Consider the following 57,671-nt stretch of genomic DNA (forward strand, 5'->3'; position numbering starts at 1 on the left):
GGCTTGGCTCTAGCGCGCAACACTTCACCTTCCAGGTAGGACTGCACCTCGGCTTCATCAAAGGTCAAATCTACCGACAGAATGCCTTCCTTCTCGCCTCGCAGTAAGGCCAGCAGGTTGTGAGGCTGAATGCTGCTCAACCGGGCGCTGTACTGGCGATACATTTCGTACTTGGTGGTGCCTTCGGGGAAGTCGGCCTTGATGCTGGAGTTCAAGCTGCCTGCTTGCAAAAAGAACTGCCGCAGGTGCGATCGCAACTCTGCCCGATCAGCCACGGCCTCTGCCAAAATATCCGATGCGCCCTGTAGGGCATCCTGTACCGACTTCACGCCTTTTTCTTCATCTACAAATTTGGCGGCCTCCACGTTCAAATCCGCTTGTGGCGCGTTCGGTTGATTCAACGATTTAATCCATTGAGCCAGAGGTTCTAGCCCTCGCTCGCGGGCAATGGTGGCACGGGTGCGACGTTTAGGACGGTAGGGCAGATACAGGTCTTCTAGTTCAGTTTTCAGTAGTGTTTGTTCGATCTGGCGCTGCAACTCGTCGGTCAGTTTACCATGCTCGGCGATCGCCTTCAAAACCGTTTGCTTGCGTTCTTCTAGCTCCGTTAGGTAAGTGTAGCGATCGCTCAGGTCTCGCAGTTGAGTTTCGTTGAGTTCGCCCGTGCGCTCTTTTCGGTACCGCGCAATAAACGGTACCGTAGCCCCCTCAGCAAACAGCTCCAGCGCATTCGCCACCTGAAATGGTTTGAGCGACAGTTCTTGGGCCAGCAACGTGGAAATATCGATCATAGGGAGTCGGAGTCATACAGCCAGTGCATTACTCACTATAGCGACCTCTATTGGGATAAAAACCGATATCAGAACCTCATATGAATTTCTGGAGATCCAGCCAGGCTCAACGTGCCCAAACTCACAAGTAAGGAGCCTCACCTGCTTCTTCCCTATCGAAGCGGTTGGAATGATAAGTAGGCCGCCATGATTCAACATAAAATCCCAAAACTCCGTGCTGCCTGCTGTGCGGGCAGCACGGAGTTTTGGAGTTTGGATTTTAATAGTGTCGAGGTACTTAACGTCAGTTTCGGTTAAGGGCTTTTCAGCTTATCCAAAACTCAGGTTACTTAGATAAGCCCTCAGTGAGTTTGCCAAGCTTCGACCGTTAGCCTAATTCGCTCAATGCACCGATGCGAGCCGTTGGGGGATGAGTTGTCTTAGCCGACTGCGAAAGTGGAATCTCAATCACAAACTCAGTGCCCTGCCCCGGAGTGGAATGGCAGTAGAGCTTGCCACGGTGTTTGTCGGTCACAATCTGATAACTGATCGACAGTCCTAGACCCGTCCCTTTACCGATGGGCTTGGTGGTAAAGAAGGGATCAAACAGCTTATTGCAAACTTCCTCTGGCATACCAGGGCCGTTGTCGGCAATGCGAATGGCCACCCAACTGTCATGGCTGAGCGTGGTCGATAAGTGCAGCTTGCCAGGGTTGGCTTCTCTCTCCTCAGGCGAACGAGATTTATTTTGTTCTTCTAGAGCGTCGATCGCATTGGACAACACATTCATAAACACCTGATTGAGCTGCCCAGGGTAGCACTCCACTAAAGGCAGCTCACTGTAGTCTTTCGTCACAATAATTTCGGGATGATCAATTGTTTTCTTCAGCCGATTGTGCAAAATCATGAGGGTGCTGTCTAACCCTTCATGCACATCTACGGTTTTGAATTCTGCTTCATCCAGTCGAGAAAAATTACGAAGCGACTTCACAATTTCTCGAATACGCTCGGCTCCTACCTTCATCGACTGCAAAATATTTGGAAAGTCTTCTTTGAGAAAGTCGAGTTCGCTTGATTCAATCGCCGCTTGAATGTCGGTAGCGGGCCGGGGGTAATGTTGCTGGTACAGTTCAACCAGGCTGAGTAGGGTACGAGCATAGTCTTCGGTGTGAACCAAATTGCCATGGATAAAGTTCACCGGGTTGTTGATTTCATGCGCAACTCCCGCAACCAGTTGCCCCAAGCTAGACATTTTTTCGGTTTGAATGAGCTGAGACTGGGTGCGACGCAGTTCAACTAAAGTTTGCGATAACTCGGCGGTGCGAGCCTCGACCCGATCTTCGAGTTCGGCATTGGTTTGCTCTAGCTCTTTAAACGAGTCCTGCAACTGTTTGGCCATGTCATTAAATGAGTGGCCTACAGCGTCTAACTCATTGATGCCGGTTTGCTCAAATTTTTGTTCGATTTGGGCAGCAGCGTTGGCAGAGCGTGCAGTCTGGGCAATCGTTTCTGAGAGATGCTTCAATCGCAGGATGGGTTGAGTAATCCACCGCGAGGTTTGAATGCCAAGGGCCGTGGCGACTGCTAGTGCCGCGATGCACAGCAAAATTGTGGTGCGTGTGTTCTCATCAATTTGTGCCATGAAGTCGGATTCTGGCACGCTAACGACAACCAACCAGTCCAGGCCAAAGCCGTCGCGCCAGGGAGTGACCTGCACAAACTTTCGCTCGTTGTTCAGGGTGACTACGAGTTCTCGATTACTGGTGATGGCCTCGAAGCTACTGTATTTGTTTTTCACTTCTTGAGCGATAGCCCGAATTAAGGGATCGGGACTTTCCAAGGCGTTGAGCCGCGTTATTCCATTGTCTGTCTCGCCTAAAATGGGCTGCTTGCTAGAACTGCCAACCAGCAATCCACTGCGCTCCATGACAAAAATCTGGCCATTGGGACTGACCTGAAGGCTGCTCAAAAAATTGCTGATATCGCTCAACAGCATGTCGACAAATAGTAGTCCCAACAGGTCTCCATTGTCGCTATAGATCGGAAACCGAGCGGGCACAGCCACATAATGATTCAGCCCAATATTTAAGCCTGCTGCCTCCGACTTTAAGGCTTCGCCAGCGGCGCTAATTTGCACTGTGTTTTCAAAGGTGTAAATTTTGCCCCAACCGGGTCTACCCGACTTAATCACCGCTGCATTCCAAGGATCGTTTAAGGGATCGGCTGGATAGCTTTGTATTAGGTTGATGCGGTTGCCTTGGCTATCGGCGAGGTAGTCGTAGGCTAGCCCATCGCCCGCCAGGTTTTCGAATACGAGTAGTTGCTGGCCGTCAATCCATCGGCCGGCCCCGGATTCTCGACCGTCGGGCATGGCAGCTCCAATGTAGCTGATGTTGGTAAAGGCGCGCGCTTGGCTCCAAAAGTACTGCTCGCTGGCTTTGGGGTCTAGCAGGTTGAGTCGATTGCTGGCGATCGCATCGGCATTGATTTGGTTGAGCTGTTGCGGTAGAGCTAGATATGTATCCAAGTGCCCATCTACCTGTTGCCCTGCCTTATCCATGAGTTGACTGGCGAGGTCATTTACAGCTTTTTGCCCGTTCTTAAATGACCAATAGCCGACCAAGCCGACGACACCGAACATTTGTAGCAAAAAGGGCACCACAAGAATGAGGCGGAGTGGAATTTGGTGCTTGACCTTTAGCATCGGGTCAACGTTACTTTTTGACAGCATGGTGATGTGGAGATAGGCGGAACTTTGAGTGGTTGGTCGCTATCTTCAACGTTGGCAGAGAACCTGGAGACCGAATTGTAAGCGAAACCGAGAAACTGCCAGACAGAGAACAACTTGAACTTAATATTCCCAGTCAGAACTAGTTTCTTAACATAAGTAAAAGGAGATGGATACATTCTTTCTTGATGAGAATATATTGTGCTGTCTGGCTGAAATGCTTGAAAAGTCTGCTGTTTTAGAGATCCTTGACTACGATGAATGTCAACGTTGCTTATTCGGTATTTTCTCAATCGCGGGTCGAAAAACTGAGGATTAAAGATTTGTTTTTTTGGCTTTTTAACCCTTTAGATGTTGATAAAAACTGATTGAATAAACGATGTCGATGGGAAATTTACGCTGTTTAGTTTAGGAGGTAAATTTTTTTATTCGTGTATGTACGGAATGGGGTTGGCAGTTTCTCTTATCCGCAATTTCTACTTTCCTAAACTGTGGACATAAAACTCAATCGAGGTGCGATCGCCCATTGCCCTATCTGGGTAACACCCCAATATGCCACCATTATAAAGAGAGGAGATGACGCTGGCGGACAAGGAAAACGCTCGGTCTGGTCTTGCAGTTTGGTTGTGTCGGAGCGAGCTACCTTGCGTTGTTCAGCTTTGTCTTGGGATGTATTGCACTTTTTGTTGTCATCTTTCATGTCTTATACCGAAACGCTGAGCCAGCTTGGACAGGCGATCGCTCTGCCCACTTCACCCGAAGCTGCCATTTTAGAAACCTTTCCCAATCCGCACCTGGGCATGCTGTATTTGGTGCGATTTGCAGTGCCAGAATTTACCTCGCTCTGTCCGATGACCGCGCAGCCTGACTTTGCTCATTTGGTGATTGACTACGTGCCCAACGATCGCCTGGTAGAGAGCAAATCGCTCAAGCTGTTTCTTGGTAGCTTTCGAAACCACGGTGCGTTTCACGAAGACTGTACTTTGAGTATTGCCAAGCGCTTAATCGATGCGATGAATCCGCATTGGCTCCGCATTGGGGGCTATTGGTATCCACGGGGTGGCATTCCAATTGATGTGTTCTATCAAACGGGTGTACCGCCTGAGGGAGTATGGATTCCGGATCAGGGGGTTACGTCCTATCGGGGTAGGGGCTAAGAGTGCCTGCTAGTTGATGCGACCTCGTGGTGGAAAGTCATGGGGCGATCGCACATGAGGTTCCGCATTGAGCAGCATAGGGAACCTGAAGCGTGGTGCCCTAGTAAGCGTGATTGTGGCAAACCGAACGGTCGCCAGGAATAACGGTCGCCAGGAATAACGGTCGCCAGGAATAGTAGACATGACCAACCGCCGCGATATTCGAGCCTTGAAACGCTATCACCAACTGGCTCAACTGGTGAGCCTGATGATTGCGCTGGCGGGTCTATTGGCGATCGCAATATTTCTAGCTCCCAATCGGGTTGGCATGGCTACCCACGTGCCAGGCACGTATCAGGAGCGATTGCCCTGGTTACTAATTGGGTTTGGATTTTGTGCCTTTGGGGCGGGGTGTGGGTACGGGCTCAACAGGTGGCAGCAACGGCTTCTGTGGATTGTTGAACAAATCACCCCCTCTCCAATGCGGCTTCGGCTTGAAGTTGTCTCCGATTCTGATGGCACAAGCTATTACGCACTCCTGAGATACCCCCACGAGGCGGCTTGCACTTGGAAGGTCTCTCTATATCCGCCTAGCTGGCATGTGAAAGGATTGGCGTTGCAAATGACAGAACTGACAGCGCAGGTCTATTTTGATCCAGCCAATCAAACGCCAGTTGCGATTCAAACGCAGGAGGGCATGCTCTGGCGGTTTGGCAGTCGCCTGTCGGCTCAGCGTATCCAGAACGAACGTTCAACTTGAATGTCATTTATACAGGCAGTGAGCGCGTCAGGTGACTGGGTGCTTTGGTCGCTGGGGTGTGCCTGATTGACCTCTGGGCTTTTGTTGAGAACTGACGAAAAGATCGACTTTTGGAGAATTGGGTTATCCGCAGTGATGGCGGCGAGATGGGGGGCGATCGCAGCGATACTGTCCCTTGAACGCTCTGTCACGTTATGAGATACCCCTGCTTGCACCCTGATGGCTCTAGTGGTGAGTTATTGGGGCTTTTAAGCTTTAGTACGCTTCAGACGACCCAACTTGCTTCTTGCCCATCTAAGACTGGGCTGGGCTGGCTGTTGGTGTTAGTTTGCCATCTCCAGCATTGGCTCGATGGCTCAAACCTAGGGTCGAGTTAGTAAGGATGGACTCATCGATAACCTTCTTGCACGAATGGCTTGTTGGAAGCATGAATCGTTGCAGAGCCGCATAACCATTCATGCAGGCGGTCTAATACCTTGGCCTAAACATAATAAAAACCCCCAAACTCAAAGAGTTCGAGGGCTGGAGTTCCTGAAAATCGTCACTTTACAAAATAATGGCAATCATGTCCTAAAACCACAAGGGGGGTAAGACCCATCACCGGGGGTTCGCTAACGCAAATTCAACGGTTCTATAGGATGGATGAGCCATATCCGTAGTCGCTTCTGAGGGCGATCGCTCGACTGCGATCCCGGCAAAAATCGACCAGGATGAATCTTAAGGTGCCACCAAGTCAGCGTACAGCTGAATATCTTGAGACGAGCGCCGCTTATCAATGGCCACGTAGGGCACATTGTGTGTTCCTGTAAAAATTTGAGTAGGACGGAAGATGCGGTTCTCTTCTAGCTGCTCCTTCCAGTGGGCAAGCCAACCCGCCACCCGGGCGATCGCAAACACTGGCGTGTACAAATCTGTGGGAATGCCCAACTTGCGATACACCAACCCAGAGTAGAAGTCCACATTGGGATAAATTCCCTTGTGAGCCAGCCGCTCAGCGACGGCCTTCTCTAGCGCAACCGCAATGTCATAGTACTGATCCTGCTCAGCGTGCCCTGACTTATCAAATAGCTCCTGCGCCATTTGCTGCAAGATAGTCGCTCTGGGATCTTTCACTTTATAGACTCGGTGGCCAAAGCCCATAATCTTGGATTTACGCTCAATGCAGCGCTCCACGTAGGGCACCACATTCTCTACAGAACCAATTTCTTCGAGCATGAGGATCACCTCCTCGCTCGCGCCACCGTGAAGCGGCCCCGCTAATGTGCCCACAGCGGATGCAATCACGGCATAAGGATCAGTCAGGGTAGAAGCCGTCACCATCGCCGAAAAGGTTGATGCGTTAATCGTGTGCTCAGCGTGCAGAATCAAGCAAGCATCAAAAATTCGAGCTGCGATCGGGTCAGGTTCCTGCTCTGTCAACATGTACAGGAAGTTTGCTGAGTAATCTAAATCATCCCGAGGCTGAATGGGGTCATTCCCCTTACGCATCAGTTGAAAGGCCGCCACCATCGTGGGAATTTTAGCCAAGAGACGAACCACAGCTGCTCGAATATAGGCGGGGTCATCCAAAGCACGACGCGAATAGAACAATCCCAGTGCTGCTGCACAAGCCTGTAAGGCATCCATGGGATGACCGCTCTCGGGAAAGCACTTCATCATGTCCCGGATACGATACTTCAGTCGCCGGTGAAATTGGATTTCGTGCTTGAATTCAGCTAGCTCATCGCTGGTCGGCAGTACACCCCAAATTAAGAGATAGGCAGTTTCAATAAACGAACTATGCTTCGCTAACTCTTCGATGTTAATGCCGCGATATTCCAGAATTCCGTTTTGTCCGTCGACATAGCTAATGCTGGACTGCGTAGCGGGAACTCCTTCTAACCCCGGTCTATATTCACAAGCAATGGTCATAGTTTCACCGTGCGCCCGGACTAGTAGTGTCATTGGCTTCTTATCTTGCCATCAGAGCTTTTTCTCTAATTCACGGATTAGTGCTGGAGCTTTGACAGTGTATAAGAAGCCTAGATTCATCATTCTAAGGCCCAGCACATCAAACTTTTGTCAGTTCTACAGCAGTCTTAGAATTTTGTTGAGGCACGGCTTCGTTGGGACAGAAGCTGGAGCAAAGATTTAGAAGGAGGTCTACCACTTTTATTGATCGGGAATGAAACGCAGCAACGGGTGTTTGGGCTCGCAAATTGCTGCTTGACAGCTCGTGATCAAGAGGGAATGGAGGCGGTGTCTACTGTGGTATCTGCGGGAGTGGGAAGGGGCTTTACGATGGGCACTTCGGAGTGATACAGGGGCAAATCAAACCAAAAAGTTGTTCCCACTCCAACTTCGCTCACAAGATTGACGCTGCTTTGGTGCTTTTCGATAATGTTGCGCACGATAGACAGCCCCAATCCGGTTCCTTCTAATGTGTGTACCCGATTTTCGACGCGAAAAAATCGCTCGAACACTGCAATTTGGTCTTCGCAGTCAATGCCAATGCCGGTGTCGGCTACCTCAACCCGAACATGGGTAGGAACCCCATGCGCGGAGGCAGGAGTGAGGAGATAGGCGAAAATGGCAACTTTGCCCCCGGCTTGAGTGAACTTGAGTGCATTTCCCAGCAAGTTGTTAAACACTTGCAGAAGCAGGTCGTAGTTCCCCAAGACGGCTGGCAAATCGGCATCTACATTTTGAATTAGCTCGATTTCTTTGTCTTTGGCGTTGAGCTGGTGGGTGCGTAGGGTTTGCTCAACGGTTTGTAGTAGGTCAACCGCATCAAAGTGATAGCGCTTGCCGGACTCCAACCGCGATAGATCCAACACATCATTGACGAGGCGGGTCAGGCGATCGGTTTCTCGGTTGGCTGTTTCCAAAAATTCGTGCTGTTCTTCTTCGGTCAAGCTATCGCCGTATTCATGCAACGTTTCGATAAAGGACTTGATATTAAACAGCGGCGTTCTTAACTCGTGAGAGACGTTGCTAATGAACTGGCTCTTGGCCTCGTTCAGTTCTGTTTCGCGAGTAATGTCTTGAACGGTGATGGCGATGCCTTTGACGTTTTCCCGAGATTGGTCAAGCACGGTGGTGAGCCAGAGGCGGAGGGTGCGATTGGTGGAGCCGGGAACGGTCACGCAAAATTCGATTGGGTCGCGATCGCGCTCTGCCTGGGGTACAGCTTTTGTGATGTCGTGCAACGGTTGGGACAGCGCGGCTTGAACAGGCGGTGGCAGCAGTTCTAAAACATCTTGACCCAGCACATCATCATGGCTTTCCCAGCCAAATACCTGACGAGCGGTTGGATTGGCCAATACCACATGAATATTGCTATCGAGCAGAACCGCACCGTCGGCAATGGTGGAAACCAGGGTTTCAAGCTTGGCTTTTTCGGCGGTGAGCTCTTCAATATTTTGCTCTTCGTAGCTTTCGAGCCGTTCGGCCATCTCGTTAAAGTTGAGAATTAGCTCGCCTAGTTCCCCCCCCAACGGTAGGTCGATGCGCTGCTGAAAATTGCCTGCTGCAATGTTTTTAACCCCAAACAACAGCTCTTTGATGGGTTTGGTAATGGTGAGGGCGTTGAACACAGCACCCAAGATGACCATGACCCAGATGGAGACAAAAACGGCGATCGTGACATCGCGAGTGAGGTGCGATGAGGTCACGACGGTGGGATTGGGATTGGTGCCGATCGCCAGCACCCCCATGTACTTGCCGTTATAGTTCAGCGGCACAAATACATCGGTGACCTCGCCATCGGGTGTAAGATGTTGCCTCACCATGGGGAGGTCGGAATTGGCGACAAAGTTCTCAGGCAGCTGCATGCGCCGCCGAATGGTGAGAGAACTCTGGACCTCGGATTGGGAAAAAGGGATGCCAAAGTAGATTTGGCCATCGGTATCGGCAAACAGCATGTAGCGAATGCTGGATGTGCTGGTATAAAACCGACTAGAAAATTGTGCCAGTTCGGTGAGGTTGTTTTCGCCCACCATTGGGGCAACGTTGGCTGCTAGTAGTAAACCCAAGTCGCGACCAAAGCGGGTGTCGTTGAGGCGAGCATCTTGCTGAATGGAGTTGACTGCCCAAAAGGTGAGCCCACTCATGAGCAGGGAGACCACTAGGGTCGCCACTGCCATAAGTTTGGTTTGCAGCGTAAACTCGGACCACCAACGCTGAAAAATTGCTTGAAGTTGCTTTAAGAACGTCAGCAAAACAACCGACCCTAATGTTGAGGTGAGTGAGAATACATGGTTCCCCTATTGTTACACGTTATTTTGACGCAGGACCCGGTGGCCAATGTCGCGGCGGCAGTAGGCACCTTCAAACTGGATGCAGTCTACGGCTGCGTAGGCATTGGCGATCGCCACTTCAAAGGTTTCCCCCGTTCCCGTAACGCCCAAAACCCGGCCACCATCTGTCATGAGCGTGCCTCCTTTGAGACGAGTTCCGGCATGAAATACCACGGCTCCTTTGGCTTCGGCTGCATCAATGCCGGTGATGGTCTGACCTTTGGTGTGGCTGCCGGGGTAGCCTTCGGCTGCCAAAACTACGCAGGCGGCAGCTTCGGGCTTCCATTCCAGCGGTAGATCGACCAGGGTTCGCTGGGCACAAGCCAGCATGACCTGTTCTAGCGGTGTCTCCAGCAGCGGTAAAACCACCTGGGTCTCGGGGTCGCCAAACCGACAATTGAACTCCACTACCTTGGGATCACCGTTGGGGGTAATCATCAAACCGGCATAGAGAACGCCGCGATAGTCTATCCCACGCGCTTTCAGGGTGGCGATCGCAGGTTCCAAGACTTCTTGCTGAATCCGCGCCATGAGCGCCTCATTCACAATCGGTGTTGGGGCGTAGGCTCCCATGCCGCCCGTGTTGGCTCCGGTGTCGCCTTCTCCAATTTGTTTGTGATCTTGAGCTGGAACCAAGGGCTTGATGGTCATCCCATCGGTGACTGCCAGAACCGAGACTTCTTGCCCCTGCATAAATTCTTCGATCACCACGCGGCTTCCTGCTGCGCCAAACTGGCCTCCAAAGACTGCTTCGATCGCCGCGATCGCTTCTGCAACCGTTTGGGCAACTGTTACCCCCTTCCCTGCGGCCAAACCATCGGCCTTGACCACGATAGGAGCCCCCTGAGCCTGCACATAGGCGATCGCCCCTGCTGCTTCGGTAAATACAGCCGATGCCGCCGTGGGAATACCTGCTTCCTGCATCAGGGCTTTGGCCCAGGCTTTACTCGCTTCAATTTGCGCTCCGGCCTTGGTGGGGCCAAAAACCTTGATCCCTTGTTCTTGAAGATAGTCGGTGATGCCATCGGCCAAGGGTGCCTCGGGTCCAATCACGACCAAACTAAAGTTATTGACCAGGGCAAATCGAGAAATGCCTTCAAAATCGTTAACCGACAGTGCCAAATTGCGACAGCGCGGTAGAGTTGCCGTACCTCCGTTTCCTGGAACGCAGGCTACTTCCTGTACCTGGGGTGATTGCAGCAGCTTCCAGGCTAGAGCGTGCTCCCGACCTCCGTTTCCAACAACTAAAACCTTCACACCAGCTCCTCTGTACGGCTTCATCAGACAAAAAGCACCCTATTATGTCACCTCGAATACCAGGTTGATTAAACTTCAGAGGATTTTTATGGATGCATGGGTTCGATACTCAAAACTCTATCGTTCTGATTTCTGCAATTGGGTCTGCTCTACAGGCCATCAGGATATCAAACCAAAACGGATACATGGGGTTTTTGGGCCTGAATTTTTAGTGAAGTGGATGCCGTTTGCGAGGTGAGGGTGAGGTATGGTGGGTGAGGAAAAAATTACTGTACGTGATGTGATTGTCGGCTTATGCTCCTTCAGCGTGGAACTTCCCCTTTGGTAGGCTCGTCCATTCCCTCGGCTTGTCATAGAACGACTTGTCATAGAACGAATGGAGCGATGCGAAGGCGGATGGCCATGGACCGAATTGCCCAAGCGATGGGGATTGCACTGGGAGTATGGTTGGGATCTGCCTCGGTGGGCATGAGCCAAATCACCCCAGTCGATCCTACGACAGCGCCCACGAGTCCTGTTGTACCGGGTGATCGCGAGGTTGATGCCGATAGTGCCGAGTCGGAAGATGAATTTCCGCCCAGCCAGTTAGAGCTTATAGAACCTGACCCCTTGTTGCCTCAGCCCATGGTCGATCGCCCCCTCAGCCCGTTGGAGCGGTTGAATTTATCTCAAGCCTTGGATGATTTGAATGCCCAGGCCCAAGCGGCTTATCAGTCTGGACAGGAAGATCGCGCCTTTGAGATTTGGTTTCGGGAATTACGTTTGCGGCGATCGCTCGGATATGAAGACGAAATTTTGGCGTTGGGCCGGGTTGGTGGCGTCGCCTGGCGAGAAAACCGGAGCGAAGATGTTCAGGTGATCACTGAGCGGCTACAAGAGATTGAGTTAGAGCTACAGGCTCAATCTCCCCGCGACTTTCCGCTGCTGCTAACGTTGGCCCAAAGCTACCAAAGCTTGCGTGCGGTGGATCAGGCGATCGCCCTTTACACACAGGTTTTGGCATGGTCGCGTGAGCAAAACGACACGGCAGTTGAGCAATCGACCCTGGTTGGCTTGGCAGAGTTAAATTTAGCCTGGTTTCGCTATGCCGAAGCGGGCAGCGCCTACGAAGAGTTGCTGCTTTTGGCTCGGCAACGGGGTGATGGACTGCGCGAGGCCGAATATTTGGAGCAGTTGGCATTTGTCTATCAGCGGGGGCGGTTGCCAGAGCGGGCTATTCCTATTCAGCAGCAGCTTGCGGCTGTGTATCGGGAAAGAGGACAACTCGATCGGGTGGCTCCGGTCAATATTGCATTGGCCAACAGCTATCGCGCTACCAACCGCCTCGATCGCGCAGCAACAACCTACCAAGATGCGTTTGTGGCAGCGCGAGATCAGCAGCAGTTTGGCTATGCTAGCGAGTCTCTACGAGAGCTAGCCGAGCTGTTCAAATCCATCAATCGGCCTGATGATGCATTGTATGTGTATCGGGCGCTGGTGAATGTTGAGGGCTTGTCCTACAACGTGGTGGGCATCATGAATGCGATGGATGAGATGGCCCAAATTCACCAAACGCAGGGCAATACGTCGGAGGCGATCGCCACCTATCAACAGGCGCTAGAGTATGCTCAACTGCTGGACTATGCGACTCGCGCCAACTACTACACCGAGCAAATTCAACAGCTCAGCCGAGCCAATGCGCCAACCCAGCCGTAATTTCCTGGCGCGCATCTGGGTTGATGGCCGGATACTAGCTGAACGGGAAATGCTTTAGCTATCCGATTTTTCGGTGATGACCTGTTCGGTGTCGGCATCGAACAGATGCAGTTTGTCGAGGGTGAGCGATAGCCACACCTCATCTCCCAAAAACACGCGGCGATCGGGCTCCACGCGGGCCTGTAACACTTCGCCCGAGTTGCGGAGCTGCACCGTCAGGTACGTTTCGGCTCCCAATGCTTCCACCCGCTGAACTTTCGCTGGCAGGTTTTTGGGGGCAGGAGCGCTTAAATTTAAGTGCTCAGGCCGAATTCCCATGACGATGTTCATTCCCTCGTAGCGCTTGAGGGCTGATTCCCAGCGTTCGGGAAGGGTAATGCGAAACTGAGGGTGAATGAGCAGCAGGGGCGATTGCACATGGATCGGCACAAAGTTCATGGGCGGTGAACCAATGAACTCGGCCACAAAGCGATTGACGGGGCGGTTGTATAATTCCAGCGGGGTGGCAATTTGCTGAATTTGCCCGGCGTTGAGCACGGCGATGCGATCGCCCATGGTCATTGCTTCGGTTTGGTCGTGGGTGACGTAAATCGTTGTGGTGCCAAGCGTTCGTTGCAGGCTGACAATTTGTGCCCGAGTTTCGGTACGCAGCTTGGCATCCAGGTTGCTCAGGGGCTCATCCATCAAAAAAGCTTGAGGATTGCGAGCCATGGCGCGTCCCAGAGCAACGCGTTGCTTTTGTCCTCCCGAAAGCTGCCGAGGCAACCGATCTAGCAAGGGATCAATTTGCAGCATTTGGGCGACGTGCTGCACCTGGCGATCGATGTGGCGCTCCTGATCAGACCAATAGCGCCAGCCTTTGGGCAGTGGACGGGTCGCGGCCGTGAGCGCTCGCTCCCAGGGCAAAGCAGGTTTTGTGTCGCCCGAGTTTGGGTTTTCGGCTTGAGCCTGGTTAGTGCGGCGCAGCCCAAAGGCCAAATTGTCGTACACCGTCATATGGGGATACAGGGCGTAGCTTTGAAACACCATGGCAATGTCGCGCTGCTTGGGCGGCAGGTCGTTCACCCGGCGATCGCCCACCAAAATATTGCCAGCTGTGACCTGTTCCAGCCCTGCAATGAGCCGCAGTAAAGTGCTCTTGCCACAGCCCGAAGGCCCCACCAGCACCATAAATTCGCCGTCGTCAACGGTTAGGTTAATGCGACGCAGCACGTTGACTCGGTTCGCATCTTCGGCCTCACTGGGTGTGGCACTGGGGTTTCCGTCGGAGGGCGATCGCCCCCGTTGAGGAAAACTTTTGAATACATTTTCTAAAACGACCTGTGCCACGGGTTTCTAGCTATGCCTATGAACGTGAACGACGCCCTGTTATTCCATGTTGCTATGGCGGAATGAGCAGGGATGAGGAATGCGATGCGATCGCCGCCTCACTGGATTGCACACTCGCCGCGCATCAAATTATAGGAGTTTCGGGCTCATCCGGCAGGTAGAATCCACACAACTTTTTGGCAAGGTGTGTGGCAACGCGCTTAGGATTATTCCTCCTCGTCGGTATCGCTCTCTTCGGTGGGAGGCAGAGGATCGGCAATGAGCAAGGTCACTCGTTCAGAGCGGTTGAGCTTGAGGACGCGATCGCCCGACGCGTTGCGATCGCCCAAGGGAATGTCATCGGTGGGAAGGAGCGCTGTGCGATCGCCACTGGTAATCACCGTAATGCGGCTTGCTTCCCAGGCTGGAGTAATGCCAACCACCATATCCGTCTTCAAGACAAACTGGACGCCCTGCACCCCCAAATCCCCTCGATTTGCTAGCCTCAGCGACTTTACAGCCATGCGCTTGGCATAGCCCGATGCGGTCATCAGCACAAACTCATCATCGCCAGCCAGAGCCACACATCCAGCAACTTGCTCCTTCTTGCCCACCCGAACCGACTGCATGCCCTGCGCCGTTCGGCTTTGGATTGGCAACTGTTCGTCATCCACTTCAAATCGCAGCATGCGTCCTCCCGTAGTCACACACACGATCTGATCGCCAGGGAAAGCTAGCATCGCCTGCTGTAGCTCATCATCATCTTTAAGCTTAATGGCCGTCAGTCCCCGTCCTGTCAGGTTGGTAAACTCGGTCAAGGGGAGCCGCTTAATCCGGCCCTGCTGGGTCAGCATGATCAGATCCAGCCCTTCTAATTCCTCGCCCAGGACAAACTGAGCCACAATTGCTTCTGGATCGGCCCCTTGGGCGCTGGGGGGAAGCATGGTGACCAGCGGTGTCCCTCGCGATTGGCGGGTTGTGGGTGGAATGTCGCCCACGCGAATGGTAAAGGCTTTGCCGCTGCGAGTGAGAATCAGCAGATCTTGCTGAGTGGTGGCCGCTTCAATGCGGGTGGCCGCATCGTCTAAATCGACCAATGTGCCATCAGGTGGGTGTTCCTGCTTGGCTTGCTGCCGTTGAAAGGCTTTGGGCGTATGGCGACGCACGTAGCCCCGCTGGGTAAACTCCAGCACAATGTCTTCTTCCACGACCTCGGCGGCCAGTTCGGCCAAGGTTTCTTGCTCTTCGGCCCGCTCGGCGGCGGTTTGCACTTTGGTGCGTCGAGTATCGCCAAAGGTTTTTTTCATCGAGCGCAGTTCTTTCTTCAGCGCTTTCAACAGCTCTTTGCGATTTTCTAGCAGGGTGTTGAGTTCCTGCATGCGGGCGGTGAGGTCATCAAATTCGGTTTGTAGGCTTTGCTGCTCTAGCCCGGTGAGCCGACGCAGGGGCATGGATAGGATTGCATCGGACTGGCGATCGCTAAAGCTAAACTGCTCCTGAAATTGCCGCTTGGCGGTTGTGCCATCGGCGGCATGGCGCAGAATATCAATCACATCATCTAAATTAGCGAGCGCTTCCAGCAATCCCTCCAGCACATGGCGACGGCTTTCAGCTTTTCCCAGCTCGTGGCGATACTGCCGCGTGAGCGTTTCTTCCCGAAAGGTAAGAAACTGCTGCATCACTTCCCGCAGGGGCATTTGCCGAGGTTGCCCATCGGCCAATGCCAAAAAGATTGCGCCAAAGTTCGTTTGTAGCGGGGTGAGTTTATACAGCTGGTTCAGCACGAGTTGGGGATTTGCTTCGCGCTTGAGTTCAATCACCACTCGCATGCCGTCGCGATCGCTCTCATCTCGAATGTCTTGAATGCCTTCTAGCCGTCCCTGGTTGGCTAGATCCGCCATCTTCTCAATCCAGGCCGCTTTGTTAACCTGATAGGGCAACTCCGTCACAATCAGGGCGGGCCGCCGATGTCGTCCTCGTCCAGGCTGAATTTCCTCAAACTGCACCACCCCCCGCACTGGAATACTACCCCGTCCTGTTAAATAGGCATCGCGAACCCCTTCAATGCCGACAATCTCGCCACCGGTGGGAAAGTCGGGGCCAGGAATAATTTGAAACAGCGACTCATCAGACAGATTGGGATTGTCGATTAGGGCGATCAGCCCATCTACAACTTCGGTTAGGTTGTGCGGCGGAATGTTGGTCGCCATCCCCACAGCAATCCCCGATGAGCCATTCAGCAACAGGAAGGGAAGCTGGGCGGGAAGAACGACCGGTTCTTGCTGAGAATTGTCAAAGTTGGGTGTGAAATCGACAGTGGCTTCGCCAATTTCCGACAGCAGGGCATCGTTACCAATGGAGGCGAGGCGTGTTTCCGTATAACGCATTGCGGCGGGCGGGTCGTCATCCACCGAGCCAAAGTTGCCGTGGCCGCCGAGCAGCGGGTAGCGACTAGAGAAATCTTGCACCATGCGTACCAACGCATCGTATACGGCCTGGTCGCCATGGGGGTGATACTTACCCAGCACATCGCCAACCACACGGGCACATTTCCGATAGGGGCGATCGGGGGTGAGGCCTAGCTCGTGCATGGCATACAGAATGCGGCGATGCACCGGTTTCAACCCGTCGCGCACATCGGGTAGTGCCCGCCCCACAATCACACTCATGGCGTACTCCAGATAGGATCGCTGCACTTCGACATGAAGTGCAGTGGGAACCACTTGTCCGGAGGTGAGGTTAAGCTGTTCGGCCATGAATTTTTTTCCTGCTAATCGAAGATTTAAGTTGCCTGTGGGTATTCTGTAGGGTGCTGAAGCTTGCGAGCAACATCACAGATATCTTTATAGCTTTAGCGTTGCACACCTGAATGGTTGAATGACGCGCAATTTTACGAATTGGGGTAGCAAGGGGCAGTTCGATTTGTGTTTGCGATCGCGAATGTTGGTCTTCGAGATAACTCGTTAGAGAGCAGAATTTGGTGGCACAAGGCATCTGCGAACCCAAGTACGGGGCTGATACAGTAAATGGAACCCCCTTTGTCTGTATCGTTTCCTAAAATCTGCTGATTTTAGATGCTGCTAAGCAGAATGTTTTGCTTACTATGCAATTAGCCCCGGTTGTTGACCCGGCATACATTTACTCTGCTGACGACTCCTCACTCATCATTGATGCCTGTGGCTGAATAGATACTCAAGGGAACTAGGAAGTTTATGAAAACAGTCTTGATTGTGGAAGATGACCCGATTAATGCACGTGTTTTCTCCAAAATTTTGACCAAGCGAGGTGGCTTGGATGTGAAGCACACCGAGAATGTAGATGAGGTGATGCACATTGCCGAAACCCGGGCGGCAGACATCATTCTCATGGATGTGTCGTTGTCTCACAGCGTTTATCAGGGTAAACCGGTGGACGGCATTCGGATCACCCAAATGCTAAAAGGCAATCCTCAAACGGCCGATTTGCCGATTATTTTGGTGACGGCTCATGCCATGGAGGGCGATCGCGAGAACTTTTTGCAGCAGAGTGGAGCCGATGACTACATCTCCAAGCCTGTGGTGGATCATCAACAATTTGTCGATCAGATCTTGTCGCTTTTGCAAAAGTCAACGAGTGTCTAAACCTTTCCTGGAGTTGAGTACAGCCTCATATTAGGTACACAAGTACTATTTTGCCAAGTCTTTTGCAAAATTTGGGTGACGATTTGGCACTTGCGGGTTCAATTTTTCGTCGATTGCTATGAATTCGTGCAGGCTATGCCCAATTTAGCGAATGAAGCTATTTCTGATGTTGTTCAGATGAAGTTCTGGCAAACAATCCGGGATAGCAGTGGCGATCGCTGCATGAACATGTCAAGCAATTTCGATCCTTAAATCAATACGCTGTGAACGTTTTCGCCTCCTCCTCTCGTGCTCGTTCTCAAACTCAGGCTCACCTGCGCCCCTCGGCTCCTCAAAGATTTTTAGTCAAGAAGCTATTTCTCATTGCGGTCTTTGCTTGCACCTTGCTATTGGCGGTCATGCCATGGATGCATTCAGATTTACCAGCCGTGGCCCAGTCTTCGGTTCAAGCGCCACCCGCCATTTCTGAGCTACGCGGGGTTTGGCTCACAAATGTCGATAGCGATGTGCTGTTCTCTCGGCGCAAGCTAGACCAAGGCATGCAGCGCTTGGCAAATTTGCACTTTAATACTGCATACCCAGCCGTGTGGAACTGGGGCTACAGCCTCTATCCTAGCTCTGTTGCAGAACGAGCGATCGGGCGATCAGTGTATCCCAATCGTGGGCTGCGAGGACGCAACATGCTCACCGAGGCCGTAGAAGCCGGACATCGTCACGGATTGGCGGTGTTGCCTTGGTTTGAGTTTGGGTTGATGGCTCCTGCCGGGTCGGAGTTGGTGGTGCGCCATCCCGACTGGGTGACGAGTCGCAGCGACGGTACTCAAGTCGTCATGGAGGGCAAGTGGCCTCGCGTCTGGCTCAACCCTGCCCATCCCGAGGTGCAACAGTTCATCGTGGATATGATCACCGAAATGGTGGTGAACTACGATATCGACGGCATTCAGCTGGATGATCACTTCGGAATGCCCTACGAACTGGGCTATGACCCATACACCATTCAGCGTTACCAGCAAGAGCACAATGGTCAGCGTCCGCCCAACAATCCAGCTGATCCCGAATGGATGCGCTGGCGCGCCAACCATGTGTCGCAACTGATGGTGCGGGTATTTGAAGCGGTGAAATCTCACAAGCCCGACTGTGTCGTGTCCTTATCCCCCAACTCCCAAGAGTTTTCCTACCGCATGTATTTGCAAGATTGGGGCCGTTGGGAGCGGGAGGGCTACGTAGAAGAAGTGATTGTGCAGGTCTACCGCGATTCGATTAACAGTTTCGCCGCAGAACTCGATCGCCCCGAGATATCCCAAGTGCGTAACCATATTCCGACCGCAGTAGGCATTTTGGCAGGGTTGAAAGATCGATTGGTCGATCCACAGCTGATTGAGCGCAAAGTTCACACTGTGCGAGAAAAGGGACTCTCGGGTGTGGCGTTCTTCTTTTACGAGACCTTGAACGATCGCGATGATTTGTTGCGATCGCTGTTTGCACAACCTGCGGCGCGTCCCATTGCCCAAAGCCTACGCCCAACCTGAGAGAAAAGTCACGGTTGGTCAATCCCGGAATGATGCAGAGATGAGAAAATGTTGAATTCTCGTAGCAACTGCTACGGCATGTAAGAATTTTTAACAAAAACTCTCATCAAATCAGTCTACTGTAACAATCTAGGTGGCTTAAGTCACACCATAAATCCATAACTTGCGTCGAGTTGTGGGATTGGGGTGAGTTTGTAGTGCAAACCCTGGCCCAAACTTGGCTCTGCATCATTTCGCATCTTTGACATACACAGACGCATTTAGTTGGGACATTTAGCAGGAACCTAAGCATGAGCAGTAATTTAGCCACAAAACTCCGCGAAGGCACCAAAAAGGCGCACACCATGGCGGAGAACACGGGGTTTATTGCATGTTTTTTGAAAGGTACGGTTGAGCCAACCTCTTATCGCAAGCTGGTTGCCAATTTTTATTTCGTGTATGCCGCCATGGAAGAGGAAATGGCCAAGCATCAAAATCACCCTGTGTTAGGGCCGCTCTACTTTGCGGAGCTAAATCGTAAAGCCAGCCTGGAGCAAGATCTGACCTATTACTTTGGGCAAAACTGGCGCGATCAGGTAGCTCCTTCAGAAGCTGCTCAGGCGTACGTCGATCGCATTCATGAAGTGGCCGCAACAGAGCCGGAACTATTGATTGCTCATTTGTACACCCGCTACATGGGCGACCTGTCTGGCGGGCAAATCCTCAAGAAGATTGCCCAAAATGCCATGAACTTGTCGGATGGTCAGGGCACTGCCTTCTACGAGTTTGAAAACATTTCAGATGAGAAGGCGTTTAAGAAGAACTACCGTGAGCGGTTGGATCAGGTTCCGGTGGATGAAGCCACAGCCGATCGCATTGTGGACGAAGCCAACGATGCGTTTGGCATGAACATGACCATGTTCAAGGAGCTAGAAGGTAACTTGATCAAGGCGATTGGCATTCAGCTGTTCAACCTGCTGACTCGCCGCAACCGTCGCGGTGGCACCGAATTGGCTACCGCAGAGTAGCGTTTGGGCGATCGCCTAAGCCAAGCTCAGGTTCATTTCTGTCACGCTTTCACGTCTTTTTTGGGTGGGCACTGCCTGCTGGAATTTGCAGATTACCGTCTGAAAGTTCTGGGAGTCGGCGCTCACCCACACTTTTTGCAATCAGTTGGTTGAACAACTTACGGCATGAAGCAGCCTCAAGAATCTGTTCAGATTTCCTTCATTCCGAAAATGGTTCCCCAATTCGACGTAAAATTCAGAACACTGGCTAAGCGCATTGGGCGCTTGCTTTACCTTCAGCCTGTTTACTCTCAGCCCTGCAATGCGTTTCGAAAAAATTCTAATTGCCAATCGCGGTGAAATTGCCCTTCGCATTCTTCGAACATGCGAAGAGATGGGGATTGCCACCGTTGCGGTGCATTCCACCATTGACCGCAATGCACTTCATGTTCAGCTCGCTGATGAGGCGGTTTGCATTGGTGAAGCGCCTAGCAGCAAGAGCTACCTCAATATTCCCAACATCATTGCCGCTGCACTGACTCGCAACGTCAGCGCCATTCATCCCGGCTATGGCTTCCTGGCCGAAAATGCGCGCTTTGCCGAAATCTGCGCCGATCACCAAATTACGTTTATTGGCCCAACGCCAGATGCGATGCGAGCCATGGGCGATAAGTCCACTGCCCGCGAAACGATGATGCGACTGGGGGTGCCAACGGTACCCGGCAGCGATGGCTTGTTGACGGACGAAAAGGAAGCATTGGCGATCGCCACTGAAATTGGCTATCCCGTCATGATTAAAGCCACAGCTGGCGGCGGCGGGCGCGGCATGCGTTTAGTTCGCGAAGAAGGTGAGCTTATCAAATCTTTCTTGGCAGCTCAAGGCGAAGCCGAAGCTGCATTTGGCAACCCTGGTGTTTATCTAGAAAAGTTCATTGAACGCCCACGCCACATCGAATTTCAGATCTTGGCCGATAGCCATGGCAATGTCATTCACTTGGGCGAGCGCGACTGCTCCATTCAGCGCCGCCACCAAAAGCTATTAGAAGAAGCGCCCAGCCCAGCTCTAACCCCCGAGCTTCGCTCCAAAATGGGAACTGCCGCCGTTAGAGTTGCCAAGGCGATCCACTACGTTGGGGCTGGAACCATTGAATTTTTGCTCGACCAAAGCGGCAACTTCTACTTTATGGAGATGAACACCCGCATTCAGGTGGAGCATCCAGTCACCGAAATGGTCACAGGGCTCGATCTGATCGAGGAACAAATCCGTGTAGCCCAAGGCGAAAAGCTGCGTCTATCGCAGGAGCATGTGCGTTTGCGGGGCCACACCATTGAATGCCGGATTAACGCAGAAGATCCGGATCAAAACTTCCGGCCAGCACCGGGTCGCATCAGCGGCTACTTGCCACCGGGTGGCCCTGGCGTGCGCATGGATTCTCACGTTTATACCGACTACGATATTCCACCCTACTACGACTCGCTGATTGGCAAGCTCATTGTCTGGGGTCCCGATCGCCCATCGGCAATTCGTCGCATGAAGCGGGCTTTACGGGAGTGTGCCATCACAGGATTACCAACAACGATTGGCTTTCATCAGCGCGTGTTAGAAACCAAAGAGTTTAACGAAGCCAAGGTCTATACCAACTTTGTTGAGCAAATGCTGAAGCAAGAAGGGCGGTAGCCTGTCGTGTTCTGGGCCGATGGAGTTTTCCGCAAGCGCTGGTACTCCATTCAATGACTTATAAAAGAAGGGAGCGATCGCTCATTGATCAGCCCCTTTTTGCTGTTGGATGTTGATGAGGACGCAGCCACAAAAATTGGTCAAATTGGTTCGTGAACCCTTCACCCAAATTACCAATCGAGAAAAAATGGCCCGCTAAAAACCTATGAGATGAGTTGCTAGAACCGATTCATCATGATGAGCAAGCCCTGCTGACCCAGTAAAAGCTCGCGCAACAGGCTAAAAATGCCGACCCACAAGACAGGTGTGATATCGACACCCCCCAGCGGCGGAATCAATTTACGAGAAGGCCCTAGAAATGGCTCTGTCGGGATCGCTATCAGGCTATAGGGAAAGGTCTTCAAATCAACTTGGGGATACCACGTCAGCACGATCCGAAAAATGAAGAGCAGAATCATCAAGCCAAAGAGTAGACCGAGAGCTATAGAGGCGATCGCAACAGGAGTCATAGCGATTACAGTTCACGAATAATGAAGCAATGTAACTAACTTACTCACTATTCTATCTCTATCTATTCCGCTTAACTGACGTGTCTGAATTGCTTAAACAATGGACTTAATGGCCTCAGGAGCTGATCCCTGAGAATTTACAGGTCAACTGTCTTCTCAAGCGTCAACCAGATCGATACAATAATTGAGCAGATGAGGTAACCGAATTTTAAGGATTAGCTTTCCATGACACCATCCTTGGCAAATTTCTTGTTGAGCCTTTTGGCCGGAACCCTGATTGTTGTGATTCCTGCTGCTGTGGGGCTATTCTTCCTCAGCCAAAGCGATAAGATTCAGCGTGGCTCATAAAAATTCATTACTTTAGATTACGAAGATTAGATTGCAACAGGGACACATCGTGTCCCTGTTTTGTCTCTATCCATGGGCAAGAGGGCGATCGCATCACCCTTTTGTGGATCTTTCACATTGCTGGGGTTGTTAGAGATAAGTCGCAGGCGCTTGGTAAAGCTGAAATGTGGATTTCAGCCGCGGCATTGTTCGGCTGTTGATTTTATTGCTAAAACGTTAGGATTAGGACATACTTTCGTAGAACGGCAGAAATTTGAGTCGGCTCGGATTGGAGTAGCATGACAAGCTTGTTTTTCCTTCAACCTCAGCCTGTACTGGCGCAGGTGGTTTTTGGCTCAAGCCCAGCGGCTTTGTTGGGAATTGCGCTGGCTGCAAGTGGTGCAGGATTGTATTTTTTAAGAGCAATGCGTCCTCAGCTGGCTCGCGATTACGACATTGCAATGGCGGCTGTTGCGTTGTTGGCTGGCTCCATCCTATTTTTCCAAGGGTGGCGACTCGATCCAATTTTGACCTTTGGCTGCTATTTGCTAGCGGGAGCCGCTGGTTTCTTCGCATTCGAGGCAATTCGGTTACGAGGAGCAACAACTGAGCAGGCTAAGCGATATTCGCCCGTAGTGGATGAAGAACGCCCGGTTAGCCGAGTGTATCGTGCTGAGCTGGATGAACTGTCTTCGGTGGAAGAACGCCCTGCTGCCCGTCGTATCCGGGGGAGCCGAGATTATCGCTCTAGCGATGCTGAAGGTTATGTAGAGGATACTCGTCGCTCGCCTGCTTCACGAAGTGGTGATCGCCCTAGCCCTTCTCCCAATGTTCGCCGTCGTTCTTCGTCGCGGCCTTCGTCTGGTCGTTCTGCCAACCGTCCCGCTCGTACAGACTGGGATGAAACGCCACCCAGCCGTTCCGATCGCAACTTGTGGGAGGACGAAGCTCCGGCTTCTTCGAGCAACTACTACAGCGGCTCGCCTTCTAATCGTGACGCTGGTTCTTCCTCTCGCCCTCGCCGTCCTCGCCCCTCTTCTGGCGATGATGTCCGCCGTCGGCCGATTGCAGATGAGCCCCCTGCAAACTATGTCGATTATCAGCCAGTTGATTACTCTGATAGCGATTTTGAAGGGTAATCTGGCTCTTTACTGCTGATTTTTTCCTCACTTGAGAAAGGTTAGAATAAAGCACAATCCTTTTGGCGGGACGCTCTACTCAGAGCGTCCCGCATTCTATTTGGAGCCTTGCGAAACATCTGAGGCTCATTTGCAGACAAAGAGTTTAGGTCGTGGGTTGGTACTGTTCTGGACGGATAGATAACTTATCTATGGAATAGTGTATGACCGATGACTCATAACCGTTTGGTCTTTGTGGGAATGAAGTTGTTGATGGGTTTGGAAAGAATTGCTTAAAAAACCAGAAACAACTGAACGAAACGATGACGGATTTGTAGCCTTGTTGCCAGAATATAACCATTAGTTCTTAACCTGCTCACCCCAGGATCATTGACTTCCATGAATTGCGATCGCCACCTGAATCACCGCACTGTGTTTTCCTTCCTTGCTGTTCGCCTAACAGCTACAACCCTGCTTGCTAGTTCGCTTTTGGTATACGACGCGATTGCCCCTTATGCATGGTCTGCTTCTCGCTGGTTTGGCCAGTCCAATATAGCGATCGCACAAGATGCCGAAGAGAGCGTGAATGTTCGCGTTTACAGTGCTGCAAGCCCAGCCGTTGTATCCATTGAAACGGCAACGGGCAGCGGCAGCGGCAGCATTATCTCTGCCGACGGCTTAGTGATGACCAATGCCCACGTGCTGGGCTCAGCCCAAACCGCAACCGTTGTGCTGGCCGATGGCCGTCGGTTTGAGGGCGAAGTGATTGCCTTTGGTGAAGGTGGTCTGGATCTGGCGGCCATTCGCATTCCCAACCAACGCAACCTACCAACAATTTCACTGGCAAGGCCCAACTCGGTGCAGGTAGGGCAGCGAGCCTTTGCAATTGGCAACCCATTTGGCCGTTTTCAGGGTACGTTCACTACGGGCATTGTGAGCCGGGTTGATGCGACCCGTGGGCTAGTGCAAACTGATGCGGCGATTAATCCTGGCAATTCGGGTGGACCCTTGCTCAATAGCCAAGGGCAAATGATTGGTGTGAATTCGGCGATCTTCAACCCGCGCGGTTCTGCTGGCAATACCGGAATTGGGTTTGCGATCGCAATTGATCGGGTGCAATCTTTTCTTACAGCCGTCGAAGAAGGACGAGCGCCCCGCACTGCGCAGCAATCGCCCATGCTAGGTGGCGGCAAACCAGCTCAACGCATTGGCTTGAACTCCTCACCGTTGAGCGGCAACTTAGATGGAGAGAGCAGCGTTTTACCTTCGGATGGCAGCTTCTTCAATGCTTATACGTTTGAAGGGCGAGCCGGACAACGAGTTGTCATTGAAATGACCAGCGACGAGCTTAATCCATACCTCATTTTGCTGAAGCCGGATGGCACAGATTTGGCGCAGGACGACAATAGCGCGGGTGGCAATAACGCCCGCGTGACTGCCGTTTTACCTGGCGATGGTTTGTATACGGTACTGGCCAATTCCAATCAAGCTGGAGAAACGGGACGGTATCAGCTGCGGGTGACGGCTCCAACGACTACGACTTCGACTCGGGCAGTGGTTTTGCTACAAGAGCAAGGGACATTGGGACCGCGATCGCCCCAGTGGCCTGAAGATGGCAGCCCCTATCAGGAGTACCAATTTACCGGACGGGCTGGACAGGTGGTTTCGATTGAAATGGCAAGCCCCGATTTTGAAACTTACTTGATGCTATTTGGGGAAGACGGGCAGTTGGTGGAGCGTAGCAATGTTCCCAATCCGCAAAATCCAAATGCCAGCATGCTGGTGAGTTTGCCGGCGACTGGCACCTATCGGGTGATTGCAAACGCTTATAGTCGAACTGGGAGGGGCAGCTATGTGCTAACTGTCCGCCAGGAAGAGTAATGCAGGCCTATCTTTATCGATGAGCGAATGGCTCGACAGTGATTCATTCGCGCTCAAGGCGTTTGCGGAGAGACTTGAGTTTGTGAAATGTGTCGCCTGGGTCCACCTCAAACCTCCCGCGCCAATCGCCTTCAGAATCATGAATCGTCGCATGGCGTAGCTGCGCAACGATTCATTGTTTGTATTAGTGAGAGAAAGAAGCAGGCACTGCCACTTGACAGTGCCTGCTTCTTTCTCTAGGAGGTGAATTGCCCCGTTGTCCCTATCTCAAACCGAGCCAGGTAAAAAAATCTTGATGGGTAATCAGTTCTAAAATGAGCAGTGCCACAAACCCAATCATGGCAAAGCGGCCATTGATGCGCTCTGCATAGGGAGTCCAGCCAAAGGCTGGTTCGGGTTCGGGTGGAACCTCTTGGGGAGGTACGCTAGGGCTTGACGCAGCCGGAGGCACAGGCATTTCAGTTGATCCTGATGTGTCAGTAGGGGTCATGGGTTTTGCAAACGTTGAATGAACATCGACAGATTCAGTCCCCTTTGATTCTAAAGCGTGGACTGAGCGGATGAGCGATCGCACCTCGGCAGTTCCTTCAGAAGCTTCGAACCGACCGGGAAACTTGCCAGTTGCCAACATGCGTAAGCCCAGCGGTACCAAGCTAGCTAGCCCCTTTAAGTCGCGAAACGAGTTGCCGACCACCCTGAGTCCAAACTGGCGCTCGTCAATCCATCCCCCTTGCTCAACCATGTTCACCATGGTTCGCCGATGCCGAATCGCGCGAGTGGGTTCTACTTGATCTTGTGCCAGGATCTCTTGTTTGATATTGCTAATTTGCTGAAGTGGAGCAACCTCCATAGGACAGACAGCATCGCAAAAATAACATCGAGTACAGCCCCAAACACCGCTGGTGCTGTTGTATTGATCGAGTCGCGCCGGGGTGCGATCATCGCGTGAATCGGCAACCATGCGGTACGCTTTGGCCAGGGCATGAGGGCCAACAAAGTTGGGGTTGGTTTCACGGGCATTGCATTCGGAATAGCAGGCTCCGCATAAGATGCAGTTCCCCGTTTGGTTGAGGCGATCGCGCTCTTCGGGTGTTTGCAAAAACTCACGCTCTGGGATGTGTCGCGCCTCGCTGCTGACGTAGGGTTCCACTGCTTGTAGATTGTCCCAAAAGCTCTGCATATCCACGACTAAATCTTTGATGACGGGCATGTTGCCCATCGGGGCGATGGTAATGGTGGGCATGGCAGCATCATGAACAGAGCCCTGATCTGCACTGGAGTGGGCGATCGCCTGTAATCGCGCAACCTCTTGACCTACATTTTCTTTGCATGCCAGTGCAGAGCGCCCATTAATTCGCATGGAGCAACTGCCGCAAATTGTATTGCGACAGTTTTTGCGAAAGGCCAGGGTTCCATCATGCTCCCATTTGATGCGATTCAAGCAATCAAGAATGGTATTGCCAGGTTCGACCTCAAGCTCATAGGTTTGAAAATGAGGCGATGAATCTGGATTTTGCCGAAAAACTTTGAATTGAACGTGCATGTGGTTTGAACACTACAGATTAAGCGCGTGAGGATAGGGGGAATTGCCATGCTGATCCACTCACCAAAAACATGATTAAGCCCCCAAATTCAGTCTAAGCCGAAGATTTGGCGATCGCCCGAAAGCACAAAATATTTTTATAGCCACATCCTTTTATACTTGAGTTTGCTTTCGCTGAGCCAACACATGTGAGCCAACCCTAAAACCATTGGCGAAATCTTCGAACAAATAATTTAGACAAATATATGCCCTTGGAGCTATCAGCGTTACCCAAAGACGAACAGCTTGATATACAGGCCAGGGCTAAAATCCAAGATAATGTTGAGTAAAAAAACTTAAGTTTAAGCAATCGCATTGGGGCATTTACAAGGCATTGCGAATTGAACCACATTGCCCCATAGGGTTCAAAGCTTAAAAAGTAAAGGTAAAAGGTAAATTGATCGAGGATTGATATTAGCAAACGGTGCGTCAATGCTCTACCCCTAGAGCTCTGCTCCTCAGATTGATTGCGAAAACCTTAATAAAACCTTCAGTGTGAGCAGGGCAACTCTAGCCAGCGTTACCTTTGCAGAGTTAATCCAATATGCTTTATAGATTTTGAAATGGAAAACAATACGAGAGCTTTGGTGCTAACTTAAGCCGATAAAACAAAGCTGTGTTGGAAGCGAATTCAGCCGATGGTCTATTGTGTGAATCTGCTGAAATCTCAGGATTTCTAAGCTCACTCTTGTGGCAGATCCCTGAACAATCGTGACCGAAAGATACAGCATTTGCCACACTTGTGCTTGGAGTTTCCATGTCAAGTTAAGAGCGGTGTGAGTAGAACTAGCCGTAAATATGATGATCTGTTAACACAACCGATTTCACCAAACGTAAAAAGCTAACGCATTGATAAAAAACACTCATGCCTCTTGAAAAGAGAATGGCTCTTTTACCAAGATGTGAACTGAGATGCAGGCGATTACATATCATTCCCACACCCTATCAAGGATCAAAAAACAATAAGCACCCTGATAGGGTGTTGGCTCAGCATCGTGCAGTCAGCAAGCACAAGGTCGGCGCAAAAGATACGATAAGATCTTTTATTAACTGAAGAAATTTGATAGATTAATGAATAGGAATTCATCAGGCAATCTCCTATAATTTAGGATTAAAAATAGTAATAAAATCTTTGAGTTTTAAAGTAGGCTCTCAGAATTTCCTCCATTAACCTTAGCGAAGGATAATCCTAAAGCGATGACCGATACCGCTACTGCCCCACTGACTGGCAAAGCTCTTCTACAAAAGGTAAAAGAGCTTTCTCACTTGTCTTCGAGGGAAAAGGCAAAGCGATGTGGCTACCAAACTGTTGGGAAAAATAGCCAGGTGCGTGTAAACCTTGCCGATTTCTACGAAGCCTTATTGGCAGCCCGAGGAATTTCTCTGGGTACCGAGGGCGAGAAAGATGGCCGTGGCCGTGAGCCCACCTATCGAGTGAGTGTTCACAAAAATGGGCAAATTGTCATTGGAGCAACCTATACCGAAAAAATGGGCTTGCAGCCTGGAGATGAATTCGAAATCAAGCTAGGTTACAAGCATATTCACTTGGTGCAGCTTGATAAAACCAAGGGATCTACGAAAAGTCGGTCTGATGAGTCTTGATGTGGGTCTACCGGGGCAAACCGAGTTGATTTTCTGTTAAGGGTTATGACTCGGTTTGCAAGGGGATAGGCTAAATCTGCGGCTTAGCTCTGGCGCTAGGCTGTGCCATATACGTTTAATGAACGATTGTCGATAGTTCGTCGGCCGAGGCGATGGTTTATGCCAAAAGATGGCCGAATGTTCATCTAAAGTGTTGCCATCTTTGGGAGAGTGATGGTATCTTGCCGGGTTAAGTTTCGTCGGTTTTTTTAAGCTAAAAATTTGATGATCTTGCTGCTGTATTGTTGCGTGTTGCCACATGGAGATTGAGAGTACTTTCAGTGCAGATACTTTTCAGGATCTGTACAGCGGATCTTTCTAAATGTTGCATTTAGCAGCTTCAGCCAAATCTGATCACCCGATCTTGATCACACCCAATCCTTATCAATGATTTGGGGCTCTGATTAGGGCGTAAAGCTTAACATTCATTTTAATTAGGATAAGGTTTGGGCTTTTGTCGTTTGCATTCTGGGGAAATGACAAAAGATCTGGCGATTTTGCGGTTGGGATTGAGGTATTGGGCGATCGCTACTTTGTTCGGGTGGAACTGGGTTGTGTGTAGGTTGCTAAGACGGCTCCACCAACGATGAGGCCACAGGAAATGGCCAAAATCCATGAAGGTTTTGCCAGCCCGAATAACACCAGCAGGGTGGTTGAAAGTAGAGGGGCTAGATAGGATAAGGCTCCTAGCATTTTGATGTTGCCGTGTTTGACACCGTAATCCCAGGTGAAAAAAGCGGCCCCGACGGGTCCAAGTCCCAGAGCCAGTACTGCATACCATTGATGACCAGTGGGCCAAATCGTGGTTTCAAACAGGAAATGGCATATCCATGCCAAAATGGCGGTGACGCCACAAAAGCCGCCCACCGCATCAACAGGGATTGAGCCGAACCGTCGGGATAGAACGGAGTAACTGGACCAGGTCAAGGCACACGCGATCGCAAATAGATAGCCCACACGGTACTCAGAATTGAGCGCGATCGCTTGACCGTTGGTCACAAGTAGACCTGCCCCAACAAAGCCAGCGACGGCTCCAGCCAGGTGCTGCCATCGCAGCGACTCTTCGGGGAGTAGGGCAGATAGGATGACAATCAGCAAGGGCCACAGGTAGGCAATGAGGCTGGCCTGAACGGCAGGAGCATTTTGCAGCGCAATAAAGTAGAAGCAATGGTAGCCAAACAATCCAAAAATACCGAGTGCCCATACTGGCTTGGGTAATGCTAAGTGCTGCAAGATGTTGCCGCCTTTGCGTATCCACAGAACCAGCCCAATCCCAAAGGCGATGGAGAAACACATCGCGGTTAGTTGAAAGGGGGGAATGTTCCCGCTGAGCTGAGTGAGAAGGGCTAGGGTGGCCCACATTAAAATTGCTGAAAAGCCTATCAGTGTTGGTTTGGTTTGTGACTGCTGGACTGCCATGACGGTGAAGGGTTTGCTAGTTTCAATGGCGATCGCGCTTGGCAATCTCACCAATCTACTTGTGTGAATCTTACAGCGGAGGGCGAATTGGAAGTGGTTTGGGCGATCGCTACGGTGGATGATGCGTGACACTTTAGACGTGTGACACTTGAAACGTGATATCCAAAAGTTGGCAAGGCGCTCTGAACTGGGTTTTCATCCTTAAGGTTGGGTCGTGTGCTTGAGTAAAGTTGGGAGTGGGAAAACATGCAGGGGAATGTGGCTCAGCCCGAACGGGTTCTACTACGGCGAGTGGTGGTTAAGGTGTCGCTGTGGGCGGCATGGGTTGGGTATGTGGGCTATTTGCTGTTGAGTGAGTTGCCACCGGGGCGATCGCTCCTGCATACGGAACCTGCTACATTGCGGGAAGCGTTGGATCTCAGTCTCAACTTTTGGTTTGTCATGCCGCTTTTGTTTTCGCAGTGGTCTCCTAGTTTGAATCCGGCGCTAGAGGGGTTGTTTAATTTGGTGGTGGCGTGGGGGCTGCTATTTTGGGGATTTGCGGTGGATGGTCGCGGGCAGCGGTTGCCAATTGTACCGTTTTTGGTGGGGACTGCTTTTCTCACGAATGTGTTTTATTTGCCATGGTTGGCCCTACGGCATCCCAATGGGGATGCGGTGTCGCTGCCGCTAAGTCGGCTAGAGCGGTTGGGCGAGGGGCGAGGGTTGCCGATCGCGCTGATGGGTGTGGCGATCGCCTCGTTTGTTTGGGCAGGCGTGGGGCGACCAGAGTTTGGCTCGCTGGCGCAGCGGTGGCAGTCGGTGGTGGAGCTGGTGGGGAGCGATCGCTTGGCCTATTCATTTGTGATGGACTTGTTGGTGTTTTGGGTGTTTCAGGCGGCGTTGGTTGGGGATGATATGGCGCGACGCGGCTGGAAAAATCAGGCAATGAAATGGGTGGTGCGGCTGGTGCCGTTTGTCGGTTTGGTGCTGTACTTGTACCAGCGGCCTTCCCTCATCGCGGTGGAGCAATTCGAGAAGAATTGCGATCAGCTTTGACCTCGATTCAGCATTTGGCCGAGGGACTTCCCCCCGGTCCCCCGCTTTTTGGGGGACTCACTCCCCCAACCCCCCGAAAGGGATCGATAGCTCGATGCCAATCCGCACTCCGGGTTAGGGCTGGGGCGAGTGGGTGCAGGGTCGCGGATTGGGGTTTCTGCTGGACTGTACAGCGCTTCGCGCTTCGCAAGGCAGGGCAAAAATCGCTTAACCCCTTGGTTTTTTGTAAGAAGTGCGTAAGTCCTGGCAGAGTTGGTTAGGACGCGAATTGCTGGGTGTAGAAGCGGGCGTAGCGGCCACCTTGTTCTAGAAGCTCGGTGTGGGTGCCGGATTCGGCGACGCGGCCTTGTTCTAAGACCAAAATGCGATCGGCGCGGCGGATGGTGGCGAGGCGGTGGGCGATGATGAAGACGGTACGGTCTTGCATAAGCCGCTCTAAAGCTTCTTGGACGAGGGCTTCAGATTCGGAGTCGAGGGCGGAGGTGGCTTCGTCCAAAATTAGGATGCGGGGATTGAGCAAGACGGCACGGGCGATCGCCACTCGTTGCCGTTGACCACCCGATAGGTTGATGCCGCGCTCCCCAACCCAGGTATGGTAGCCGTCGGGGAATTCGCTAATGAATTGGTGTGCATTGGCGATGCGGGCGGCTTCTTGGATGGCTGCCAAATCATAGCCAGGTTGACCAAATGCGATGTTTTGGGCGATGGTGCCTGAGAAGAGGATGCTCTCCTGCGGTACGATGCCGATTTGGCGGCGTAGGCTGCGGAGCGACACGTCCCGAATGTTGACGCCATCCACCAAAACTTCTCCTTCTTGCGGATCATAGAAGCGGGGCAAGAGATTAACGAGGGTGGTTTTGCCTGCGCCAGATGCGCCGACGAGGGCGATCGCCTCTCCGGGAAAGGCCAGCAGATTGAGCTGATTTAGCACAGGCTGTCCGGGAACGTAGCCAAAGCTGACGTTGCGGTACTCAACTTTGCCCGTCACGCGGGCTAAGGTTTGGGCGTTGGGCTTTTCAATCACTGCGGGTTGAATATCAAGCAATTCAAAAATGCGATCGACAGAGGCTTCACCCTGCTTAAATTCGTTGTAGTTTTCGGTGAGGTGGGCGATCGGGTCAATGAGCCATGCCACGGCGACGACAAAGCTACCAAAGGCTTCGCCTGTTAGATTGCCAGAGGCAATTTGCCAGCCACCTAGCAGCAGCAACAGCAAAATGCTGAGCGTTTGCAAAAAGCCCACAACGGGGTACTGTACGGCTCGAATCCATGCGGCGGCGTACTTGGCGCGGCGGTTGCGCTCGGCTTCGCGGCCAAAGCGCTCAATTTCGTAATCTTCTGCGGCAAAGGCCCGAATCAGGCGAATGCCGCTAAAGACTTCGGTGAGTAATGAGGACAGGTCGGAGACAAGATTTTGGCTTTTGCGCGAGGTGATCATGATGCGATCGCCAAACCAGCCAATCAGCACAGCCATGAGCGGAGTCACCACAATGCTGGCCAAGGTGAGCTGCCAGTTGAGGTAAATCATGTAGGCAAACACGACAATCAGCTGCAAGACACAGGGGACAAAGTCGTGGAATACCTTATTAATGACTTCGCCAATGCGATCGATATCCTCGGTGAGCCGATAGGTGAGATCGCCTGTTTGGGCTCGTTCAAAATAGCTGAGGCTAAGTTGCTGTAGGTGGGCATAGGTGCGCGTTCGGAGGTTGAGGGCGATCGCTAATGCGGCTTTTGCCATCAGCGAATCTTGGCCATACTGAGCAATTTTTTGAATTAAGAAAATGCCAGCAACAACTCCAGACAACGCAGCCAATGTGCGAATGTTGCCACCTACCAGTGCAGACAGCAGCTTGCCCGCCAGCCATGCTGTCAAGGGCCAAGCTGCTGTAAATACGGCTGTACAACTCAAGGCGATCGCAATCGTACGCCATTGCGATCGCAATAGAGGAATCAGCCGCCAGTAGTTCGAACGCTGTTTCAAAACCGTTGCCCAATCTCTCAAAATTCTTGTTCTGCTAGGCTATCAGCTTTTTGGGGTAATCTTGCATTCCAGAATTGCCTTCAGACCTGCAACTCTTAAGCACAACGGCACAAACGCGATAGCCACGGATTTTCTCCGCCGACCTGTTCAGTGCGATCGCCCGTTCAGCCGCTCACAACTCTTTTTGCCTATCAGGCTGCTTTCTTGATATCGGAATTGATGCTGGCTGTAACCCGATTCTGTTGGGAGGCAATGGCTGTATCAGCCATACTGATCCCGGCCCATTGAACTGCCAACGTTTATCTTGCAACCGAGCAAAATCTGCGTGGTAGAGCACTCAGGAGTGGAAGCATACTGCGATCGCATCTTCCGACCTCCCAGTTGCCCCAAAATGTCTGAACACCAATAAGGCTTTCGAGAACTACTCGAAAGCCTTATTGGTTGTTGATTCTAGAGTCATGGGCGATACTGGATTCGAACCAGTGACCCCTTCCGTGTGAAGGAAGTGCGCTACCACTGTGCTAATCGCCCGCGGCTATTAAACATATCATGCCCCCACCGAAAACAACAACCCCCAATTTAGACATCGCAATTTTTGCTTTACGGTGATGTGCCCAGGCTATAGGAAATTTGTGTGGCTCTGCGAAATCTGTGAGATGGTTTTCAACAGAGGAAACTGGAAACTGTCCCAGTTTTAATCCTTGAGCGTTTGAGACTTTTATCGTTATCTGATAGGGTTATCACATCAAATGTTCATATAACTTCATATTCGATTCGGAACGAATCGAATATTTCATTCGCTAATTTATCCATTTATAGAGTTGAACTTACTCAGTAAACGATCTCAAATTAGTGTAATAACGAGCGAGTTGCCGCGATCGCTCTAGATTCAACACTCGTGGCCCATCTCTCACATCCCCTATAAAAATCTAACGTTAGGTAGGTATCGCTATGTCTATGACGGTTGCTCCAGAACAGATCGATCGCATCGTCTGGAATCAACATCAGGATCCCTTTGAAGTGCTTGGTCCTCACCAAATTCATCAAGATGATCAAGCTCGTTGGGTGGTGCGAGCTTACCTGCCGAATGTGGATGCTGCGTGGGTACTCTTGCCAGAGCAGCGGCTGGAATTTTCCATGCAATCCTTCCACCATCCCAACTTTTTTGAATGCGTGCTGGATGTGCCAGAACTGAGCAACTACCAGCTGCGCGTCAAGGAAGGTGAGCATGAGCGAGTGATTCACGATCCCTACGCATTTCGCTCACCTCATCTCACCGACTTTGATATCCACCTGTTCGCTGAGGGCAACCACCACCGCATTTACGAAAAACTCGGCGCGCACCTCACCCATGTAGAGGGTGTATCGGGCGTGTACTTCGCCGTGTGGGCACCTAACGCCCGCAATGTGTCGGTGCTGGGCGATTTCAACTGGTGGGATGGCCGCAAACACCAAATGCGCCGCGTAGGAAATGGGGTGTGGGAATTGTTCATTCCCGGAGTGAAAGAGGGCGATCGCTACAAATACGAAATTAAAAACCCCGAAGGGCACATCTACGAAAAATCTGACCCCTACGGCTTCAAGCAAGAATCTCGTCCCAAAACCGCCTCTATCGTTGCCAACCTCGACCGCTACCACTGGAACGACCAAGACTGGATGGAGCATCGCCGCAATACCGATGCGCTTGACCATCCAATCTCCGTTTATGAAGTCCATCTAGGTTCCTGGCTGCACGCTTCGGCAACTGATCCCTATATTCGGCCCGATGGCACCGAGGAGCCCCCGGTAATCGTGGCTGAACTCAAGCCGGGTGCTCGCTTCCTCACCTATCGTGAACTTGCAGAACGTCTAATTCCCTATGTCAAGAATTTAGGCTTTACCCACATTGAGCTGCTGCCCATCGCTGAGCACCCCTTTGATGGCTCGTGGGGATATCAGGTCACGGGCTACTACGCGGCCACCTCACGCTATGGCTCACCCGAAGACTTTATGTACTTTGTGGATCAGTGCCATCAAAATGGCATTGGTGTCATTGTCGACTGGGTTCCCGGTCACTTTCCCAAAGATGGTCATGGACTGGCCTTTTTCGATGGCTCCCATCTCTACGAGTACGGCGACACACGCAAGGGTGAGCACAAAGAGTGGGGCACGCTCGTCTTTAACTACGGTCGCAACGAGGTGCGCAACTTTCTTGTAGCCAACGCCCTCTTCTGGTTCGACAAATACCATATTGATGGCATTCGGGTTGATGCGGTTGCCTCCATGCTTTACCTCGACTACTTCCGTAAGCCGGGTGAGTGGGTGGCCAACCAGTACGGCGGGCGTGAGCACATCGAAGCGGCTGATTTCCTCCGGCAGATGAATCACGTTATTTTTAGCTACTACCCCGGTGCGCTCAGCATTGCCGAAGAATCTACGTCTTGGCCAATGGTATCCTGGCCGACCTACGTAGGAGGCCTGGGGTTCAACCTAAAGTGGAACATGGGCTGGATGCACGACATGCTGGATTTCTTCCACATGGATCCGTGGTTCCGCCAGTTCCACCAAAACAACATCACCTTCAGCATCATGTACGCCTTCAGCGAAAACTTTATGCTGGCGTTCTCTCATGATGAAGTGGTGCATGGCAAGAGCCCCATGATTGGCAAGATGCCTGGGGACGAATGGCAAAAGTTTGCGAACCTGCGCTGCTTGCTCACCTATATGTTTGCCCATCCTGGTAAGAAAACCTTGTTTATGGGGACTGAGCTCGGTCAGTGGACAGAGTGGAATGTGTGGGGCGATTTGGAATGGCACTTGTTGCAGTACGAGCCTCACCAAAAGCTGCATCATTTTATGGCTAAGCTGAATGAGCTGTACCGCAGCCAACCGGCTCTGTACACTCAAGACTTTTCGAATGAGGGCTTTGAGTGGATTGATTGTAACGACAACCGCCATAGCGTTGTGTCGTTTATTCGCCGGGATAAGCTCACCGGAGAGGCAGTGGTGGTGGTGTGTAACTTCACACCGCAGCCTCATGCGCATTACCGCGTTGGGGTGCCGGAACGGGGCTTTTATCGCGAACTGTTTAACAGCGACTCGCGGGAGTATGGTGGCAGCAATATGGGCAACTTAGGCGGCAAATGGGCTGATGAGTGGTCATTCCACAATCGCCCCTATTCGATCGACCTCTGCTTGCCGCCACTAGCGGTTTTGGTTCTGAAGCTTGATCCAGAGAAGACGTCCTAATCTAACTTCCTACGCCCTTAGAACTAACGCAGTTGAATGATGTGTCGTGGGCCAGGCTCACAGCACATCATTCAAGCCGCTTAGGCTTTCTACGAACCGTGTAGAAACCGAATGGCTCAGCATATGTCAGCGCTGACCTCAAATTATTTGAGTTTTTGCCGTACGAAAGTGATGAGCTGGGCGAGCTGCTTTTTCAGGTGATCCACGTCTTGTTGCAGTTTGGCGTTTTGGAGCTGGAGTTGCTGGACGGTTTGCTGAAGCGTTTGTAGCTCGGTAGAACTGTCGGTTGCAGTGGAGGCTGGAGGTGGTGGAGGGGAAATGGCCTGGGTAATGGTGGGTGGGTACTTGCGATCGCGCGCTTTTGCGGTTGCAGACTTGATTGCCTGGAACAGGTGGCTTTGCTCGAACGGTTTGCCGACAAACTCAAAGTAGTCAAAGAGTTCGGGTACGGTTTTTTCCACATCTTCCTTTCGACCCGACATCATCACAATTGGAATAGTCTTCAGCCGAGGGTTGGACTGAATTTGCTGTACCACTTCCCACCCATTCATGCGCGGCATAAAAAAGTCGAGCAGCACCAAATTGGGTTGCTCTTTTTGGATTACGTCTAAACCTTCTACTCCATCCCGCGCTTCGAGCACCTCAAAGTTGCCTCTGGGCAACATGTCGCGCACCTGCATGCGAATGGTGGTGCTGTCATCCACAATCAAGATTTTTTGTGTTGGCATGGTGAACCCTGATGTTGCAAGCGTTGGGGGAAACTTGATGGTTATGGTGAAGGAGTAGGGGCGATCGCGCTAGCGCGAGTTGAAGGGGCCAGTCGTCATCATACAACTGATATCTGATGTTTTAGGATGCCCCAAAAGACGCGATCGCCGATCTTATCTGCACCGACTTTTCGCCGCAAACTGCCGCAGAACCCAGAAGAGGTTGATAATCTAGATCTACTGCTTTTTCTCGATAGGCCTTGAGCACAAGGCACAATGAGATTGCTAGGTGCAATCTCAACCATTTCTTTAAGATTGCTGAGTCCTCACTTAATTTTGTAAAACCCATTGCGCAGCCCATGACTAGTCTGTTTCTTCAGCGTCTCCACAGTCCCGATCGCCCGGTTATCGTGTTTGATGGTGCGATGGGCACCAACTTACAAGTGCAAAACTTGACGGCAGATGACTTTGGCGGCGCAGACTATGAAGGCTGCAATGAATATTTGGTGCTGACAAAGCCGGAAGCCGTGGCCAAGGTGCATCGTGACTTTTTGGCGGCTGGGGCCGATGTGATTGAAACCGATACCTTTGGCAGCACATCGATTGTGCTAGCGGAGTATGACTTGGGCGATCGCGCCTATGAGCTCAATGTTAAAGCGGCGCAATTGGCCAAGCAGTGCGCGGCCGAATTTTCCACCCCTGACAAGCCTCGATTTGTGGCCGGTTCCATTGGGCCAACCACCAAGCTGCCCACCCTGGGACATATCGACTACGACACCATGAAGGCTTCGTTTGAAGAGCAGGCCGAGGGGTTGTTTGATGGCGGGGTCGATCTGTTTATTGTGGAAACCTGCCAGGACGTGTTGCAGATCAAAGCAGCGCTCAATGCGATCGAAGCCGTATTTGAGAAAAAGGGCGATCGCCGTCCGCTCATGGTATCTGTGACGATGGAAATTCAGGGCACGATGCTAGTCGGCTCGGATGTTGCGGCGATGCTGGCTATTTTAGAGCCTTACCCCATCGATATCCTGGGGCTAAACTGCGCTACAGGCCCCGATCGCATGGCAGATCACATTCGCTATCTGTCGCAGAACTCGCCCTTTGTCATTTCCTGCATTCCCAACGCGGGTATTCCCGAAAATGTGGGTGGGCATGCTCACTACAAGCTCACACCCATGGAGCTACGGATGGCGCTGCTGCACTTTGTAGAAGACCTTGGGGTGCAGGTGATTGGCGGTTGCTGTGGAACTCGGCCAGAGCACATTCAGCAGTTGGCAGACCTCGCTCAGTCGCTGCATCCGAAAGATCGTGCCGTAAGGGAATGGGGAGTCGGGAATGGGGAGTCGGGGAATGGTCACCCTCGGGAGGCGTTGGCGTATACGCCTGCTGCTGCGTCGATTTACTCGGCTCAGCCCTACGACCAGGACAACTCGTTCCTGATTATCGGCGAGCGGTTGAATGCTAGTGGCTCCAAGAAAGTGCGAGAGCTGCTGAATGATGAAGATTGGGATGGTCTGGTGTCGGTGGCGCGATCGCAGGTGAAGGAAGGGGCGCATGTCCTGGATGTCAACGTGGACTATGTGGGCCGCGATGGTGAGCGCGATATGCACGAACTGGTGTCGCGCCTGGTCACCAACGTCAATTTGCCGCTGATGCTGGACTCCACCGAATGGCAAAAAATGGAAGCCGGACTCAAGGTGGCAGGTGGCAAGTGCATCCTCAACTCCACCAACTACGAAGATGGCGATGAGCGCTTCTTTAAGGTTCTGGAACTAGCTAAGCAGTATGGTGCAGCCATTGTCGTGGGCACCATCGACGAAGACGGTATGGCCCGAACCGCAGAACGCAAGTTTGCGATCGCCCAGCGTGCCTACCGCGATGCTGTGGAATACGGCATTCCTCCCTACGAAATTTTCTACGATCCTCTGGCGTTACCCATTTCCACCGGAATTGAAGAAGACCGTGCGAACGGCAAGGCAACGATCGAGTCCATTCGCATGATTCGGCAAAACCTGCCGGGAGTCCACATTCTGCTGGGCGTGTCCAATATTTCCTTCGGTCTGAGCCCAGCGGCGCGGATTACCCTCAACTCCATGTTTTTGCACGAGGCAATGCAAGCGGGGATGGATGGGGCGATCGTCAGTGCCGCCAAAATCTTGCCCATCGCCAAGATCGATCCCCAGCATCAGGAGGTGTGCCGCCAGCTCATCTACGACCAGCGCCGATTTGAGGGGGATGTTTGCGTCTACGATCCGCTCACGGAACTGACAACGCTATTTGAAGGCGTATCGGCAAAGGATGCACGGGCGTCTCGTAGCTCTTTGGCAGATCTGACGATTGAAGAGCGACTGAAGCGCCACATCATCGATGGTGAGCGCATTGGCCTGGACGATGCCCTGGCTGAAGCATTGCAGACTTATAAACCCCTCGACATTATCAACACTTTTTTGCTGGATGGCATGAAGGTGGTTGGTGAACTGTTCGGTTCCGGGCAAATGCAGCTTCCCTTTGTGCTGCAATCTGCCGAAACGATGAAGTCAGCGGTTGCCTACCTGGAGCCCTTTATGGAAAAATCCGAGTCGGGCAACAACGCCAAGGGCACGTTCATCATTGCGACGGTGAAGGGCGATGTGCACGACATCGGCAAAAACCTGGTGGACATCATCCTCACCAACAACGGCTACCGCGTCATTAACCTGGGCATTAAACAGCCGGTGGATAACATCATTGATGCCTACAACGAGCACAAGGCCGACTGCATTGCCATGAGTGGCCTGCTGGTGAAGTCCACCGCTTTTATGAAGGAGAACCTGGAGGTCTTCAACGAGCGGGGCATTACGGTTCCCGTCATTTTGGGCGGTGCTGCCCTTACGCCCAAGTTCGTGCATGAGGACTGCCAGAACACCTACAAGGGTCGGGTCATCTACGGTAAGGATGCCTTCGCAGACCTGCACTTTATGGACAAGCTGATGCCCGCCAAGACAGAGGGCAACTGGGATGACCTGAAAGGATTCTTGGATGAGGCCACAGATGAAACGATCGCTGTGAAAGCGGCAGCGACGGCAAAGTTAGAGGCTGATCAGGCTCAAGAATCGGGCCCGGTTGTAGAGGATACGCAGCGATCTGAGGTGGTGGCGCTCGATATTCCCCGCCCGACGCCGCCCTTCTGGGGCACGAAGATTCTCACGCCGGAAGACATTCCCTTGGAGGAGGTGTTTGGCTATCTGGACTTGCAGGCGCTGGTGGCGGGTCAGTGGCAGTTCCGCAAACCCAAAGAGCAAACCCGCGAGGAGTACGACGCGTTTCTGCAAGAGAAGGTGTATCCCATTCTGGAGCACTGGAAGCAGCGTGTAGTGAGCGAAAAGTTGCTGCATCCTACGGTGGTGTATGGCTATTTTCCCGCGTTGGCAGAAGGGAACTCGCTGCATGTGTACGATCCCAAGGTGGTGAGTGAGGCGACGAGTGCCATCCCTGAGCCGTTGAACACGTTCAAGTTTCCTCGGCAGCGATCGCAGCGTCGCCTGTGTATTGCGGACTTTTTCATTCCCAAAGCCGACTTTGCAGGCCAATACGATGTGTTCCCCATGCAGGCGGTGACGGTGGGTGAGGTGGCTACCGAGTTTTCGAAGCAGCTATTCGAAGCCAACCAGTATACCGACTACCTGTACTATCACGGGTTAGCCGTGCAAATGGCTGAGGCCGTAGCCGAGTGGAACCACGCTCGTATTCGCCATGAGTTGGGCTATGGGCACCTGGAACCCAACACAATTCGCGATGTGCTGCAACAGCGCTATCAGGGATCGCGCTATAGCTTTGGTTATCCAGCCTGCCCCAACATGGCGGATCAATATGCCCAGTTGGATTTGCTCGATGCCGCCCGTATTGGCATGGTGATGGATGAAAGTGAGCAACTCTATCCCGAACAATCCACAACGGCGATCGTGGCCTACCATCCCACGGCTAAGTACTTCAACACCTAGCGTGATCGCATTTCTGGTTGTGTTTCACAGTTGTGGATGTGTGTGGTAGAAGGGTGGTGGAGCTGCCCTTCTACCACACACATCCACATGTCTAGAACATTACCGCATTTCTCAATTGCATCCCTGAAAGGGGTGGCACTTCAGCATGTCGGGTGCATTAGCGCTAGTGTTAACGCACCCTGACCTAAACGGGTTCTAGGCTTTGCGGCGCGATCGCTTTTGCAATTGGTGCAAGCTTTGTCGGAGCGATCGCAAGTCGGGCGTGTGGCCACTGTAGCGCCAGCGCACATAGGCGTGAGAAATCGCCTCAATCAAGCTGGCTTGCGCCATGGGTTGGTGGGCATAGGCTTTTTGAACAAACTCCAGCGGAGTCTCAGCCGGAGACTTGTGGAGTCCCTGTTGCGAAAGCCATTTCAGCATTTGTTGGTACAGGGCCTCGGGCGGAGGCAGCTTGGAGAGCCAGCGACGATAGCGCCATTGCGAAAGGCCACTCCAGCCCAGCCAACTCAGAAATCCTAGTAGGGTGAGGAGCACCAGACTGGCCAACACGCCAACCCAGCCCCGATTAAACAACGCGGTTAGCTGAGCGATCGCCCATCCCACCGCATTCAAAAACACATCGACAATGCTCTCAAATAGCCCCACAACGGGCGAAGGAAGCCAGCCCGCAACCCAGTTCCATAGACGACGCAGCACTCCAAACGTTTGCGACTCTTCGGCTGAACTGGGCACTGCCTCCATGCCAGGAATGGGGTTAAACGCAAACCAACCATACTTGTTGAAGTACACCTCGGTCATGGCGAAGGCATCGGTGTTGCGAACGACGTAATACCCTGTAAAGGGGTTGAACTCGCCGGGTGCATAACCCGCCACCAGCCGTGCCGGAATACCAACCGATCGCAGCATCACTGCTAGCGTGGTCGAAAAATGGTCAGGATACCCGCCTTGATATTTGAATAAAAAGGCATCGACCATATCTTCGTTGTCTTCAAAGAAGGGCAGACTCGGCTCGACGCGATAGTTTTGCTTGAGATACTGGGTGAGATACAGCGCTGTTTCATAGGGATCGGTGAGGGGATTTTCGGATCGTGCCAAAATTCGTTCGGTCTCGGCTCGAATTTTTGGGGCGATCGCCTCGGGCAACTGGAGGTAATTTTGAAAAATATCGGCGGGGTAGTCGGGGGCACTTTGGCGCAGCTGGGTACGATCGCGATAGGGCACCTCAGACACCACGGTATAGGTAACGCCGCTGGACAGAGGAACGGGCGATCGCAGCGCTCCTTCAGCATCCACTCCCACTTGCCGAGTTGGGAAGTACAGCTCTTTGGCCTCGTACAGCGTGGGGATCAGGTTGGGAAGATCGCTCACGACGGTAAAGGACTGCACCACCTCACGCCGCTCTCCCAACGTTACCGACCACGGCAAGTTAAACCGAAACGTCCAGCTAGGACGGTCTAGCTTTTCAATTTCTTCATCGCTGCTGCGAGATACTTGCCATCCCTGGCCGGTATAGCGATCAAACGCCATCACTCGCCAAAAGCCTTCTGCTTGCGATCGCACCCGCATCACCACCTTGGGTACCATCTCGCCCCGCAGGTTCATGTTGATCTGGTTGCTAAAGCCGTAATAGAAATCTCGATCGACATCGCCAGGGCCAGTGCGGGGGCTACCCATGCTGCCGCCCACCACTCCACCAACGCCATCATCCGATCCTTCGGCATAGCCCGGATTAATCACCGTGCTGCCGTCAAACTGACCGTCAAAGTCAATCGGGGTGCTGACCGGAAATGTGCGCAACTGGTAGCCCGGAAAGCGCGGCATCACCGCAAAGATCACCAGGCCCAGCGCCACGATCATCACCAGCACTCGCCCCACTTGCCGAGGCGGTAGTTCTAGAGATGCTTGCCGCAGCGGATGCGGCGTTAGCCCTAGCCGAGACCGATAGTCCAGCACCATGACAGGAATCGCCAGTGCCACAAAGGCCAGCGCCAACGGCGCAAACCACAGCGTTTGGCTCAAGGTGGCCGCAACTCCCATCAAGATCAAACCAATCACGACGGAATATCCCAAATCCTTCCGTCGGGGAATATCGAAGCTGTGGAAGACCAAGAGCTGAATCAGCAGCTCAGCCAGAGCCAATCGGGAATCGTTGCGATCGCCCAATAGCCTCACAAAGAAAGCGGCTAGCGATCCCAACATGGCGATCGCAATACAAAACTTGATGGGAATATTGCGCTTATGTCGTCGGGTATGACTCCATACGGCCCCAACCGCGCTCACAGGCACCGCCCATAGACTAATGCCCAGCGCATCAGTCACATCGGCGGCCGCCACATCAACCGCGATGATCCCCACCGATACCAGCGCCTGAACCATCACCCGTAGCAAAATCGATTCTTCGGGTGGTTCTTTGGGAATTTGAGCTAATCGCTGCCGAATCGCACGAAGGCTAAAGAATTCCTGCGGTCTACGCTTGCCACGGTTGATTGAGGTCATGCCAGCCATACGGTTGAATTTGCTTCTTACCAATGCTAGCCAATCTCGCACCAAAAAGCTGTGAGCCTGCCCGTATTCAACCTAGGCCCAAAACAGGGAAGGATTGACATCTAGTGCCAATCCTTGAAGCCACGAAATTCCAAACATGCGGTTGCGCTAGGCCGCACCAATCAACTGAATCGCAAAGGTCAGACCAGGCTCGTCTGTTTGAGCCAACTGAACATTCAACGGATAGCTTTGGCCAACTTCCAGGTCAACCTGGGTAACAACGGCATCTCCGGCGGTGGTCTGTTGATATATCGATTCTTTGCCATCGTTGCCCAAGAAAACAACGGTGCCCGCACACGGAAGCGCAACCTTGACCATCACAGTCCCAGCAGATACTTTTTCTGCGGTCAGGCACAACGGCCCTGCTCCAGTTTGCCACTCGCGGGTGATCTGGGGCTGTGTTGCCGACAGCTTAAAAGTCAGCGCATCTAAAATCTCACGGGCGGCCATGAGTGAAAGGGCCATCTTTTGGGTTTCGGTAGCTGCGTCGTACTCACTGGGGAATCCAACGTCTTGCATGTTGGGCAGCGTTGCATTGGGGGAACGGGCAGGAGCTGTCAACACCCAACCTGCCAGGTCGTTTAAGGTTTGATCTTGGTTGGGGAAAAGGGTTTCGACAACTTTGACGAGTTTGGCCCCTTCTCGCAGGGATGATTGCATCATCACCTGGCACTGACCCAACAGGCGCTCCAGTACCGATTCGGGCAAGGTTGTGGGTAGGTTGAGCGATCGCAACTGCTGGAGCCAAATTTGAAGAGCGGTTGGCTCTGCTTCATACTCGAGCATCTCGCTCTCCCAGGGAAAGAGAGGAGGATTGCTTTCAATTTCGGTGCGCAGTTTCCGTTTTAACAGCGCATAAAAACGATCTTGCACAGCAGGTATGTCTCCTGGTTCGAATAAGGGCGTAGTTTGAAGTGATGAGGATGCCGACTCAAGATAGCTACTTACGTAATCTTTCGCAATTTTGGAGCCCGGCAAATCGAAACGGTTGATTGAAAAACTTGGCTTGTTGGGCCTTGTTTGTTCAGCCAGATGGCTGAAACTCCCTGATGGCTTGACATTAAACGAGTTGAGGTCGTTAAACAGCCAAGTCAGTAATTTCTCGGCTTCTGACTCATTATTCATCACCCGAGACTCGTGCTCCGGACATTAAATCGTTTCTTATTTCCCAGGCTTGTTCCAGTAGTTTAGTCCATTGTTTCTGAAACTGGTTCACGGTACAGCCCACGGCTTGAGCGATCGCCACATCCGATTCTCCTGCCTGCTTCAACCGTAAAATTTCGGCCTGTTGGGGTGTAAGTCCGTCCAGCAGCACTTGCCACTGCTGCTGCGTTAATCCGAGGTTGCGTTCCAAATCTGCTTCTAGCCATTGATGCACCAGCTCCCAATGGTGAGAAAGCGCAAACCGAATCAGATGGTACTTAAACCGTTGCTGCAAATAGTCGCGTTGGCGTGGCGTTAGTCCTAATATGGCTTCGATTTCATTGGCGGGCAAGTCTTGGAGCCGGAGAGCAAAGTAATCGGCACAATCCTTCTGTTGCCGCTCTTCTAAATAAGCCATCAGTTCGTGAATGACGGTATCGCGCAGGGTATCCTCAGCCAGTTCTGGCTCTTGCGCCACCATTTGTTCGCGCACCTGCTGCATCGAGGGGCCATTCCGATTTTGATCGGATTCAGAACTGGCCCCTTCGGCCGCTTGTTCAATATCCACCAGGGTTTCGGGTGGCTGCTGCTGCGAGAAGGTTTGTGCCCGTAAAATGATCAGCTGCTGGCTACGACGCCCCGGTAGGGGAATGCGCCGTTTGGCATAGCGTTCGGTAAACGCCATGTACTCTGCCAGCTCCAACAAGGTACGGGGTGAGTAGTTGGCTGGTAGCTGGTTCTCTCGGCGAAATGCATTGATCGCCTCTATATAAAAGCCCTGAAGAAAGTCTTCGATTAGCCCTAATCGAGCTTGGTAGCTAGCCTGTACCTGTGGCGGCGTAATGTAACGATAAACAACCGCGCTCAGCGTGCTGTGTAGCTCGACCCGACCGCGTCGAGAACTGAGCTGATAGTACTTCAGGCACTGCTTAAGCCGATGACGAGCCAAGGCGGTAGACCACGACTCGATCTCCCCCGATGATTGAATCCGTTTGCTTTCTGAACAGATGCGAGTCACCTCGGCTGCAATCCGAGTTGCGACGTCGCGGCAGTTCTGATCAGATGCTCGTGTGGATTGCTTGAGTTCGCTGCAAAGCAGCTGGAAGATTTCCTCCACGCTGTTCCCACTGTCTCCCTGATGGATTTGCCGAAAGCTGAAAGTTGGTAGTGCACCGATGTAGCCAGCGCCAAACCGCATTTTCCGGTTTGAGCACAAGCACGGCTCTTTCTTGATTCGGGGAATCTCTCCCAACATCAGGAGAATATTGGTAGCCGTCTGCTCTAGACTGTTGAAGAACAACCGTAGAGCCACCTCACTCCCGACCGAGACGACATGGATTTAGACCAGCAAATTCAAGAACTGATAGAACAGGCTCCCCAAGATGGAGTAACTCCCGATGCGGTAAGGGCGATCGCACCAGTGTTGAAGCTCATTGCTGGACAGTTGAAGCACCCACAATACTTTGTCTTGCAAACCCTGGATGGTCGCTGGATTATGACCACCCTGAGTCATCGCACCCAGCCAAACACGCAGAAGAATATGTTTTATGCTTATGCCGACCTTAAGGATGCAACGGCTAGTCCCTATGCCAAGGATCCTCAAGTCGTTGCTTTGCCAGTCGCAGCGACACATATCCTGTTTCAAATGGTAGCAATGACAACGGTGGATAGTGCAATTTTCTTTGAAACTTCTGGCAATGTAAATTCAGGAACCGAGGTTCTACGGTCAGATGTTCAAAATTTGATACAGGCTCATCTGCAGCAGTTTAAACAAGGCAGCCGGCCTCCTACGGATATTGCCTGACCGTTGAGATTGAGTTGTTGATTTTGAGCCACGGCAAATCTGTGTCTCAGGAAATAGAAGCCAAAGGTTCCCAAGTATGGAGGAGCTACCCGAAGAGGAGCTACCCGAACCATGAGAGCTCCAGATGAAGTCCATAAGCTCTGATACGAAGCGACGCAAGTCAACAAGAAGCCTATAAACGACATCGGGAGTTTGCTAGCAGCAAACTCCCGATGTCGTTTATAGGAAAGGTGCTTGGGGCTCAGCGAATCTACTTAGGATGCGCCGTTGGTGAGATTTTCTAAGCCAGAGGTGACAACCGCCGATTCGATGCGATCGCCCTGCTGAATTTGGTCCACAACGTCCATACCGCTTGTGACATAGCCAAACACAGCATAGTTACCATCCAAGAAGCCCAGATCGGCCAAAGCAAAATAAAACTGGGATGATGCTGAGTTGGGATCTTGTGATCGCGCCATGGCAACGGCTCCACGAGTATGCCGCAGCGCCGGAGCCCCACTTACCCCTGCCTGCTCCATTGTTTGACCATACAGAGGCGCATCTGCCCCACTCGGTTTAATTTCGAGAGGAATGTAGCGAGGCTGCCCCGTTGCTGGATCGACAAAGCTACCCGTGCCGAGCATATTGGCAGGTACGCTCGGATCCTTGCCTTGCGGGTCGCCGCCTTGCACCACAAACGGCTGAGGTTGCCGCACAACTCGGTGAAATACCAAACCGTTGTATACTCCGCGGTTCACCAAATCAACAAAGTTGCCTGCTGTGATTGGCGCATCGTCGCCATTGAGTTCAATCGTAATTTTTGAGCCCTTAACGGTTAGCTCAACTGTAGCCTTGCCATTCAGGCTTGGCAAATTTGCATAAGTATTAGTCATGGTCTCCGAAGCCTCGGCTGAAGATGGTGAATCAGCGACTGAAGAGCTATCAGCCTGAGAAGTACATCCAGTAAGTAGCAAAAAGGCGATCGCTACAAACGTGACGAGCTGTTTGCCAAAATGAAATCGCATAGAAAAAACGACCTATATTTAGCAGGTGTCTCTAGATTGCAGGCGAAGAAAACAATATCTCAGCCTTGCTGCACAGCAAAGCGCACACTGTCATACTGTGCCCGTACCAGACTAACACTTTACGCGCCGCCAGTCCTTCCTTCGCCGATAGGAGCTCTTCATAATTTGAGTGGCGTAGGCTTTGTCTGCGCCACTCAAATCCTCACCTAGATATCACGGCCCTTGCTTTGCCTTTTAGAGCTGCTTCAACATTTTGAAGAAGCGAGCTGAAGAAGTGGGCAAAAGAAAGAACAGAAGCTACAGCCCCTCTAAAGGAACTCCTAAAAATCGTGCCAACTCAGCACCTTGGTTTTCTAGCTGAGATAATGGCAACGGTTGACCCACTCGAGTAAGCGGCAGCTCTCCTTTCCCCTTGACTCGTAAGTACAGTGCCCGCCGAGGATTCAACCCATCCTTAATTGCAACCCGAATGGCTTGCACATCCTCAATTTTGTGCGTTACTTCAATCTTGCGATTTTTACCTGGAAAGCCCCGGCGAAAGACCTTTGCAGTCCCCGAATTCTTGTCAAACTCGTTGAATCCGCCACCTACATCCCACAAAATCACCAGCCATAAATAAGCTGCGAGCAGGGAACCGGCAACTCCATAGAACCCCATCGCAATACCCTGAGGCACAAAAATCAGCTGAGTCGGATCGGAAAAGGGCAAAAAATTAACCTTGGTGTAGCTCGAAATACTCGCTAACAGAAACCCAACGCCACCAACCGAAATAACCATTGCCCACCAATAGTTGCTGAATCGGCGCGAGCCCAAAACAGGCTGCCGTAGGACGCGATTATCCGTTGATGTAACAGAAGTGGACATAGGACAAATCTTAGATATCAAAACGTCAGAGTTAACAAGCTGTAGTGAACAGCAACGATGCGTGAATGACCTCTAAGCTATTCAATCGCAAACACAGCACTACATATATAGATCGTATAGATGACATGGCCGCAAGCCTTGCCACAGCACTGCAAAACCACCTGAACAAGCCAGAAGCGAGCATCAATCCTAGTCCTATCCTCGCCTAGATTGACACCAATTGCGTCAAGAACCTGCAATCTCTCAGCTTTAACCTGTAACCCAAGCTCCTAAAATGGCTGCAAAACCTTGAGAATGCATCAGAATGCATCTCCTTCCGCAGGTTCGCTCTAGGGCCAAATTACTGAGAAATTACGTATCAGATTGTAAAAAAAATCGTATGTCCCTATCATATACAAGTAATAAGCTCTTCTTGGTAAGGCGTATCTCCCGAACAAGGTACGCATCCATGCACCTTCAAGCCTCGTTCTTGCCGGGTGCATTGGCCAAGCTCAGTGCAAATCCTCCCATTGAGCCAACGTCAATTTGACGGCCTTTGGTTCGTATAATCGGGAAAATCAAAGCCATATTAACGAGGATATGAAATGACCATAGCAATGGGACGAGCGCAAGCCAATCGAGGATGGTTCGACGTCCTCGATGACTGGCTAAAGCGCGACCGATTCGTCTTCGTGGGGTGGTCTGGCATTCTGCTGTTCCCTTGTGCCTACTTGGCCTTGGGCGGCTGGCTTACCGGCACCACCTTCGTCACCTCGTGGTACACCCACGGGTTGGCATCTTCCTACTTGGAAGGCTGTAACTTCTTGACTGTTGCCGTATCGACCCCTCCCAACAGCTTGGGACACTCCCTGCTGTTTTTGTGGGGACCCGAAGCTCAGTGGGACTTCACCCGCTGGTGTCAACTCGGCGGTTTGTGGGCATTTGTGGCCCTGCACGGCGCCTTTGCGCTGATTGGCTTCATGCTGCGTCAGTTTGAGATTGCACGCTTGGTGGGCATCCGTCCCTACAATGCGATCGCCTTCTCAGGGCCAATTGCCGTATTTGTGAGCGTGTTTTTGCTGTACCCATTGGGACAGTCAGGATGGTTTTTTGCACCCAGCTTTGGGGTGGCAGCCATCTTCCGTTTCATCTTGTTTGTGCAAGGGTTCCACAACTTTACCCTCAACCCCTTCCACATGATGGGAGTGGCTGGCATTTTGGGTGGTGCACTGCTGTGCGCGATTCACGGAGCGACCGTGGAGAACACCCTGTTCCAGGATGGGGACAAAGCCAACACCTTCCGCGCGTTCAACCCGACCCAGTCGGAAGAGACCTATTCGATGGTCACCGCGAACCGATTCTGGTCACAGATATTCGGGATTGCGTTTTCGAACAAGCGGTGGCTGCACTTCTTCATGCTGTTTGTGCCAGTGATGGGTTTGTGGATGGCGAGCATTGGGATTGCCGGGTTGGCCTTGAACCTGCGGGCGTATGACTTTGTGTCGCAGGAATTGCGCGCGGCAGAGGACCCCGAGTTTGAGACCTTCTACACGAAGAACATCCTGCTGAACGAGGGCATCCGGGCTTGGATGGCACCTCAAGACCAGCCTCACGAAAGCTTTGTATTCCCTGAAGAGGTACTGCCACGTGGTAACGCTCTCTAATAATTATGTCGCTGGAAATCGCGACCAGGAGTCCTCGGGCTTCGCGTGGTGGGCTGGTAATGCCCGCCTCATCAACCTGTCCGGCAAGCTGCTGGGTGCTCACGTAGCCCACGCTGGTTTGATTGTTTTCTGGGCAGGCGCGATGACTCTGTTCGAAGTCGCACACTTTGTTCCTGAAAAGCCCATGTATGAGCAGGGCTTGATTCTTCTGCCTCACTTGGCAACCCTTGGTTTGGGTGTGGGTCCCGGTGGTGAAGTCGTGGATGTTTTCCCCTACTTTGTCGTCGGTGTGTTGCACCTGATCTCGTCTGCCGTCCTTGGTTTAGGCGGTATCTATCACGCTGTTCGTGGTCCCGATACGTTGGAGGAGTACTCCAGCTTCTTCGGCTACGACTGGAAAGACAAGAATCAGATGACCAACATCATTGGTTATCATTTGATTCTTCTAGGCGTTGGTGCATTCTTGCTCGTGTTCAAGGCCATGTTCTTTGGCGGTGTGTATGACACCTGGGCACCGGGCGGTGGCGACGTGCGCGTCATTACTAACCCAACTCTCAACCCTGTTACCATCTTTGGCTATCTGTTGAAAGCCCCCTTCGGTGGTGAAGGCTGGATCATCAGCGTCAACAGCATGGAAGACATCATTGGTGGTCACATCTGGGTTGGCTTTATCTGCATTGCTGGCGGTATCTGGCACATCCTCACTAAGCCCTTTGGCTGGGTGCGTCGTGCCTTTATCTGGTCTGGTGAAGCTTATCTTTCCTACAGTTTGGGCGCTTTGTCCCTCATGGGCTTTGTTGCCTCTGTGATGGTGTGGTATAACAACACCGCTTATCCCAGCGAATTTTATGGTCCTACCGGTCCTGAAGCGTCTCAGGCTCAAGCCCTGACCTTCTTGATTCGTGACCAGCGCCTGGGTGCAAACGTCGGTTCTGCTCAAGGTCCTACTGGTTTGGGTAAATACCTGATGCGCTCTCCCACGGGTGAGATCATCTTTGGTGGTGAAACCATGCGCTTTTGGGACTTCCAAGGTCCTTGGTTGGAGCCTTTGCGTGGACCCAACGGTTTGGATCTGGACAAGATTAAGAACGACATTCAGCCTTGGCAAGCTCGCCGTGCTGCTGAGTACATGACTCATGCTCCTCTGGGTTCGTTGAACTCTGTGGGTGGTGTGGCCACTGAAATTAACTCAGTGAACTTCGTGTCTCCTCGGGCATGGCTGGCAACGTCTCACTTTGTGTTGGGCTTCTTCTTCCTGGTAGGTCACCTGTGGCACGCGGGTCGTGCTCGGGCTGCTGCTGCCGGTTTTGAGAAGGGGATCGATCGTGAGACCGAACCTGTATTGGCAATGCCTGATCTTGACTAATCACAGCTTGGCTTCACGCTAGGGAAAAAGGCCCCAATGGGGGCCTTTTTTCATCTAGCTGTTTGCCTTGAGAGGGTGCTGTGGGAGCGATCGCCCAAAGGCAAGTTGGGTAGCTAGCAAACCGTCAATCTGTAGTGAGAGGAACAGTAGTAAAGTGAAGTTACACAACATCGAAATTTGAATTCAGCTATGCAATGGACCCCAGAAGCAAAAGCGAAACTGAATAACATCCCCTTTTTTGTGCGGGCGCAGGCCAAAATCCGAATTGAGCAAATGGCACGCGATTTCGAACAGCCAACCATTACAGAAGAATTGGTTGAACAAGCTCGACAGGAAATTGGTCAGTAGGTTTGTCCGAACGACTTTCTAAGAATTTTTGCTAAATTGGGTTGCCTCTAATACAAAAACGTTTCCCCAAAAACTTGTGAGTTTGTTGAATCCCTAAAACATGAAACCAGAGTTTGCAGAGATCACAGTTCAAAACCTAGCGCAACGGATGGTTGAGGCTGATGCTCAGCTTCAGCTCATTGATGTACGAGAGCCTGAAGAGTTGGCTGTTGCAAAACTTGATGGGTTCTTGAACTTGCCACTGAGCCAGTATGGCGAATGGGCGTCTCAAATTCACACGCATCTAGACCCTACCGCTGAAACCATTGTGTTATGCCATCACGGCATGCGTTCGGCTCAGATGTGCCAATGGCTTGTGAGCCAGGGCTTTACTCATGTGCAAAACGTGGTGGGTGGAATTGATGCTTACTCAGCTTGTGTAGATTCCGCAGTGCCCAGGTATTAGACACTACGAATGGACAATCCCTGTCAGGCTAAATTACGATCAGGCCAATAGGTTTTAGAAAGTTTTTATTTTGGTTACGATGCCGATTCAAATTTCGCTTAACAATCGACAACAGCAAGTGCTAGGGGCGACCGTTCGCCAATACATTGCAACGGCGCGCCCAGTCGGTTCCGAAGCTTTGGTGGATGGGTTTCAGCCTCGGGTCAGCCCTGCAACGATTCGCAATGTGATGGGGTATTTAGAAAAGGCCGGGCTGCTGTATCAACCGCATACATCCGCAGGCCGGGTTCCCTCGGATTCTGGGTATCGTGTCTATGTGGATCAACTCATAATCCCCTCTGAGCAATTGGCAAAACAGGCCGATCGGTTATTGTCCAATCGCTTGGATGTTGAGGGCTGGACGGTGGAGGCCATGCTGCATGGGGCAGCTCAGATCCTCTCTACGCTCAGCGGTTACATTTCGCTGGTTACGATGCCTCTGGTGAGTAAGGCTGTGTTGCGGCATTTGCAGCTTGTGCAAACCGATCCTAGCCGCGTGATGCTCATTGTGGTGTTGGATTCTTATGAAACCCATTCAACATTGTTTGACTTGCCTCCTGTGCCGTCGGGAGAATCTGCTGATGCGGAGTTGCTCGATCGTGAGCTTCAGATTTTATCCAACTTTTTGACCCAGCACTTGAAGGGGCGATCGCTTGGGGATATTGCTACCCTGGATTGGAGCGATCTCGGTCGTAAGTTTGATCGGTACGCAGACTTGCTGCAAGACTCACTGCTCGATCTCAACCAGCGCACTAAGAGCACCGTATCTTCCCAGATGTTTATTACTGGTGTGGCGGAAGTGATGAAGCGCCAGCCGGAGTTTTCCGAAATCCAGCAAGTGCAAACGCTCATGCAGCTTTTGGAATCGGAGCGTGAGCAACTGTGGTCGCTTATTTTTGATTCAACCGAGCTGGAGGCCGGTGAACGACGGGTAACGGTTCGCATTGGTGCCGAAAATCCGCTAGAGCCAATGAAAACCTGTACTCTTGTGTCGGCAACGTATCAGCGAGGTTCTGCCACCTTTGGTAGTGTGAGTATGCTGGGGCCAACTCGCATGGTGTACGAAAATGCGATCGCCCTTGTGGAAGCGACCGCCGATTATCTGTCGGAAGCATTAAGCTAACAAACCCTTGGGGTTTACTCAAGGGTTGAGTACAAATCTTGGTCGCAAATTTCCAATGGCTCATTGGAGGCTTTTCGGCAGAGTGAATGCTTCTGATGCGGCTTGTCTTGCTGGCATGCTTGCATTCTGCTCTCTGAACTATCCATGATGGGTGTAGAAGGTGCTTAATCGGTCAACGCGCAAGCCCTAGCGATAAGATTTGGAAGGATTAATTTTTTCGGACGATTTACATGACGTATTGTCTGGGTATTGTAACCAGTGATGGATTGGTTCTCGCAGCAGATTCACGAACCAACGCCGGGGTTGACTATATTTCAACCTATCGCAAGCTGTACAACTTTTCTAAACTGGGGCAGCGCACTCTGTTGCTGTGTACGTCAGGCAACTTGGCGATTACTCAATCGGTTGTCCATGCGTTGCAGCGCGACTTGAAGGCAGACGCTGATGAAACGCTGCATACGTTACCGACCATGTATGATGTGGCCTGCTATGTGGGAAGCAAGATTCGCGAAGCTGTAGCTCGTGAGCGCCCTTGGCTAGAGAAGGATCGCATCGACTTTAGCTGCAACTGTTTGCTTGGCGGTCAGTTGATGGGAGACGAACCTGAGCTATTTTTGATCTACACCCAAGGTAATTGCATCCAAGCAACCCGCGAGACTCCCTTTTTGCAAATTGGTGAAACCAAGTACGGCAAGCCAATTTTGGATCGAATTCTGAACTACGAAACACTCGTCGAGGATGCGGCGAAGTGCGCTTTGCTATCAATCGACTCCACGATGAAGTCCAACATATCGGTTGGGCCACCAATTGATTTGATTATGTACAAGGCGAACTCCTTTGAGGTGTCTCATCAGCTTCAGCTGCGGGTGGGCGATCGCTACTTGGTGGAGATTCGTAAGCGCTGGGAGGTGGCCCTTCGCGACGCGTTTAACCACATGCCGGATATTGATTGGGAATGCCACATGCACCAACCGCAGGACGAAGTGTATTTGGATTAACATTCAATCTAGTTGCTAACTAGATGATTTGCGATCGCGCGATCGCTTCCAAATCCATAACCCAAACCCAACAACAATGGCGACCGCAATAATCTTGGAAACTGGCCCCAAATATTGCTCGACTTGCTCGTAGTTATCACCTAAAACATAGCCTACAACCGTTAGCAGCGTCGTCCACAGCACCGTTCCAATCGTGGAATATGCCAAAAATAGGCCTAAGTTCATATGGGCGAGGCCAGCGGGCAGCGAAATTAGAGTGCGTACACCAGGCACCAACCGACAGAGCAATACGGCTACGGCACCGTATTTGTTGAACCAAGCGATCGCTGTCTCAACATCACGACCAGATACGGTGATCCACTTGCCATAGCGGTCGGCCAGTTCTATCAACCGGCGTTCGCCATAAATTCGACCGGCTGCATACCACAGCAACGTTCCCAGGATCGTGCCTATCACACCAGCCGCGATCGCCGAAACAAAGCTCATCTCACCCTGAGCGATCGTAAAACCAGCCAACGGCATGATTAGTTCTGAAGGAATTGGAGGAAACAAATTCTCCAAAAACATAAGTAAGCCAATGCCCCAGTAACCCAGAGCTTGCATGGTTTGAACGATCCACTCAGCCATAATGTTTCGTACAGTCAGTTATCGTTAGTGTCTGTCAAAGGGATGTGCTAAAGGCCAACCGCCTGGCATTGCCAAACGATGGCTTGCTCCAAATTCAACAAAACAGATCCATCAGAAGATTGGGCACTATCCGAGGGCAGGTTCAAGTAATGCTTAATTCTGTTTTTTGAAGAACCCTATTTTTCTATTCGACCTTGTTGGAGGAAGCAACCTAAAAAACGGCTCCCTTCAGCAAATCAATTGCAGCTCGAACCGCCGTATAGCCAAATAGCAAAACCGATGTAGTAAGAGCAGCTCCCATCAAACAAACTACCAACCCACTGAGGGAAATAAACCCATCATCATCCAACAGACCAAACCCAGTAATAAAGATGCCCATCGCTGGCAGGGTATTGGTAAGGGGAATGGGGATCATCATGGAAATCGACATAAGGGTGATCGCTACACCCATTATCAAACGCCCACTGCGACCAACACAAACCCAGGTTAAGCGCGGGCGCGTGAGTGCTTCAATGCGACGCAACCAGGGTAACCCCGCCTTGAGAACCCCTTGTACTTGCTTGAGCTCTATTGGGTATTGCTTGAACCGTTCAGGTAGCCAGGGTTTTGTTCGTCCAGCTATAAGCTGAAGCGCAAGCACCAGCATAACCACTCCAAACGGAACTGAATAACCCGGTGCAGGAATCGGTAACGCGGATGGCAGAGACAACAGCACAAATAGAAAGCCAAAGGTGCGCTCACCCGCCAGCGTCAAAATGTCATTAAGCGTAACTCGCTGAGGGGTTGTTTCTGCAAAAAAATGGCGTTCCAGTTCAGTTGAGAGTTTTTCCACAGAGTTTGTTTTACCGGAGTGACTACTACCACAATTCAGGTGAACTTCGCTGAATCCAGATAAAAAAAGGGAGGCAATCTGAAAACTTACCTCCCTGAATCAAATTTTAGGTTCCTGCTGTCCAAGAATTGATGTACTCAACCTGCTCAGTGGTCAGGCTATCGAGCGCGATGCCCATAGCTTGTAGCTTAAGGCGGGCAATGTCCTCGTCCACTTCTTTAGGAATAGAGTGAATGCCTGGCTGTAATTGGCCTTTATTCTTCACTAGATACTCACAGGCGAGTGCCTGGTTGGCAAAGCTCATATCCATCACGGCGCTGGGGTGGCCTTCTGCGGCAGCCAGGTTCACCAAACGACCTTCGCCCAGTACCACTACCGATTTACCGTTGCTGAGACGGTATTCTTCGGTAAAGGGACGAACCGTTTTGACTTCGCTAGCCAAGCCTTTTAGCGACTTAAGGTCAATTTCAATGTCGAAGTGGCCGGAGTTGCAAACGATCGCACCATCCTTCATCACTTCAAAATGTTCTTTCCGAATCACGTGCTTGTTACCCGTGACGGTGACAAACAGATCACCTTGGGGAGCCGCAATATCCATGGGCAGTACCCGGAAGCCATCCATCACGGCTTCTAGCGCCTTGATGGGATCAATTTCCGTCACGATGACATTGGCACCCATACCGCGAGCGCGTAGGGCGGTACCTTTGCCACACCAACCGTAGCCAGCCACAACAATCGTTTTGCCGGCCAGCAAAATGTTGGTTGCACGAATAATGCCATCTAGCGTGGATTGACCCGTACCATAGCGGTTGTCGAAGAAATGCTTGGTATCGGCATCGTTCACATTCATGGCGGGGAAGGTGAGCACGCCATCTTTGAGCATGGCCTGCAAGCGCACGATCCCGGTGGTGGTTTCTTCCGTCGTGCCAATCAAGTCAGTGATTTGCTCTTGACGTTCTTGAATGAGCGTTGCAACAACGTCGCTGCCGTCATCAATAATGATGTTGGGACGGTGATCGAGTGCGGTTTGAACGTGGCGATGGTAGGTCTCGTTGTCTTCCCCTTTGATCGCAAAGACTGGAATGCCGTAATCAACAACCAAGCTTGCGGCGACGTCATCCTGGGTGGATAGAGGGTTGCTGGCGATCAGAAGAGCATCGGCTCCTGCGTTTTTAAGGGCGATCGCCAAATGGGCTGTTTCGGTAGTGACGTGACAGCAGGCAACTAGGCGAATGCCAGCCAAAGGCTTTTCGGCCGCAAACCGCTCTTGAATTTGGCGCAATACAGGCATCTCTCGGCCTGCCCATTCAATGCGCTGTTTCCCCAACGGGGCCAGGGATAGGTCCTTAACTTCGTGCTTAGCTTGAGTGATAGTGGTCATGAGAGAATTAAGAAAACTGCTTTTGTAACCCTGTCAACCTACCTAGCATAACAGCATTCATTCGGGAACCTAACTTAATAAATGCACAATGTGGGCATAGGCTTGGCTTTTTCCCACATTCAATCCCGTTAGACCTGATTCATTGGTTTCAATAGAACAACGTCCCCGCGTACTAAGTATGCGAACCCATGCAGGCAAACCTGATCCTACGGCTTTCCTGGAATGTTGAGAGACGTGGCGGGCTGAGCAGACAGATGGGAATTTTGGGTAATGTTTTAGATAGGTGGGTGTTGGTTGGAGAGAGAGAGACGGCTCCACCGCCCTTCTATAACCAACATCCACAAATGGGAAA

General features: G+C 51.8%; 43 protein-coding genes and 1 tRNA gene (2 of these 44 cut by a window edge). 22 read left to right on the forward strand and 22 right to left on the reverse strand.

All coding sequences use genetic code 11. The annotated features are described in order from the left end of the window. Together ACQ4M4_RS09115 and ACQ4M4_RS09120 are read right to left on the reverse strand one after the other, a co-directional pair. Nucleotides 1-791: the start of a Tex family protein gene (locus ACQ4M4_RS09115; RefSeq protein ID WP_430684178.1), read on the reverse strand. Its footprint begins 1,492 nt before the window's first position; 791 of the gene's 2,283 nt are visible here — the first part of the coding sequence; it begins with the start codon at nt 789-791; its stop codon lies beyond the left edge, outside the window. A 367-nt stretch (nt 792-1,158) separates the two neighbouring features. Continuing rightward, a complete protein-coding gene (locus ACQ4M4_RS09120; RefSeq protein WP_430684179.1) occupies nt 1,159-3,501 on the reverse strand; it encodes a sensor histidine kinase in 2,343 nt (780 codons plus the stop codon). Nucleotides 3,502-3,989: 488 nt separating this feature from the next. Here ACQ4M4_RS09120 and queF point away from each other — a divergent pair, with 488 nt between their 5' ends. Then, nucleotides 3,990-4,655: a preQ(1) synthase gene (gene queF, locus ACQ4M4_RS09125; protein WP_430684180.1), complete on the forward strand. Its 666-nt coding sequence runs from the start codon at nt 3,990-3,992 to the stop codon at nt 4,653-4,655. Nucleotides 4,656-4,664: 9 nt separating this feature from the next. Here the strand turns inward: queF and ACQ4M4_RS09130 are convergent, their stop codons facing one another. Continuing rightward, nucleotides 4,665-4,838: a hypothetical protein gene (locus tag ACQ4M4_RS09130; protein WP_430684181.1), complete on the reverse strand. Its 174-nt coding sequence runs from the start codon at nt 4,836-4,838 to the stop codon at nt 4,665-4,667. Here ACQ4M4_RS09130 and ACQ4M4_RS09135 point away from each other — a divergent pair. Beyond that, nucleotides 4,837-5,394, forward strand: a complete 558-nt coding sequence (locus ACQ4M4_RS09135) for a hypothetical protein (RefSeq protein WP_430684182.1) — start codon at nt 4,837-4,839, stop codon at nt 5,392-5,394. The genes ACQ4M4_RS09130 and ACQ4M4_RS09135 overlap by 2 nt on opposite strands. 717 nt (nt 5,395-6,111) lie before the next feature. On the opposite strand, the gene ACQ4M4_RS09140 is transcribed toward ACQ4M4_RS09135, so the two are convergent. The 3 genes from ACQ4M4_RS09140 to purD all read right to left on the reverse strand — a co-directional run bounded on the left by ACQ4M4_RS09140 (nt 6,112) and on the right by purD (nt 10,928). Then, the gene (locus ACQ4M4_RS09140) at nt 6,112-7,305 is read right to left on the reverse strand and encodes a citrate synthase (RefSeq protein ID WP_430684183.1); all 1,194 of its coding nucleotides are present in this window, start codon (nt 7,303-7,305) and stop codon (nt 6,112-6,114) included. Nucleotides 7,306-7,613: 308 nt separating this feature from the next. Continuing rightward, complete coding sequence (gene nblS, locus ACQ4M4_RS09145; RefSeq protein WP_430684278.1) at nt 7,614-9,518, reverse strand: two-component system sensor histidine kinase NblS; 1,905 nt, start codon at nt 9,516-9,518, stop codon at nt 7,614-7,616. 126 nt (nt 9,519-9,644) lie between these two features. Beyond that, nucleotides 9,645-10,928, reverse strand: a complete 1,284-nt coding sequence (gene purD / locus ACQ4M4_RS09150) for a phosphoribosylamine--glycine ligase (RefSeq protein ID WP_430684184.1) — start codon at nt 10,926-10,928, stop codon at nt 9,645-9,647. A 402-nt stretch (nt 10,929-11,330) separates the two neighbouring features. On the opposite strand from purD, the gene ACQ4M4_RS09155 reads away from it, so the two are divergent. Next, nucleotides 11,331-12,623, forward strand: coding sequence for a tetratricopeptide repeat protein (locus ACQ4M4_RS09155; RefSeq protein WP_430684185.1), 1,293 nt, complete (start codon nt 11,331-11,333; stop codon nt 12,621-12,623). Between the two features lie 54 nt (nt 12,624-12,677). On the opposite strand, the gene ACQ4M4_RS09160 is transcribed toward ACQ4M4_RS09155, so the two are convergent. Together ACQ4M4_RS09160 and gyrA are read right to left on the reverse strand one after the other, a co-directional pair. Continuing rightward, nucleotides 12,678-13,952 (reverse strand): ABC transporter ATP-binding protein, encoded by a 1,275-nt coding sequence (locus ACQ4M4_RS09160; RefSeq protein WP_430684186.1) that lies wholly within the window; start codon nt 13,950-13,952, stop codon nt 12,678-12,680. A gap of 206 nt (nt 13,953-14,158) precedes the next feature. Beyond that, nucleotides 14,159-16,687: a DNA gyrase subunit A gene (gene gyrA, locus ACQ4M4_RS09165; RefSeq protein ID WP_430684187.1), complete on the reverse strand. Its 2,529-nt coding sequence runs from the start codon at nt 16,685-16,687 to the stop codon at nt 14,159-14,161. Nucleotides 16,688-17,143: 456 nt separating this feature from the next. Here gyrA and ACQ4M4_RS09170 point away from each other — a divergent pair, with 456 nt between their 5' ends. The 4 genes from ACQ4M4_RS09170 to accC all read left to right on the forward strand — a co-directional run bounded on the left by ACQ4M4_RS09170 (nt 17,144) and on the right by accC (nt 21,744). After that, nucleotides 17,144-17,551: a response regulator gene (locus tag ACQ4M4_RS09170; protein ID WP_430684188.1), complete on the forward strand. Its 408-nt coding sequence runs from the start codon at nt 17,144-17,146 to the stop codon at nt 17,549-17,551. Nucleotides 17,552-17,814: 263 nt separating this feature from the next. Then, nucleotides 17,815-19,080: a glycoside hydrolase family 10 protein gene (locus ACQ4M4_RS09175; RefSeq protein ID WP_430684189.1), complete on the forward strand. Its 1,266-nt coding sequence runs from the start codon at nt 17,815-17,817 to the stop codon at nt 19,078-19,080. 290 nt (nt 19,081-19,370) lie between these two features. Beyond that, nucleotides 19,371-20,087: a heme oxygenase (biliverdin-producing) gene (locus ACQ4M4_RS09180; RefSeq protein ID WP_430684190.1), complete on the forward strand. Its 717-nt coding sequence runs from the start codon at nt 19,371-19,373 to the stop codon at nt 20,085-20,087. 301 nt (nt 20,088-20,388) lie between these two features. Continuing rightward, entirely contained in the window at nt 20,389-21,744 is a 1,356-nt protein-coding gene (gene accC / locus ACQ4M4_RS09185) for an acetyl-CoA carboxylase biotin carboxylase subunit (protein ID WP_430684191.1), read from the forward strand. 218 nt (nt 21,745-21,962) lie between these two features. Here the strand turns inward: accC and ACQ4M4_RS09190 are convergent, their stop codons facing one another. Further along, nucleotides 21,963-22,253 (reverse strand): YggT family protein, encoded by a 291-nt coding sequence (locus ACQ4M4_RS09190; RefSeq protein WP_430684192.1) that lies wholly within the window; start codon nt 22,251-22,253, stop codon nt 21,963-21,965. Between the two features lie 225 nt (nt 22,254-22,478). On the opposite strand from ACQ4M4_RS09190, the gene psbX reads away from it, so the two are divergent. The 3 genes from psbX to ACQ4M4_RS09205 all read left to right on the forward strand — a co-directional run bounded on the left by psbX (nt 22,479) and on the right by ACQ4M4_RS09205 (nt 25,579). Next, on the forward strand, nt 22,479-22,601 hold the full coding sequence (gene psbX, locus ACQ4M4_RS09195; RefSeq protein WP_430684193.1) for a photosystem II reaction center protein PsbX: 123 nt from the start codon (nt 22,479-22,481) through the stop codon (nt 22,599-22,601). A 278-nt stretch (nt 22,602-22,879) separates the two neighbouring features. Beyond that, nucleotides 22,880-23,719, forward strand: coding sequence for a Ycf66 family protein (locus ACQ4M4_RS09200; protein ID WP_430684194.1), 840 nt, complete (start codon nt 22,880-22,882; stop codon nt 23,717-23,719). A gap of 378 nt (nt 23,720-24,097) precedes the next feature. Then, a complete protein-coding gene (locus tag ACQ4M4_RS09205; RefSeq protein WP_430684195.1) occupies nt 24,098-25,579 on the forward strand; it encodes a trypsin-like peptidase domain-containing protein in 1,482 nt (493 codons plus the stop codon). Between the two features lie 262 nt (nt 25,580-25,841). On the opposite strand, the gene ACQ4M4_RS09210 is transcribed toward ACQ4M4_RS09205, so the two are convergent. Further along, nucleotides 25,842-27,122 carry a succinate dehydrogenase/fumarate reductase iron-sulfur subunit gene (locus ACQ4M4_RS09210; RefSeq protein WP_430684196.1) on the reverse strand — a complete coding sequence of 427 codons (1,281 nt, stop codon included), beginning with the start codon at nt 27,120-27,122 and terminating at the stop codon, nt 25,842-25,844. A 1,236-nt stretch (nt 27,123-28,358) separates the two neighbouring features. Here ACQ4M4_RS09210 and ACQ4M4_RS09215 point away from each other — a divergent pair. Continuing rightward, entirely contained in the window at nt 28,359-28,763 is a 405-nt protein-coding gene (locus tag ACQ4M4_RS09215; protein ID WP_430684197.1) for an AbrB family transcriptional regulator, read from the forward strand. 567 nt (nt 28,764-29,330) lie between these two features. Here ACQ4M4_RS09215 and yddG read toward each other — a convergent pair. Then, a complete protein-coding gene (yddG, locus tag ACQ4M4_RS09220; protein WP_430684198.1) occupies nt 29,331-30,272 on the reverse strand; it encodes an aromatic amino acid exporter YddG in 942 nt (313 codons plus the stop codon). Nucleotides 30,273-30,467: 195 nt separating this feature from the next. On the opposite strand from yddG, the gene ACQ4M4_RS09225 reads away from it, so the two are divergent. Continuing rightward, complete coding sequence (locus tag ACQ4M4_RS09225) at nt 30,468-31,259, forward strand: hypothetical protein (protein ID WP_430684199.1); 792 nt, start codon at nt 30,468-30,470, stop codon at nt 31,257-31,259. A gap of 256 nt (nt 31,260-31,515) precedes the next feature. Here the strand turns inward: ACQ4M4_RS09225 and ACQ4M4_RS09230 are convergent, their stop codons facing one another. After that, a complete protein-coding gene (locus tag ACQ4M4_RS09230; protein WP_430684200.1) occupies nt 31,516-33,243 on the reverse strand; it encodes an ABC transporter ATP-binding protein in 1,728 nt (575 codons plus the stop codon). Nucleotides 33,244-33,702: 459 nt separating this feature from the next. Next, nucleotides 33,703-33,774 (reverse strand) — tRNA-Val (locus ACQ4M4_RS09235). Nucleotides 33,775-34,194: 420 nt separating this feature from the next. On the opposite strand from ACQ4M4_RS09235, the gene glgB reads away from it, so the two are divergent. Then, nucleotides 34,195-36,471, forward strand: coding sequence for a 1,4-alpha-glucan branching enzyme (gene glgB / locus ACQ4M4_RS09240; protein ID WP_430684201.1), 2,277 nt, complete (start codon nt 34,195-34,197; stop codon nt 36,469-36,471). Nucleotides 36,472-36,614: 143 nt separating this feature from the next. Here the strand turns inward: glgB and ACQ4M4_RS09245 are convergent, their stop codons facing one another. Beyond that, nucleotides 36,615-37,199, reverse strand: a complete 585-nt coding sequence (locus ACQ4M4_RS09245; RefSeq protein ID WP_430684202.1) for a response regulator — start codon at nt 37,197-37,199, stop codon at nt 36,615-36,617. A gap of 338 nt (nt 37,200-37,537) precedes the next feature. Between ACQ4M4_RS09245 and metH the strand changes: the two genes are divergently transcribed. Next, nucleotides 37,538-41,158, forward strand: a complete 3,621-nt coding sequence (gene metH / locus ACQ4M4_RS09250; RefSeq protein WP_430684203.1) for a methionine synthase — start codon at nt 37,538-37,540, stop codon at nt 41,156-41,158. Between the two features lie 195 nt (nt 41,159-41,353). Here the strand turns inward: metH and ACQ4M4_RS09255 are convergent, their stop codons facing one another. The 3 genes from ACQ4M4_RS09255 to hetZ form a co-directional block, all read right to left on the reverse strand. After that, nucleotides 41,354-43,654, reverse strand: coding sequence for a transglutaminase TgpA family protein (locus ACQ4M4_RS09255; protein WP_430684204.1), 2,301 nt, complete (start codon nt 43,652-43,654; stop codon nt 41,354-41,356). A 156-nt stretch (nt 43,655-43,810) separates the two neighbouring features. Further along, the gene (locus ACQ4M4_RS09260; protein ID WP_430684205.1) at nt 43,811-44,575 is read right to left on the reverse strand and encodes a hypothetical protein; all 765 of its coding nucleotides are present in this window, start codon (nt 44,573-44,575) and stop codon (nt 43,811-43,813) included. 244 nt (nt 44,576-44,819) lie between these two features. After that, on the reverse strand, nt 44,820-46,157 hold the full coding sequence (hetZ, locus tag ACQ4M4_RS09265) for a heterocyst differentiation protein HetZ (protein WP_430684206.1): 1,338 nt from the start codon (nt 46,155-46,157) through the stop codon (nt 44,820-44,822). A 21-nt stretch (nt 46,158-46,178) separates the two neighbouring features. Between hetZ and ACQ4M4_RS09270 the strand changes: the two genes are divergently transcribed. After that, complete coding sequence (locus ACQ4M4_RS09270) at nt 46,179-46,649, forward strand: hypothetical protein (RefSeq protein WP_430684207.1); 471 nt, start codon at nt 46,179-46,181, stop codon at nt 46,647-46,649. Between the two features lie 254 nt (nt 46,650-46,903). Here the strand turns inward: ACQ4M4_RS09270 and ACQ4M4_RS09275 are convergent, their stop codons facing one another. Next, on the reverse strand, nt 46,904-47,653 hold the full coding sequence (locus ACQ4M4_RS09275; protein WP_430684208.1) for a peptidylprolyl isomerase: 750 nt from the start codon (nt 47,651-47,653) through the stop codon (nt 46,904-46,906). Nucleotides 47,654-47,950: 297 nt separating this feature from the next. Beyond that, nucleotides 47,951-48,517, reverse strand: a complete 567-nt coding sequence (locus ACQ4M4_RS09280) for a photosystem I assembly protein Ycf4 (protein WP_430684209.1) — start codon at nt 48,515-48,517, stop codon at nt 47,951-47,953. A gap of 584 nt (nt 48,518-49,101) precedes the next feature. Here ACQ4M4_RS09280 and psbD point away from each other — a divergent pair. The 6 genes from psbD to ACQ4M4_RS09310 all read left to right on the forward strand — a co-directional run bounded on the left by psbD (nt 49,102) and on the right by ACQ4M4_RS09310 (nt 54,479). Next, a complete protein-coding gene (gene psbD / locus ACQ4M4_RS09285) occupies nt 49,102-50,160 on the forward strand; it encodes a photosystem II D2 protein (photosystem q(a) protein) (RefSeq protein WP_430682604.1) in 1,059 nt (352 codons plus the stop codon). Further along, nucleotides 50,144-51,526: a photosystem II reaction center protein CP43 gene (gene psbC / locus ACQ4M4_RS09290; RefSeq protein WP_430684210.1), complete on the forward strand. Its 1,383-nt coding sequence runs from the start codon at nt 50,144-50,146 to the stop codon at nt 51,524-51,526. Before psbD ends, psbC begins: the two co-directional genes overlap by 17 nt. 189 nt (nt 51,527-51,715) lie before the next feature. Beyond that, nucleotides 51,716-51,874 (forward strand): PCP reductase family protein, encoded by a 159-nt coding sequence (locus ACQ4M4_RS09295; protein ID WP_430684211.1) that lies wholly within the window; start codon nt 51,716-51,718, stop codon nt 51,872-51,874. 100 nt (nt 51,875-51,974) lie between these two features. Then, nucleotides 51,975-52,319 carry a rhodanese-like domain-containing protein gene (locus ACQ4M4_RS09300; protein ID WP_430684212.1) on the forward strand — a complete coding sequence of 115 codons (345 nt, stop codon included), beginning with the start codon at nt 51,975-51,977 and terminating at the stop codon, nt 52,317-52,319. A 79-nt stretch (nt 52,320-52,398) separates the two neighbouring features. Beyond that, the gene (gene hrcA, locus ACQ4M4_RS09305) at nt 52,399-53,481 is read left to right on the forward strand and encodes a heat-inducible transcriptional repressor HrcA (protein ID WP_430684213.1); all 1,083 of its coding nucleotides are present in this window, start codon (nt 52,399-52,401) and stop codon (nt 53,479-53,481) included. 230 nt (nt 53,482-53,711) lie between these two features. After that, complete coding sequence (locus tag ACQ4M4_RS09310; protein WP_430684214.1) at nt 53,712-54,479, forward strand: peptidase; 768 nt, start codon at nt 53,712-53,714, stop codon at nt 54,477-54,479. A gap of 15 nt (nt 54,480-54,494) precedes the next feature. Here the strand turns inward: ACQ4M4_RS09310 and ACQ4M4_RS09315 are convergent, their stop codons facing one another. The 3 genes from ACQ4M4_RS09315 to ahcY form a co-directional block, all read right to left on the reverse strand. Then, complete coding sequence (locus tag ACQ4M4_RS09315; RefSeq protein WP_430684215.1) at nt 54,495-55,106, reverse strand: DedA family protein; 612 nt, start codon at nt 55,104-55,106, stop codon at nt 54,495-54,497. A gap of 211 nt (nt 55,107-55,317) precedes the next feature. Beyond that, entirely contained in the window at nt 55,318-55,938 is a 621-nt protein-coding gene (locus ACQ4M4_RS09320; protein ID WP_430684216.1) for an exopolysaccharide biosynthesis protein, read from the reverse strand. Between the two features lie 106 nt (nt 55,939-56,044). Further along, nucleotides 56,045-57,319: an adenosylhomocysteinase gene (gene ahcY, locus ACQ4M4_RS09325; protein ID WP_430684217.1), complete on the reverse strand. Its 1,275-nt coding sequence runs from the start codon at nt 57,317-57,319 to the stop codon at nt 56,045-56,047. Between the two features lie 188 nt (nt 57,320-57,507). Between ahcY and ACQ4M4_RS09330 the strand changes: the two genes are divergently transcribed. Beyond that, nucleotides 57,508-57,671, forward strand: partial view of a hypothetical protein gene (locus ACQ4M4_RS09330; RefSeq protein ID WP_430684218.1) — the 5' portion only. 94 nt of this gene lie beyond the right edge of the window; only the first 164 of its 258 coding nucleotides appear in the window; it begins with the start codon at nt 57,508-57,510; its stop codon lies off the right edge, out of view.

This window comes from Leptolyngbya sp. AN02str, from assembly GCF_050565595.1.
GTDB lineage: Bacteria > Cyanobacteriota > Cyanobacteriia > Elainellales > Elainellaceae > Kaiparowitsia.

Excerpts from the sequence above, each read along its gene's own strand:
- ACQ4M4_RS09120 (WP_430684179.1), bottom strand. The coding sequence starts at position 3,501 with ATGCTGTCAAAAAGTAACGTTGACCCGATGCTAAAGGTCAAGCACCAA.
- ACQ4M4_RS09135 (WP_430684182.1), top strand. The coding sequence starts at position 4,837 with ATGACCAACCGCCGCGATATTCGAGCCTTGAAACGCTATCACCAACTG.
- ACQ4M4_RS09130 (WP_430684181.1), bottom strand. The coding sequence starts at position 4,838 with ATGTCTACTATTCCTGGCGACCGTTATTCCTGGCGACCGTTATTCCTG.
- ACQ4M4_RS09140 (WP_430684183.1), bottom strand. The coding sequence starts at position 7,305 with ATGACCATTGCTTGTGAATATAGACCGGGGTTAGAAGGAGTTCCCGCT.
- nblS (WP_430684278.1), bottom strand. The coding sequence starts at position 9,518 with ATGGCAGTGGCGACCCTAGTGGTCTCCCTGCTCATGAGTGGGCTCACC.
- ACQ4M4_RS09155 (WP_430684185.1), top strand. The coding sequence starts at position 11,331 with ATGGACCGAATTGCCCAAGCGATGGGGATTGCACTGGGAGTATGGTTG.
- gyrA (WP_430684187.1), bottom strand. The coding sequence starts at position 16,687 with ATGGCCGAACAGCTTAACCTCACCTCCGGACAAGTGGTTCCCACTGCA.
- ACQ4M4_RS09170 (WP_430684188.1), top strand. The coding sequence starts at position 17,144 with ATGAAAACAGTCTTGATTGTGGAAGATGACCCGATTAATGCACGTGTT.
- ACQ4M4_RS09180 (WP_430684190.1), top strand. The coding sequence starts at position 19,371 with ATGAGCAGTAATTTAGCCACAAAACTCCGCGAAGGCACCAAAAAGGCG.
- accC (WP_430684191.1), top strand. The coding sequence starts at position 20,389 with ATGCGTTTCGAAAAAATTCTAATTGCCAATCGCGGTGAAATTGCCCTT.
- ACQ4M4_RS09190 (WP_430684192.1), bottom strand. The coding sequence starts at position 22,253 with ATGACTCCTGTTGCGATCGCCTCTATAGCTCTCGGTCTACTCTTTGGC.
- psbX (WP_430684193.1), top strand. The coding sequence starts at position 22,479 with ATGACACCATCCTTGGCAAATTTCTTGTTGAGCCTTTTGGCCGGAACC.
- ACQ4M4_RS09200 (WP_430684194.1), top strand. The coding sequence starts at position 22,880 with ATGACAAGCTTGTTTTTCCTTCAACCTCAGCCTGTACTGGCGCAGGTG.
- ACQ4M4_RS09205 (WP_430684195.1), top strand. The coding sequence starts at position 24,098 with ATGAATTGCGATCGCCACCTGAATCACCGCACTGTGTTTTCCTTCCTT.
- ACQ4M4_RS09210 (WP_430684196.1), bottom strand. The coding sequence starts at position 27,122 with ATGCACGTTCAATTCAAAGTTTTTCGGCAAAATCCAGATTCATCGCCT.
- ACQ4M4_RS09215 (WP_430684197.1), top strand. The coding sequence starts at position 28,359 with ATGACCGATACCGCTACTGCCCCACTGACTGGCAAAGCTCTTCTACAA.
- ACQ4M4_RS09225 (WP_430684199.1), top strand. The coding sequence starts at position 30,468 with ATGCAGGGGAATGTGGCTCAGCCCGAACGGGTTCTACTACGGCGAGTG.
- glgB (WP_430684201.1), top strand. The coding sequence starts at position 34,195 with ATGTCTATGACGGTTGCTCCAGAACAGATCGATCGCATCGTCTGGAAT.
- ACQ4M4_RS09245 (WP_430684202.1), bottom strand. The coding sequence starts at position 37,199 with ATGCCAACACAAAAAATCTTGATTGTGGATGACAGCACCACCATTCGC.
- metH (WP_430684203.1), top strand. The coding sequence starts at position 37,538 with ATGACTAGTCTGTTTCTTCAGCGTCTCCACAGTCCCGATCGCCCGGTT.
- ACQ4M4_RS09255 (WP_430684204.1), bottom strand. The coding sequence starts at position 43,654 with ATGACCTCAATCAACCGTGGCAAGCGTAGACCGCAGGAATTCTTTAGC.
- ACQ4M4_RS09270 (WP_430684207.1), top strand. The coding sequence starts at position 46,179 with ATGGATTTAGACCAGCAAATTCAAGAACTGATAGAACAGGCTCCCCAA.
- ACQ4M4_RS09275 (WP_430684208.1), bottom strand. The coding sequence starts at position 47,653 with ATGCGATTTCATTTTGGCAAACAGCTCGTCACGTTTGTAGCGATCGCC.
- ACQ4M4_RS09280 (WP_430684209.1), bottom strand. The coding sequence starts at position 48,517 with ATGTCCACTTCTGTTACATCAACGGATAATCGCGTCCTACGGCAGCCT.
- psbD (WP_430682604.1), top strand. The coding sequence starts at position 49,102 with ATGACCATAGCAATGGGACGAGCGCAAGCCAATCGAGGATGGTTCGAC.
- ACQ4M4_RS09295 (WP_430684211.1), top strand. The coding sequence starts at position 51,716 with ATGCAATGGACCCCAGAAGCAAAAGCGAAACTGAATAACATCCCCTTT.
- ACQ4M4_RS09300 (WP_430684212.1), top strand. The coding sequence starts at position 51,975 with ATGAAACCAGAGTTTGCAGAGATCACAGTTCAAAACCTAGCGCAACGG.
- hrcA (WP_430684213.1), top strand. The coding sequence starts at position 52,399 with ATGCCGATTCAAATTTCGCTTAACAATCGACAACAGCAAGTGCTAGGG.
- ACQ4M4_RS09310 (WP_430684214.1), top strand. The coding sequence starts at position 53,712 with ATGACGTATTGTCTGGGTATTGTAACCAGTGATGGATTGGTTCTCGCA.
- ACQ4M4_RS09315 (WP_430684215.1), bottom strand. The coding sequence starts at position 55,106 with ATGGCTGAGTGGATCGTTCAAACCATGCAAGCTCTGGGTTACTGGGGC.
- ahcY (WP_430684217.1), bottom strand. The coding sequence starts at position 57,319 with ATGACCACTATCACTCAAGCTAAGCACGAAGTTAAGGACCTATCCCTG.